General features: G+C 69.3%; 53 protein-coding genes (1 of these 53 running past the window's edge). 13 read left to right on the top strand and 40 right to left on the bottom strand.

Features of this window, described 5'->3' with window-relative positions; all coding sequences use genetic code 11:
• Positions 1-386: the 5' portion of a lipocalin family protein gene (locus NI2_RS26520; protein ID WP_067496057.1), read on the bottom strand. The gene continues 211 nt to the left of window position 1, outside the view; only the first 386 of its 597 coding nucleotides appear in the window; the start codon lies at positions 384-386; the stop codon falls past the left edge of the window.
• A gap of 176 nt (positions 387-562) precedes the next feature.
• Between NI2_RS26520 and NI2_RS26515 the strand changes: the two genes are divergently transcribed.
• A complete protein-coding gene (locus tag NI2_RS26515) occupies positions 563-1,453 on the top strand; it encodes a MerR family transcriptional regulator (protein ID WP_084476837.1) in 891 nt (296 codons plus the stop codon).
• A gap of 216 nt (positions 1,454-1,669) precedes the next feature.
• On the opposite strand, the gene NI2_RS26510 is transcribed toward NI2_RS26515, so the two are convergent.
• The 4 genes from NI2_RS26510 to sucB form a co-directional block, all read right to left on the bottom strand.
• On the bottom strand, positions 1,670-3,013 hold the full coding sequence (locus NI2_RS26510) for a TIGR01777 family oxidoreductase (protein WP_067496055.1): 1,344 nt from the start codon (positions 3,011-3,013) through the stop codon (positions 1,670-1,672).
• A 106-nt stretch (positions 3,014-3,119) separates the two neighbouring features.
• Positions 3,120-3,626 carry a GNAT family N-acetyltransferase gene (locus tag NI2_RS26505; protein ID WP_067496167.1) on the bottom strand — a complete coding sequence of 169 codons (507 nt, stop codon included), beginning with the start codon at positions 3,624-3,626 and terminating at the stop codon, positions 3,120-3,122.
• 8 nt (positions 3,627-3,634) lie between these two features.
• Entirely contained in the window at positions 3,635-4,531 is an 897-nt protein-coding gene (locus tag NI2_RS26500; RefSeq protein ID WP_067496052.1) for a TIGR01777 family oxidoreductase, read from the bottom strand.
• 12 nt (positions 4,532-4,543) lie between these two features.
• Entirely contained in the window at positions 4,544-6,277 is a 1,734-nt protein-coding gene (gene sucB / locus NI2_RS26495; RefSeq protein ID WP_067496049.1) for a 2-oxoglutarate dehydrogenase, E2 component, dihydrolipoamide succinyltransferase, read from the bottom strand.
• A 257-nt stretch (positions 6,278-6,534) separates the two neighbouring features.
• On the opposite strand from sucB, the gene NI2_RS26490 reads away from it, so the two are divergent.
• A complete protein-coding gene (locus NI2_RS26490; protein ID WP_067496046.1) occupies positions 6,535-6,885 on the top strand; it encodes an oxidoreductase in 351 nt (116 codons plus the stop codon).
• Here NI2_RS26490 and NI2_RS26485 read toward each other — a convergent pair whose 3' ends face one another.
• From NI2_RS26485 to NI2_RS26475, 3 genes are all read right to left on the bottom strand, one after another.
• Entirely contained in the window at positions 6,886-8,397 is a 1,512-nt protein-coding gene (locus NI2_RS26485) for a leucyl aminopeptidase (protein WP_067496043.1), read from the bottom strand.
• 38 nt (positions 8,398-8,435) lie between these two features.
• Positions 8,436-10,391, bottom strand: a complete 1,956-nt coding sequence (locus tag NI2_RS26480) for a GMC family oxidoreductase N-terminal domain-containing protein (RefSeq protein ID WP_067496040.1) — start codon at positions 10,389-10,391, stop codon at positions 8,436-8,438.
• Between the two features lie 104 nt (positions 10,392-10,495).
• Positions 10,496-10,912 carry a carboxypeptidase-like regulatory domain-containing protein gene (locus NI2_RS26475; RefSeq protein WP_166655827.1) on the bottom strand — a complete coding sequence of 139 codons (417 nt, stop codon included), beginning with the start codon at positions 10,910-10,912 and terminating at the stop codon, positions 10,496-10,498.
• A 200-nt stretch (positions 10,913-11,112) separates the two neighbouring features.
• On the opposite strand from NI2_RS26475, the gene msrA reads away from it, so the two are divergent.
• Both msrA and NI2_RS35335 read left to right on the top strand, forming a co-directional pair.
• On the top strand, positions 11,113-11,625 hold the full coding sequence (gene msrA / locus NI2_RS26470; RefSeq protein WP_067496036.1) for a peptide-methionine (S)-S-oxide reductase MsrA: 513 nt from the start codon (positions 11,113-11,115) through the stop codon (positions 11,623-11,625).
• 118 nt (positions 11,626-11,743) lie between these two features.
• The gene (locus NI2_RS35335) at positions 11,744-12,802 is read left to right on the top strand and encodes a hypothetical protein (protein ID WP_243750114.1); all 1,059 of its coding nucleotides are present in this window, start codon (positions 11,744-11,746) and stop codon (positions 12,800-12,802) included.
• A 51-nt stretch (positions 12,803-12,853) separates the two neighbouring features.
• On the opposite strand, the gene NI2_RS26460 is transcribed toward NI2_RS35335, so the two are convergent.
• Positions 12,854-13,105: a hypothetical protein gene (locus NI2_RS26460; protein WP_067496034.1), complete on the bottom strand. Its 252-nt coding sequence runs from the start codon at positions 13,103-13,105 to the stop codon at positions 12,854-12,856.
• A 119-nt stretch (positions 13,106-13,224) separates the two neighbouring features.
• Here NI2_RS26460 and NI2_RS26455 point away from each other — a divergent pair, with 119 nt between their 5' ends.
• Positions 13,225-14,256: a glycoside hydrolase family 18 protein gene (locus NI2_RS26455; protein WP_067496032.1), complete on the top strand. Its 1,032-nt coding sequence runs from the start codon at positions 13,225-13,227 to the stop codon at positions 14,254-14,256.
• On the opposite strand, the gene NI2_RS26450 is transcribed toward NI2_RS26455, so the two are convergent.
• The 3 genes from NI2_RS26450 to NI2_RS34030 form a co-directional block, all read right to left on the bottom strand.
• Positions 14,246-14,890, bottom strand: coding sequence for a nucleotidyltransferase domain-containing protein (locus tag NI2_RS26450; RefSeq protein ID WP_067496028.1), 645 nt, complete (start codon positions 14,888-14,890; stop codon positions 14,246-14,248). The genes NI2_RS26455 and NI2_RS26450 overlap by 11 nt on opposite strands.
• An 89-nt stretch (positions 14,891-14,979) precedes the next feature.
• The gene (locus NI2_RS26445) at positions 14,980-16,530 is read right to left on the bottom strand and encodes a bifunctional phosphatase PAP2/diacylglycerol kinase family protein (RefSeq protein ID WP_243750115.1); all 1,551 of its coding nucleotides are present in this window, start codon (positions 16,528-16,530) and stop codon (positions 14,980-14,982) included.
• A 94-nt stretch (positions 16,531-16,624) separates the two neighbouring features.
• Complete coding sequence (locus NI2_RS34030; protein WP_133734234.1) at positions 16,625-16,804, bottom strand: hypothetical protein; 180 nt, start codon at positions 16,802-16,804, stop codon at positions 16,625-16,627.
• Between the two features lie 101 nt (positions 16,805-16,905).
• Between NI2_RS34030 and gcvT the strand changes: the two genes are divergently transcribed.
• Positions 16,906-18,006, top strand: coding sequence for a glycine cleavage system aminomethyltransferase GcvT (gene gcvT / locus NI2_RS26440; protein WP_067496025.1), 1,101 nt, complete (start codon positions 16,906-16,908; stop codon positions 18,004-18,006).
• Positions 18,007-18,032: 26 nt separating this feature from the next.
• Entirely contained in the window at positions 18,033-19,130 is a 1,098-nt protein-coding gene (locus tag NI2_RS26435; protein WP_067496022.1) for a branched-chain amino acid aminotransferase, read from the top strand.
• A gap of 50 nt (positions 19,131-19,180) precedes the next feature.
• On the opposite strand, the gene NI2_RS26430 is transcribed toward NI2_RS26435, so the two are convergent.
• From NI2_RS26430 to NI2_RS26405, 6 genes are all read right to left on the bottom strand, one after another.
• Positions 19,181-19,894: an MBL fold metallo-hydrolase gene (locus NI2_RS26430; RefSeq protein WP_067496162.1), complete on the bottom strand. Its 714-nt coding sequence runs from the start codon at positions 19,892-19,894 to the stop codon at positions 19,181-19,183.
• Between the two features lie 135 nt (positions 19,895-20,029).
• Positions 20,030-20,779, bottom strand: coding sequence for an adenosylcobinamide-GDP ribazoletransferase (locus tag NI2_RS26425; RefSeq protein ID WP_067496019.1), 750 nt, complete (start codon positions 20,777-20,779; stop codon positions 20,030-20,032).
• 14 nt (positions 20,780-20,793) lie between these two features.
• Complete coding sequence (cobT, locus tag NI2_RS26420; RefSeq protein WP_084476835.1) at positions 20,794-21,861, bottom strand: nicotinate-nucleotide--dimethylbenzimidazole phosphoribosyltransferase; 1,068 nt, start codon at positions 21,859-21,861, stop codon at positions 20,794-20,796.
• Between the two features lie 73 nt (positions 21,862-21,934).
• Entirely contained in the window at positions 21,935-22,465 is a 531-nt protein-coding gene (locus NI2_RS26415) for a bifunctional adenosylcobinamide kinase/adenosylcobinamide-phosphate guanylyltransferase (protein WP_067496013.1), read from the bottom strand.
• A 38-nt stretch (positions 22,466-22,503) separates the two neighbouring features.
• Entirely contained in the window at positions 22,504-23,436 is a 933-nt protein-coding gene (locus NI2_RS26410) for an alpha/beta hydrolase (RefSeq protein WP_371852013.1), read from the bottom strand.
• A 174-nt stretch (positions 23,437-23,610) separates the two neighbouring features.
• Positions 23,611-24,573: a helix-turn-helix domain-containing protein gene (locus NI2_RS26405; RefSeq protein WP_067496008.1), complete on the bottom strand. Its 963-nt coding sequence runs from the start codon at positions 24,571-24,573 to the stop codon at positions 23,611-23,613.
• An 85-nt stretch (positions 24,574-24,658) separates the two neighbouring features.
• Here NI2_RS26405 and NI2_RS34025 point away from each other — a divergent pair, with 85 nt between their 5' ends.
• Positions 24,659-24,826: a hypothetical protein gene (locus NI2_RS34025; protein ID WP_157104682.1), complete on the top strand. Its 168-nt coding sequence runs from the start codon at positions 24,659-24,661 to the stop codon at positions 24,824-24,826.
• A 57-nt stretch (positions 24,827-24,883) separates the two neighbouring features.
• On the opposite strand, the gene NI2_RS26400 is transcribed toward NI2_RS34025, so the two are convergent.
• The gene (locus NI2_RS26400; RefSeq protein ID WP_067496159.1) at positions 24,884-25,543 is read right to left on the bottom strand and encodes a DUF3043 domain-containing protein; all 660 of its coding nucleotides are present in this window, start codon (positions 25,541-25,543) and stop codon (positions 24,884-24,886) included.
• A gap of 257 nt (positions 25,544-25,800) precedes the next feature.
• Here NI2_RS26400 and erpA point away from each other — a divergent pair, with 257 nt between their 5' ends.
• Together erpA and NI2_RS26390 are read left to right on the top strand one after the other, a co-directional pair.
• Positions 25,801-26,157: an iron-sulfur cluster insertion protein ErpA gene (gene erpA, locus NI2_RS26395; protein WP_067496006.1), complete on the top strand. Its 357-nt coding sequence runs from the start codon at positions 25,801-25,803 to the stop codon at positions 26,155-26,157.
• A 217-nt stretch (positions 26,158-26,374) separates the two neighbouring features.
• The gene (locus NI2_RS26390; RefSeq protein WP_371852012.1) at positions 26,375-27,301 is read left to right on the top strand and encodes a carbohydrate kinase family protein; all 927 of its coding nucleotides are present in this window, start codon (positions 26,375-26,377) and stop codon (positions 27,299-27,301) included.
• Positions 27,302-27,418: 117 nt separating this feature from the next.
• Here the strand turns inward: NI2_RS26390 and asnB are convergent, their stop codons facing one another.
• Complete coding sequence (gene asnB, locus NI2_RS26385; RefSeq protein ID WP_067496001.1) at positions 27,419-29,362, bottom strand: asparagine synthase (glutamine-hydrolyzing); 1,944 nt, start codon at positions 29,360-29,362, stop codon at positions 27,419-27,421.
• A 552-nt stretch (positions 29,363-29,914) separates the two neighbouring features.
• On the opposite strand from asnB, the gene ctaC reads away from it, so the two are divergent.
• Positions 29,915-30,913 (top strand): aa3-type cytochrome oxidase subunit II, encoded by a 999-nt coding sequence (gene ctaC / locus NI2_RS26375; protein WP_067495994.1) that lies wholly within the window; start codon positions 29,915-29,917, stop codon positions 30,911-30,913.
• Between the two features lie 10 nt (positions 30,914-30,923).
• Entirely contained in the window at positions 30,924-31,340 is a 417-nt protein-coding gene (locus tag NI2_RS26370; RefSeq protein WP_067495990.1) for a cytochrome c oxidase subunit 4, read from the top strand.
• Positions 31,341-31,416: 76 nt separating this feature from the next.
• On the opposite strand, the gene NI2_RS35330 is transcribed toward NI2_RS26370, so the two are convergent.
• From NI2_RS35330 to NI2_RS26340, 7 genes are all read right to left on the bottom strand, one after another.
• Positions 31,417-31,551, bottom strand: a complete 135-nt coding sequence (locus NI2_RS35330) for a hypothetical protein (protein WP_255284038.1) — start codon at positions 31,549-31,551, stop codon at positions 31,417-31,419.
• An 899-nt stretch (positions 31,552-32,450) separates the two neighbouring features.
• Positions 32,451-33,203: a bestrophin-like domain gene (locus NI2_RS26365; protein ID WP_067495987.1), complete on the bottom strand. Its 753-nt coding sequence runs from the start codon at positions 33,201-33,203 to the stop codon at positions 32,451-32,453.
• 3 nt (positions 33,204-33,206) lie between these two features.
• Positions 33,207-34,418: a cytochrome P450 gene (locus NI2_RS26360; protein ID WP_067495984.1), complete on the bottom strand. Its 1,212-nt coding sequence runs from the start codon at positions 34,416-34,418 to the stop codon at positions 33,207-33,209.
• Positions 34,415-35,872 (bottom strand): acyl-CoA reductase, encoded by a 1,458-nt coding sequence (locus tag NI2_RS26355; protein ID WP_067495981.1) that lies wholly within the window; start codon positions 35,870-35,872, stop codon positions 34,415-34,417. Before NI2_RS26355 ends, NI2_RS26360 begins: the two co-directional genes overlap by 4 nt.
• Positions 35,872-37,272, bottom strand: a complete 1,401-nt coding sequence (locus NI2_RS26350; protein ID WP_067495978.1) for a phenylacetate--CoA ligase family protein — start codon at positions 37,270-37,272, stop codon at positions 35,872-35,874. The genes NI2_RS26355 and NI2_RS26350 overlap by 1 nt, the downstream gene beginning before the upstream one ends.
• Complete coding sequence (locus NI2_RS26345; RefSeq protein ID WP_067495974.1) at positions 37,269-42,206, bottom strand: type I polyketide synthase; 4,938 nt, start codon at positions 42,204-42,206, stop codon at positions 37,269-37,271. Before NI2_RS26345 ends, NI2_RS26350 begins: the two co-directional genes overlap by 4 nt.
• Before the next feature lie 70 nt (positions 42,207-42,276).
• Positions 42,277-42,843, bottom strand: coding sequence for an EF-hand domain-containing protein (locus tag NI2_RS26340; RefSeq protein ID WP_084476829.1), 567 nt, complete (start codon positions 42,841-42,843; stop codon positions 42,277-42,279).
• Between the two features lie 537 nt (positions 42,844-43,380).
• Here NI2_RS26340 and NI2_RS26335 point away from each other — a divergent pair.
• Positions 43,381-44,418, top strand: a complete 1,038-nt coding sequence (locus NI2_RS26335; protein WP_067495968.1) for a helix-turn-helix transcriptional regulator — start codon at positions 43,381-43,383, stop codon at positions 44,416-44,418.
• A 20-nt stretch (positions 44,419-44,438) separates the two neighbouring features.
• On the opposite strand, the gene NI2_RS26330 is transcribed toward NI2_RS26335, so the two are convergent.
• The 13 genes from NI2_RS26330 to NI2_RS26270 form a co-directional block, all read right to left on the bottom strand.
• The gene (locus NI2_RS26330; RefSeq protein WP_067495966.1) at positions 44,439-45,713 is read right to left on the bottom strand and encodes an FAD-binding protein; all 1,275 of its coding nucleotides are present in this window, start codon (positions 45,711-45,713) and stop codon (positions 44,439-44,441) included.
• A 51-nt stretch (positions 45,714-45,764) separates the two neighbouring features.
• Positions 45,765-47,309, bottom strand: coding sequence for an alkaline phosphatase D family protein (locus NI2_RS26325; RefSeq protein ID WP_133734237.1), 1,545 nt, complete (start codon positions 47,307-47,309; stop codon positions 45,765-45,767).
• A 115-nt stretch (positions 47,310-47,424) separates the two neighbouring features.
• Entirely contained in the window at positions 47,425-48,861 is a 1,437-nt protein-coding gene (locus NI2_RS26320) for an ABC1 kinase family protein (protein WP_067495962.1), read from the bottom strand.
• 155 nt (positions 48,862-49,016) lie between these two features.
• Entirely contained in the window at positions 49,017-49,790 is a 774-nt protein-coding gene (locus tag NI2_RS26315; protein ID WP_067495959.1) for a sporulation protein, read from the bottom strand.
• A gap of 84 nt (positions 49,791-49,874) precedes the next feature.
• Positions 49,875-50,603, bottom strand: a complete 729-nt coding sequence (locus NI2_RS26310; RefSeq protein WP_067495956.1) for a lysophospholipid acyltransferase family protein — start codon at positions 50,601-50,603, stop codon at positions 49,875-49,877.
• Positions 50,604-50,720: 117 nt separating this feature from the next.
• The gene (locus tag NI2_RS26305) at positions 50,721-51,710 is read right to left on the bottom strand and encodes an ROK family protein (RefSeq protein ID WP_067495953.1); all 990 of its coding nucleotides are present in this window, start codon (positions 51,708-51,710) and stop codon (positions 50,721-50,723) included.
• The gene (locus tag NI2_RS34675; protein WP_067495950.1) at positions 51,707-52,417 is read right to left on the bottom strand and encodes a hypothetical protein; all 711 of its coding nucleotides are present in this window, start codon (positions 52,415-52,417) and stop codon (positions 51,707-51,709) included. Before NI2_RS34675 ends, NI2_RS26305 begins: the two co-directional genes overlap by 4 nt.
• On the bottom strand, positions 52,414-53,658 hold the full coding sequence (locus tag NI2_RS26295; protein ID WP_084476854.1) for an ArsA family ATPase: 1,245 nt from the start codon (positions 53,656-53,658) through the stop codon (positions 52,414-52,416). The genes NI2_RS34675 and NI2_RS26295 overlap by 4 nt, the downstream gene beginning before the upstream one ends.
• Positions 53,659-53,684: 26 nt before the next feature.
• Positions 53,685-54,125 carry an SRPBCC family protein gene (locus NI2_RS26290; RefSeq protein ID WP_067495947.1) on the bottom strand — a complete coding sequence of 147 codons (441 nt, stop codon included), beginning with the start codon at positions 54,123-54,125 and terminating at the stop codon, positions 53,685-53,687.
• 12 nt (positions 54,126-54,137) lie between these two features.
• Positions 54,138-54,527, bottom strand: coding sequence for a polyketide cyclase / dehydrase and lipid transport (locus NI2_RS26285; protein WP_067495944.1), 390 nt, complete (start codon positions 54,525-54,527; stop codon positions 54,138-54,140).
• A gap of 43 nt (positions 54,528-54,570) precedes the next feature.
• Positions 54,571-55,698, bottom strand: a complete 1,128-nt coding sequence (locus tag NI2_RS26280) for a glycosyltransferase family 4 protein (RefSeq protein ID WP_067495941.1) — start codon at positions 55,696-55,698, stop codon at positions 54,571-54,573.
• A 63-nt stretch (positions 55,699-55,761) separates the two neighbouring features.
• On the bottom strand, positions 55,762-56,751 hold the full coding sequence (locus tag NI2_RS26275; RefSeq protein WP_084476825.1) for a peptidase MA family metallohydrolase: 990 nt from the start codon (positions 56,749-56,751) through the stop codon (positions 55,762-55,764).
• Positions 56,752-56,755: 4 nt separating this feature from the next.
• On the bottom strand, positions 56,756-57,296 hold a 541-nt coding region (locus tag NI2_RS26270; protein WP_167355152.1), incomplete at its 5' end, for an NlpC/P60 family protein.

The following is a 57,296-nucleotide window of genomic DNA, read 5'->3' as shown; positions in this document are numbered from 1 at the left end:
ACAATGTAGTTGGTCTCTCCGTCCTGACCGGGTACGCCGGGGAAGGAGACGTTCAGCTGGGCGTTCGTGGCGGGGTCGGTGACGGTGGCGGTGCCACGGATCTCGTCGATGCCGCCCGACCAGGTATGGCAGCGGTTGTGCACGGCGACATCGCCTCGCTCGTCGAGCGAGTAGGTGGCGGTGGTGTCGCGCGCGCACGCGAGGTTGAACGGCTGGGGTACGGCGGCCAGCTGGTGCCAGACGCCGAGGTACCGGTCCAGATCGAGGGAGGGAACGGGAGTCGGGGGCGCCGCGGCCGCCGTGGCCGAGGACACGGCGGTGACCGCAAGGGCGACGAAGGCGGTCGCCGCCGAACGGCGGAACGCGGACGTTAGGGCGATACGCACAAGGGCTCCTCGAAATTGTCGGTAGCGATAGCGTACCAAGAAGCGATGCATAAACGATGCATTGATCGGAGGTGAGGTTGCACCGACAGCCGAATGACCTCGGCCGTATCGACGCCCGGTGGCCCCGAGTCACGCGGGTAGAGCGCGATGATCGGGTTATCGGCAAGAATGGAGCGATGTCCGCCGGTTCAGCCCCTGTCTCCGACGCGGCCGGTTACACGGTGCGCGCCGTGGCGGACCGGCTCGGGATTCCGACTGCCACTCTGCGTAGCTGGAACCGGCGCTACGACATCGGTCCCGCACAGGATCGCCCGGGCAAGCATCGCCTCTACACCGAGGCCGACATCGCCGCGCTCGAACGCATGCTCGCGCTGATTCGTGACGGCGCGAGCCCGGCCGGTGCCGCCGCCACCGTGCGCGGCATCGCTGTGTTGCCCGGCGATCGCCTGCCGCTGCTCGATGCGGCCTTCGCTCTCGACTCGGGCCGGGTTGTCGCACTGCTCGAGGCGCACGTCCGCGCGGTCGGCATCGTGGAAACCTGGGACGGGTTGTGCAGACCCGCCTTCGCCGATGTTGTCGCGCGCCAGAGCAGCGGCGAGGGCTGTATCGACGTCGAACACCTGCTGTCGTGGTGCATCACATCGGTCATGCAGCGCACTCATGCCCCACACGCCCGCCACGACCACACCATCCTGCTGGCCTGCACGGGTGGCGAAACCCATTCGCTCCCTCTCGAAGTGCTGCGCGCCGCCCTGGCGGAGCAGGGCGTAGGCGCGCGCATGCTCGGCGCGGACGTGCCGACCGTCGCCCTCGCCGACGCCCTGGCCCGGAGCGGACCGACCTCGGTCCTGCTCTGGTCACAACGAGAATCCACCGCGTTGACCTCAGCGGTGGTCGCCGGCCTGGCCGCCGGGGCGCAGGTGTTCGTCGGCGGCCCGGGCTGGCAGGAGGTGCTGCTGCCCACCGAGGTGCAGCGCGTCGGCGGACTGGCCGAAGCGGTCGCCCTGCTCGGCACCGACTCCTCTCGACTCGCCGACACCGAAGCTGCTGCGAATCAACGACAGTGACGCCCGGTCGGCCATCTACAGACCACGCGCGTAACGGACGAACGCGGCCGCTGCCTCCATGTCGATGACCAGGCCCGGGTCCATTCCATGGCTTCACGAAATTCGAGCATCGCGTCATCGACCGTGCTGCGTCGCGCCAGCGCGATCAGCTCCCGACGCGCGTCATCGCTCAGCGGCATCCCCGCTGAGGCCGCGCGACCGCACGGCTGGTCTGGGTCAGCGGCCGAGGAGGTGGCGGAGGGTTGGTTCGAGGTCAGGGGTTCGGAAGGGGTGGGCGGAGGCGGTGAGGCGGGTGGGGGTGACTCGTTGGCCGGCTTCGGCGAGTTCGCGGGCGCCCTGGCGGCCGAGGAGTAGGGCGGGGCCGAAGGAGGGGACGGGGAGCAGGGCGGGGCGGTGGAGGACGTGGGCCAGGGTGTGGGTGTAGTCGGTGTTGCGGACGGGGTTCGGGGCGACCGCGTTGACCGGACCGACGAGTGCGGTGTCCCAGAGTGCGCGGTGGTAGATGTCGAGGAGGTCGTCTATGCCGATCCAGGACTGCCACTGGGTTCCGGGGCCGATGCGGCCGCCGAGGCCGGCGGTGAAGAGTGGGCGCAGCAGCCGCAGGGTGCCGCCTGCGGGGGATTGGACGATGCCGGTGCGGATGCGGACAACGCGGACGCCCGCGTGTGCGGCGGGTTCGGTGGCCGCCTCCCAGGCTGCGACCACGTCGGCGAGGAAACCGTCTCCGCGCGTGGAGTTCTCGGTGAGGATCTCGTCGCCGCGGTCGTAGCCGTAATAGCCGATGGCGGAGGCGGAGACGAAAGTGGTGACACCGCAGCGGGCCGCGGTTTCGGCGAGGGCGCGGGTGGGGCCGATGCGGCTGTCGGCGATCGCGTGGCGGTGTTCGCCGGTGAAGCGGCCCGCGATTCCGGCGCCCGCCAAGTGGACGACAGCGTCAACGCCCTGCAACAGGTCCGGTGCGGGATCATCGGGATTCCAGTGGCGTTCGGCGGGATCGTTGGTCGGGCGGCGGACCAGGCGGATCACCCGGTGCCCACCCGTGGACAGGAACGCGCACAAGGCGGTGCCGACCAGCCCGGACGCCCCGGTCACCGCGATGGTCCGGGCGGCGAAACCTGTTGCGGCGGCGCGCTGGTGAGCCGCGAGATCACCGGCGAGCTGGCGATAGCGATAGTCGAACATCGGCTGGAGCAGGCGGGTGGGAATCGGGGTGTCGACGCGGTCGATCACCGCGGTGTGCTCGGGGTCGACCTCGGCGAACTCGTGGGTATGCCGCCACGGCAGCAGACGGCCGAGGGGCGCCGAGGCAAGACCGTCGACAGCGACCTCGTCGGCGAAAGACGCGGGCGGATCGTAGGCCTCGGGGTCGTGCCGGGCGATCCAGCGCAGGCCGCCGGGAAGACCGAGAACCGCGGCGCCACGGGCCAGATCGGAGGATTCCGCGAGCAGCCGCACCGGCTGCCACGGCGGCGCCAATCGGGTGAACGCGCCGGGTCGCTCGAACCAGCGGAATACCTCGGCACGGGGTGCTGTGACAACGCTCGAACAGTCGATGCCCATAACCCGACTGTAGCCGTCCCCGGACAGACGATGAAGCGTTCAAGCATCGTTTCGTGACTCCGGGCCTGCCGGAGCTCCGGGCCCGCCGGTGAAAGGCTGTGGAATGTCAGCGCGGCTCGAGAGGGAACAACCTCTGCATGAGCGTGAGATCCATCCAGCGACCGAATTTATGACCCACCTCGGGCAATTCGCCGACGACCCGGAACCCGAACCGTTCGTGGAGGACGATCGATGCGGCGTTGCCGGACTCGATGGCAGCGATCATCGCGTGCACGCGCCCGGAATCGGTTGCGCGAGCGATCAATTCGGTGAGTAGGGCGGTAGCGACACCGCGCCGCTGGAAACGCTCACCGACATAGACGGAGTTCTCGACGGAATACCGGTAGCCGGTTTTGGGCCGCCACTGCCCGTAGGACGCGTAACCGGCCACCTCGCCGTCGATCTCGGCGACCAGCACCGGCATACCCGCCGCGGTGCGGTCGGCGAACCAGGTGAGCCGGTCGTCGAGATCCACCTGATCGGTGTCCCAGATCGCGGTCGACTCGGCGATGTTGGCGTTGTGGATCTCCAGCACGGTCGGCAGGTCGGCTTTGTCGGCGTCGCGAATCAGCATGGGCGCCTTCATGATCGGCCGACAGTCGCGGCGAGCGCGGCGCCGATGGTCGGATGCTGGAAGGTGTAACCCGCCTTTTCCAGTGCGGCGGGAATGGTCCGTGGGCCGGTGAGCAGCGCCTCGTCCGCGAGCTCCCCGACTGCCGTTCGTAACGCGAACGCGGGCACGATGAGTGGGGCGGGGCGATGCAGGGCGCGACCGAGTGCGCGGGTGAATTCGGCATTGGTGACCGGAGCCGGGCCGACGGCGTTGATCGGCCCGGACAGGTCGGGATGGGTGAGCGCGAAGACGATCGCGCCCACCTCGTCGTCCAGGGAGATCCACGGCGTGTACTGGCGCCCGCTACCCAAACGACCACCGAGCCCGAGCCAGTACAGCGGGTGCAACATGCTCAGCATCCCGCCGTTGCGGGCGAGCACCACCCCACTGCGCACCAGTACCGTGCGCACTCCCGCATCGGTGGCGGGCGCGGTGGCCGCTTCCCAGTCGCGACACAGGGTCGCGAGGAAACCCGTTCCGCTGGAAGCGGTTTCGTCGACGATCGAGTCGCCGGTCGTGCCGCCGTAGTACTGCGCGCCGCTGGCGTTCACCAGCGTCGGCACGCCCGCGGCGGCGACCGCCGTGGCGAGGACATCGGTGGGGGTGATCCGGCTGTCCCGCAGCAATTGCTTGTAGCTGCCGTTCCAGCGGCGCGAACCGATACTCGCGCCGCACAGATTCACCACCGCGTCGGCCCCGCGCAACGCCCGCTCGTCGAGCTGGGCGCGCGCGGGATCCCACGCGAATTCGTCCGGTGCCGCGGGAGCGCGGCGCACCAGCCGGGACACCTCGTGCCCGTCGCGGCGCAGAGCCGCGACGAGCGCCGTCCCGATCAGCCCGGACGAACCGGCGATGACGACCTTCATCGAAATGCCCTGCTACAGGCCGAGATCGGCCTCGAACGCCGCCTCTTCCAACCGGTGCTTGATGGTGGTGAGGAAGCGGCCCGCGTCGGCGCCGTCGATGAGCCGGTGATCGTAGGTGAGCGGCAGGTACACCATCGAACGCACACCGATGGACTCGCCACCGGTCTCGTCGGTGACGACCACCGGACGCTTCACGATCGCGCCGGTACCCAGCATGCCCGCCTGCGGCGGAACCAGGATCGGGGTGTCGAACAGCGCGCCCTCGGAGCCGATGTTGGTGATGGTGAAGGTGCCACCCGACAGCTCGTCGGGCTTGAGCCCACCGTTGCGGGCGCGGTTGGCGATGTCGGCGATCGCGCGGGCCAGCCCGGCCAGCGACAGGTCGCTGGCGTTGTGGATGACCGGCGAGAGCAGACCCTGCTCGGTGTCGACCGCGATACCCAGGTGCACCGACGCGTGGTAGGTGATCTCCTTGGTGTCCTCGTTGTAGGAGGCGTTCACGTTCGGGTGCACACCGAGGGCCTCGACGACCGCCTTGGCGAAGAACGGCAGGTACGTCAGGTTGACGCCCTCGCGGTTCTTGAACGACGCCTTCGCGAGCTGCCGCAGATGCGCGATCTTGGTGACGTCGGCCTCGTGGACCTGGGTCAGCTGCGCGGTGGTCTGCAGCGATTCGCGCGTCTTGGTCGCGGTGATCTGCCGGATGCGGCTCGCCTTCTGGGTGGAACCGACGAGACCGGCCAGCTTCGGAGCCGCCGTCTGCTTGGCCGGGGCCGCGGCGGGGGCCGGGGCGGCGGCGGGCGCGGGCTCCGGTGCCTTCTTGGCTTCGGCGGCGGCGAGCACGTCCTGCTTGCGGATGCGTCCGCCCACACCGGAACCGGTGAGGCTCGACAGATCGACGCCGTTCTCCTCGGCCAGCTTGCGCACCAGCGGAGTCACGTACGGGGTGCTGCCGTTACCTGCCGCCGCCGCCTGCGCGGGCTTGGCGGCGGCCGCGGGCTTCGGCGCGGGAGCGGGCTCCGGCTTGGGCTCAGGCTTCGGAGCCGGTGCCGCTTCCTGCTTCGGCTCGGGCTTCGGTGCCGGCGCGGCTTCGGGCTCGGGCTTCGGTGCCGGCGCGGGGGCGGCGGCGGGCTTGCCGCTGCCGATCACACCGAGCTGACCGCCGACGGCGACGACGTCGTCCTCTTGCGCGGAGATCTCGAGCAGCGTGCCCGCGACCGGCGAGGGGATCTCCGTGTCGACCTTGTCGGTGGAGACCTCGAGCAGCGGCTCGTCGACGGCGACCTCGTCACCGACGGCCTTGAGCCAGCGGGTGACGGTGCCCTCGGTGACGGACTCGCCCAGCTCGGGCATCTTCACGGGGGTGCCGGACGACGCGTCGGCCTGAGCGGGCGCGGCGGCGGGCTCGGGGGCCGGTGCCTGCGCGGCGGGCTCGGGTTCCGGCTCGGGTTCGGGTTCCGCGGCCACGGATTCCTCGGCGGGCGCGGGGGTGGAAGCGGGGGCTTCGCCGGCGTCGCTGATCACGCCGAGCTCACCGCCGACCTCGACGACATCGTCTTCCTGGGCGACGATCTTCGACAGCACACCGGCGGTGGGCGACGGGATCTCGGTGTCGACTTTGTCGGTGGAGACTTCGAGCAGCGGTTCGTCGACCTCGACCGTGTCTCCTTCCTGCTTCAGCCACCTGGTCACCGTTCCCTCGGTGACGCTCTCACCAAGAGCCGGCATCTGGACGGAGAAGGCCATGTCCTCTGACTCCTCTGACTGTTCGACGGGTAATACAACAGTGCTTCGACCCCGGTGGGCATTACGTCGCGGGTCGCGGCGTGTGTCCACCCCGACCGTGTGGCGGGACTCCCGGGAATCGTTGGTTCTTGTTCCGGCAACCATCCTTGCACTCGCCCGCCGCGTCTGTGGCGCTGGGCGGCAATCCGTGCGGAGCTGGCACCATGGAATGTACGGCGGTGAGCAGAATTCCGTCGGAAAGCAGAAGGGCTGAGCCGGTGGGTTTGCTGGATCGTTTCCGCGGGGTGCGGGGCCGGAGCAGGTCAGTCGCGCGTGAGAACGCCTCGGAGGTGCGCGCGCTCGCGCAGTGGGCGCGGGCGCGGCACGGAGTCGAGGCGTTCGTCGAGCCCAAGACTACTGTGACCGATGTCACAGCGGTCCTGGTGGCGGCGGACGGCGAATGGACGCGCCGGATCGTCGGCGAGCACGGCGCGCGCCGCCTGGCCGACACCTTGCGCGTGCCGGTATACGACGTGACCAAGACGGGCTATCCCCAGCGGATGCGCGACTTCGACGCCCGCCGCCGCATCGAGCAGCGGCGGGCCAGGGAAGCCGAGCTGGATGAGTGACTACTCCGCGCCGATCTGTTCGATCACCGCGATGAGCGTGCGCACCGGGACACCGGTGCCGCCCTTGCCGATATAGCCGAACGGTCCGCCGGTGTTGTAGGCCGGACCGGCCACGTCCAGGTGGGCCCACTGCACGCCCTCGGGCACGAATTCCTTGAGGAACAGCGCCGCCGCGAGCATGCCGCCCCACCGGTGCGGCGTGACATTGGCCAGGTCGGCGACCTTGGAGTTCAGGTCCGCGCGCAGTTCGCTCGGCAGCGGCATGGCCCAGCCGTTCTCGCCGACCGCGCGCGAGATCTCGGCGACGCGATCGCGGAACTCGTCGGTGCCCATCACGCCCGGGGTGCGGGTGCCGAGCGCGACCATCTGCGCGCCGGTGAGGGTGGCGACATCGATGAGGTAGTCGGGTTCGTCCTCGATGGCACGCACGATGGCGTCGGCGAGGATGAGCCTGCCCTCGGCATCGGTGTTGATGACTTCGACCGTGGTGCCGCCGTATTGGGTGAGCACGTCGCCGGGGCGCTGCGCGGTGGCCGACGGCATGTTCTCGGCCATCGGCACGGTCGCGGTGACGGTGACCGGAAGACCGAGGCGCGCGGCGAGCAGCACGGTCGCGATGACCGCCGCCGCACCGGCCATGTCGGAGGTCATGTTCTCCATGTTCGCGGCGGGCTTGATCGAGATACCGCCGGTGTCGAAGGTGATGCCCTTGCCGACCAGCGCGACCTTCTTCGGCCCGCCGGCATAGGTGATGCGCACCAGCCGCGGCGGGCGGGAGGAACCCTGGCCGACGCCGATGATGCCGCCGTAACCGGCTGCGGCCAACGCGTTCTCGTCGAGCACCTCCACCTCGAGCCCGGCGGCTTCGGCGAGCACACGGGCACGGTCGGCGAACTCGGCGGGGTAGAGCGCACTCGGCGGGGTGTTCACGAAATCGCGTGCGGTGGCGACGGCTTCGGCGACCAGCTGGGCGCGCAGCAGTTCCAGCACACCGAATTCCGGTTCCGGAACCAGCAGTTCGACGCGGACCACCGGCTGTTCGTCGGGCTTGGGCGCGCTCTTGGCCGACTTGAACGCGGAGAAGGTGTATGCGCCCAGGTAGAAGCCCTCGGCGGCGGCACCCAGATCGATGCCGGACAAGGTGGTGGCGACGAGTTCGGTGCCCGACAGCGCGCGGGCCGCGACGCCGGCGCTGCGGCGGACCTGCTCGGCGTCGACCTTCTCGGCCGCGCCGAGACCCACGGCGAGCACGCTGGTGACGTTGTCCAGCGCCGCGGGCGCGGGTACCCGGGTGAGTTCCTCGGGTTTGCCCTTGGCGCCGACCGCGCCGAGTGCGTCGAGCAGCTCCGCGCGAACCTCGGGGGTGAGCACGTCGCCGAACATGTCGGCCGGGGCGATGGCCGGTCCGTTCTCCGAGGAGGTCAAGCCGATCACCAGCACATCGGTATCCGCGGTGAGGGATTCGATGCGTGCCAGTTCCGGTCCGAGTGAACGATCTGCAACAGCGGTCATCGACCCAGATTATGTGGTCGGCGCAGGAGGGCGCACAGCTAGGTGAGCTCGGCCGCGAGCCGCGTCGCGTTCATGTACCCGATCGCCTCGATGGTCACCATCGGGTTCACACCGGGTGCGGTGGGCAAGCACGAGCCGTCGGCGACGACGATGTTGCCGACGTCCCAGGTGGCACCGTCCGGATCCGTCGCGGACTGCTCGGCCGTGCCGCCCATCCGGGCCGAGCCCATGATGTGCAGCGCGCCCATCGAGCAGCGCCCCGGGCCGTATCCGGCCCGTTCGCAGGCGGCCTCGAACTGTGCGAGCGAGCCGTCGGCGCCCGGTGTGAAGGAGATGCCCGCCTGGTGACCGGAGTAGATGCGTTGCGCACCCGCGGCTTCGAGCATGGTCGCCGCGCCGACGATGCCCGTGTGCAGGTGTCCGGCGTCGTAGTCGGAGAGCCGGTATTTCACCACCGGTTCGCCGCTGCGGTCCACCGTCACGGTCCCCGGGTCCCGGTCGCGAGTGATGACGCCGATGGAGGTGGTGCGGGCGAATTCGAGCATGGCGTCGCGATGCTGTCGTGCGCCGCGCCAGTTCATGAACCCGGTGGCCAGGCCCGGGTGCACCGGGCCGGTCTCGTAGATGACGCCGAAGCCGTTGCCGTCCAGGTCGGCGTGATGCCTGCTGATCCGCGCCTGCAGCGCGCCCTCCCAGGGCCGGATCTCGTCCTCGAACACCCCGAACACGGCGGCGGCGGGATGCAGGCGCAGGTGGCGACCGATATTCGGGTTGCGCAGACCCGATCGGCGCAGCAGCGCGGGCGTCTGCACGGCGCCCGCAGCGACGACGACCGCGCGGGCGCGCACCGTGATCTCGACGCCGTCGGAGGTGCGAGCCGATACCGATTCCGCCCGACCGGCTTTCACCGTGACGGTGCGGACGTCGGCGTCGACGACCAGCCGGGCGCCGTGCTCGGCGGCGTCGCGCAACCAGGTCTTGGTCGCCGACTGCTTGGCGCCGAGGCGGCAGCCGTAGCCGCAGCGACCGCATTCGATCGCCGCGTCGCAGGCGTCGCCGACATTGCGCGGCAGGGTGTCGACGTCCCAGCCGAGCGCTCGCGCGCCGCGTTCGAGAATTCCGTCGCGGGCCGAGATCGGCGATTTCGCGCGGGTGACGCCGATCCGCTCACTCACCACATCGAGCGCGGTGCCGAACTCGTCACCGGCGAACTGGGGGACGCCGAGGTCGGCCCATTCCGCGCGCACACGGTCGGGAACCGGCAGCGAGGTACTCCAGTTGACGACGGTTCCGCCACCGAGGCAGCTACCCGCGACCAGTGTGAGCTGGCCCTCCGCCGTCGTCGCGGGGCCTGCTGCGTAGAGGGTGGTCAGCGCGGCGAGTTCGCCGTCGCCGAAGTCCTTGTCGTCGTAGTAGTCTCCGCGCTCGAGCACGACCACGTCGAGCCCGGCCCGCGCGAGCACGGCGGCCGCCGTGCCACCACCGGCGCCGGATCCGACGACGACCACATCGCAGTCGAGCGTGGTCGGCCGGGTGAACCGCTGCGGCTTCAGCTCCGGTGTGGCGGCGTCGGGTGCGGGTCCGGTCGGTGCCGGGTAGCCGATCCGCTCCCACAGCGGATTCGTGCCGGTCGGGCCGGGGGTGACGTTGTACGCCAGCAGGGAGGCCTGTTTCAGGGCCTGGAAGACCGCGCGGAGCGGGGCGAGCCGGGAATCCGCCAGCCGCAGCAGGGCCGCCTCGCGCTGCGCCTGTGGCAGGGTGGAGAACCGCCGGAAACCGGTACCGGTGAGCGCGCCGAACGCGCGGGTGTCCCACAGGTCGAGCAGGGTGGCGAACTGCTTGCGGTCGGCCTCGCGCGGGTTACGGCCGAGGATCGTGAGAATGGTTTTCACCGCGCCGAGGTCGGCGGCGCTGGGTAGTCCGGTCTCGTCGCCCGGTATGAACGTGTTGCAGATCGCGGCGAGCGTCGCGCGCTGTGCGGCCGTCGGTTCCATGAGGAAACCACCCCTTTTCCACTTCGGGTGATGTCTATCACGGACGGGGTGAACGCGCTGGGCGTCAATGGTTTTCGGGCCGGACGGATGCCCGGCCCGAACCGTCAGCCTGCGACGAAGCGGACCGTCTTGGTGCTCGGGGTGTCGAGAGCGACCTCGGTGGAGGTGATCGGCTGTACGTCGGAGTCGCTGGCGTAGGCGGTGAGCTGATAGCGGCCGGGCTGCAGGCCGCGGAAACTGGCCTGGCCGGAATTGCCGGTGAACAGGTGGCGGTGGATCGAATCGCCACAGGCGTCGAGGCCGATCAGCACCACCTTGCCGCCCGCGATCGGTGCGCGCGTGTCCGCCGCTACCAGCACGGCATCGATCTGGCCGACCGCCGCGCGGGTGTACCGGTCGTCGTACAGCGTTTCACCGCCCTGCTCGCAGCTGGTCGTGTTCTGGCCGACGGTGTCGTCGGGACCGCCCGGATGGGCGAGGGCACCGCCCGCCGTGCCCGTGAGAAGAGCTGCCGCGATCACTGCGATCGCCGAACACTGTGAAACCCCGAACCGTGGCATCGCGCCGTATTCCTCCTCGAATGTGGGTAACACTGGGGTCGGTGTTGCGTGAACTCTCGGGGCGAGACTGTACTGAGCGGAATTTCGGGGATGAATCCGGCGTTCTACTCCCATGGTTGTGCGCTACATGTGCGACCACGAGTTCTCATCGAGGAGGATCTGTGAGCGAGACCCGCAAGGCGATTCTGGCCGGTGGCTGCTTCTGGGGTATGCAGGACCTCATCCGCCGTCAACCGGGCGTTCTGTCGACTCGCGTCGGTTACACCGGCGGCGAGAACGAGCACCCGACCTACCGCAACCATCCCGGTCACGCGGAGGCCGTCGAGATCGTCTACGACCCCGAGCGGACCGATTACCGTGCGTTGCTCGAATTCCTCTTCCAGATCCACGACCCGACCACCAAGGACCGGCAGGGCAACGACATCGGCTCGAGCTACCGATCGGCGATCTTCTATCTCGACGATGAGCAGCGGCGCATCGCGCTGGACACCATCGCCGACGTGGACGCCTCCGGGCTGTGGCCGGGCAAGGTGGTCACCGAGGTCACCCCGGCTGGGGAATTCTGGGAGGCCGAGCCCGAGCACCAGGACTATCTGGAGCGCTATCCCGACGGCTACACCTGCCATTTTCCGCGTCCGGGATGGAAATTGCCCAAACGTGAGAATGTGAGCTGATAAGCGACGCCGACATATGCCATGATCGGCGATGTCGGCGTGAGCGCGATGACGCCGGATCGGTATGACTCATGACGGCGGCCGCGGTCGCCGCAGACGATGAGGAGATGCGGTTCGGATGACGTATGGACAGCAGCAACCCGGGTATCCTCCGGCGAGACCGGATCTCAGCGTAGGCGCCGCTCTCGGGTACGCCTGGGAGAAATACAAGAACAACGTCGTCGTCTGGATCGGTATCGTCCTGATCTTCGCCGTGATCCAGGTGGCGCTCAACTTCATCTTCGGGCTCGGTAATTCCGCCGACACCGATTACAGCGGCAACTTCAGCATCGGATTCGGTGTCTGGCAGTTCATCGGCAGTATGGTGAGCACCGTCGTCGGCTATCTGATCTCCGCGGCGATGGTGCGCGGCGCACTGGACGAAACCGACGGGCGTAAACCGGGATTCGGTGAATTCTTCAAGTTCACCAATGTCGGCGCGATCATCGTGGCTTCGCTGCTCGTCGGTATCGCCACCGGTATCGGCTTCGTGCTCTGCATCCTGCCCGGCATCGTGATCGCCTTCTTCACCTGGTTCACGCTCTACTTCGTACTCGACCGGAACCAGGACGCGATCACCGCGATCAAGTCGAGTTTTTCGGCGATCTCCGCCAATGCGGGGCCGCTGCTGTTGCTGGCACTCGCGCTGTTCGGCATCAATATCGTCGGCGCGTTGCTGTGTGGCCTCGGTCTGTTGGTGTCGATTCCGCTGTCGGTGCTGGCGACGGCCTACGCCTACCGGGTGATCACCGGTGGGCCGGTCGTCGGTGGTCAGAGCGTCGCGGATCCGGGTTACCCGCCGTACGGCGGTTCTGCCGGTGGATTCGGTGAGCAGCCGGGATACGGCGCTCCGGGTGCGGGTGGTTACGGTGAGCCCGGCTTCGGTGGGCAGCAGCCCGGTGGGCCCGGATACGGTCAGCAGCCCGGCGGTCCCGGTTACGGTGGTCAGCAGCCCGGCGGTCCCGGTTACGGCGGCCCGGGTGCAGGTGGGCAGCAGCCTGGCTATGGCGGTCCGGGTGCCGGTGACCAGGGTTACGGCGGCCCGGGGACAGGTGGCGGCGGCCACGGCGGCCCAGGCTCGGGGCCCGATCTCGGTAAGCCCGACGACGAGGGTTGGGGCAGGCCCGAGAACCGCTGAGCTACGCCGAGGGGCGTGCGATGATCCGTCATCGCACGCCCCTCGTGCTGTCTACTCGCAGCCGTATCCGTCGCCGTCGCGGTCGAGGCCGTAGTCGTCGGGGCCGATGACCTTCACCTTGCCGGTGTAGACGGGTCCGTTGCCGCTGCCACCCTCGCAGTCGACGTCGCTGACGATGGGTAGGCAGGGGGAGTACGAGCCGTGGCAGTCCGAGGACTGCTGGGCGCTGGCCACGGCCGGGGTCGCGATCGCGAAGGCGAAGGCCGCGACGGTGGCGGACCCGAGGGTGACGGCGAATTTCATGTGGTGCTCCGTTCAGTTGTACAGCGGCGCACAGTGTTTCACGCGTGGGCGATTTGCCGGAAATTTCCCTGTCGGTACCTGCCGGTAGTATCGGGGCGTCGTCGACCGGGGGAGGGGCAATGCGGGGGAAGTGGCGGGCGTGGTCGTGGTGGATGCGTGGCGTCGTCGTCGTGCTCGCGCTGGTGGCGGTGGTATCGGTGCCGGTCGCGGGCATACTCACCGCGCTGCTGGTGTACAACGTCGGCGAGCAATCCGAGCAGGCGCGCAGCCGGGGTAAGGACGCGTTCTGGCTCGGCCACGCCTGGGTCGACGGGCGCCGAACCGACGCCGATATCGACGGCCTCGCGAAGTCGCTGGCGGGCACCGGCATTCGTGATCTGTACGTCCACACGGGTCCGCTGGAGCACGACGGATCGCTGCGCGACGACCTGGCACCCCGGGCGCGCTGGTTCGTCGACGCGGTGCACACGAAGTTGCCCGGTATCCGGGTGCAGTCGTGGCTCGGCGACATCGTGCAGCCCGAACTCGACGGTCTCGACGTGGAATCGGCGGCGTCGCGGGAACGGGTGGTCGCCTCGGCGCGGCGAGTGCTCGACTACGGGTTCGACGGCGTGCACTACGACCTGGAACCCATCCGATCGGGGTCGCCGGGATACCTGGCCCTGCTCGAGCAGACCCGCGTGATGACCGCGGCCGCCGGGGTGACCTTGTCGGTGTCGGCGCCGGTGATCGATCCGCTGCCCGGATTGCACGCGGTGGGGATCGCGGTGGCCGATCACGGGAAGTGGTGGAGCCAGGCGTATTTCGCGGAGGTGGCGCGGCGGGTCGACCAGGTGGCGGTGATGTCCTACGACACCGCGATGCCGACGCGCGCGCTCTACAGCGGCTACGTCGCGCAGCAGACGGAGCTGGCGCTGGAGGTGACGCCCCCGGAGGTCGATCTGCTGATGGGCGCACCGGCGTTCTGGGCCGACGATCCCGGCCATCACGGGGCGGCCGAGACCGTGGCGGCGGCGGTGCGTGGGATCCGATTAGGGCAGACGCGCACCGATGTGGGTCGCGCGAACTTCGGGGTGGCGCTGTATGTGGATTTCGCTGCCACGCAACAGGATTGGGCCGATTACCGGCAGGGGTGGTGTGTCACTGCGTAGCCGAAGGGGCCGGTAGTTCGGCGAGCCAGCGGTGGCCGGGGTGGACTCGGGTCAGCCAGTTGTGCAGCCGGTTCGAGCGTTCCGGGGTGAGCAGTGGCAGTACGTGGTGGAAATCGGCGGAGTCCTTGGGGCGGTCGGCTTTCGCCTTGAACAGCAGGACCGCTTCGGGGATCAGATAGGGGATACCGGTGGGGGTGGTGCGGATCAGGTCGCGGTAGGGGAGCGCGATGGTGGGGTCGCGTCGGCAGATCCAGGTGTCGCCGTCGTGCGGTTCGCGGAACACGTCCAGGTGGTAGGCGCCGGTGAACGGATCGCGTAACCAGGTCTGGTGCAGGTCGGCGTTCTCGGCGGCGGCCGCGAACGACCACAGCGTGCCGTCACCGACGACATCCCATTCGTACTCGGGAAATGCCGCCGCGATCGTCGGGAAAGCCGCTCGCGGAACAGCGATTTCGATGTCGGCGTGGGCCCGGGAGATAGTCCCGGCGAACAGGTCGAGCGCCCACCCGCCTGCCACCGCCCACGGCGCCGTGCAGTCGGCGAGACGGGCGGCCACCACGCTCGGAGTCCAGGGATCCCAGCGGCGGTCTGCTTCGAACGCGGTGATCGGACGTCCACCGTCCGGAAAGCTCATGATCCATCATGTGCACAGCCCGGCGCGGTGGCGCAAGGTTGTTGTGGGCGATGGTGATCGAGGTGAGACGGGTTCGTGAGAAACCCTGCTCAGCGGCGCCGGTCGGTGAGCCAGGCCAGTGGGCGACGGTGATGCGGGCGGGCCCGGTTCTCCCAGCGCGGGTTCTCCTCGTCGCGGCGGTACACCGTCACCCGGCCCGCCACCGAGAACCGCAGGGTGCTCGCCGTGCCGACCACCTCACCGTCGGCGGCCACCGCGATCGGGGACTTCGAGGTGATGGTGAGTTCGTGGGTCTGGCGTTCGCCGTACACCCGGCTGTGCCCGATCGCGGCCAGCATCAACGCGATCACCGCGCGGGTCCGGGAGAACCGCACGTCGGCGCGCAGCCAGCGCACATCGAGCAGCCCCTCGTCGAGGCGGGACCGGAACGCGGGCACCGCGCCGTGCGGGTGATAGGGGCCGTTGCCGATGAACAGGAACCACATGTCGTGCCAGCGGTCGTCGATGCGGATGTGGATCGGTTCGGCCCGGCGCAGAGTGACGACGAGGGCTGCGGCGAACGCGGGCCACTTGCCCCAGCGGTCCTCCCACTTCTCCCGCAACCGGACCAGCTCCGGGTAGGCGCCGACGCTGGCGGTGTTGATGAGGTGATGGGTGTGCGGTCCCTCGGGGGTGTCGAATTCGACGGCGGCGATGTCGACTTCAACGGCCTCGCCCGCACCGGTGGCGTCGGCCACTTCGCGCAGGTCGTAGACGCCGAGGTCGCGCGCGAAGTGGTTGAGGGTGCCCGCGGGGACGACGACCAGCGGCAGGTCGTTACGGATCGCCACGGCGGCGGCCGCGGCGATGGTGCCGTCGCCACCGGCGGCGCCGACCGCGAGCACCGACGGATCGATCGCCTCTTGCAGTACCTCGGCGGCGTCGCGACCGGGCACGGTGTGCAGCAGTTTCGCGGCGGGCAGGACCTCGGCGATATCGGGGGTCGGGTCGTAGGTGGAGTCACCGGAGCGCGGATTGATCAGTAGCGCAAGGCCTTTGCCGTCGGCCAGGATCGGCGCGTCCTGCACGGCGTGTGCCTCGGCCTCGTCGGATTCGCGGATCGGCCACCAGCGGCGGGTGGTGAGCGCGACGGCGGTGCCGACGCTCGCGCCGACCAGCACATCGGAGGGCCAGTGCGCGCCGGTGTGAATGCGCGAGTAGGCGACGGCGGCGGCGACGGGAGCCACGGCGAGCGCGGTGCGCGGGCTCTCCAGCGCGACGGCCGTGGCGAACGCGGCGGCGTTGGCGCTGTGCCCGGACGGGAACGACGACGACATCGGCGCGTCGACGAGCCTTCGCCCGTGCGGCATCAGCTCGGCCGGTGGCCTGCGCCGGGGGATCAGCGTCTTGAGTACGAGATTCACCGCGATGCTCGTGCCCGCCAGGGCGATCACACCGCGCAGCGCGGCCCGGCGCGGCGGACCGGGCTTGGCCGCCAGCGCCGCCGCCGTCGCCAACCACAGCCCGCCCGTGTTCGCCGAGCGGGTCAGTCGCAGCATGCCGCGATCGATGGCGGTTTCGGGAATGCGGGACACAGCCCGGCTCATGGTCTCGTCCATCCGGGCGACATGACCGAACCGGGCGCGGGGCAGATCACTCACACCGTGAACACTACCGCCGTTGCCCGTCTTCATCTTTCGCTCGCGACCGTCGCGACCCGTGCACCCCTCGAAGCCGGGTCACGACGGTTCCCGATCAGGGGACCGGGATCGGGGACGGGTTGCAGTCGGCGGTCGGGCTCTCTCCGGACAGCGACTGCAGGATGCAGCCCACATTGATCTGGCTGCTGCCGGTCTCGGCGTGCGCGACCGGCTGGGTCAGCAGCACCGACGCGCCGGCGAGCATCAGGACGGAGATGGGTCTACGGAGATTCATGGCGTGATCCTCGCATGCTCCGGCGTGCCGAGATGGCTGGTGAGAGCCCCCAAATGCAGGGGCACGCCGCGATGTCGGGACCGCCGGATAAGCTCGCTGGCATGACCGACAACGTCCTGCTCGAAGGCCCCATCCATGCCGTTCATGTGGAACTGGGGGCAACCTTCGCCCCGTTCGGCGGCTGGGAGATGCCGGTGCAGTACGCGGGCACCGTCGGCGAGCACACCGCGGTGCGGACGACCGTCGGCCTGTTCGATGTGAGCCACCTGGGCAAGGCGACAGTGGCGGGGCCGGGCGCCGCGCAGTTCGTGAACTCGGCGCTGACCAACGATCTCGGCCGCATCCGCCCGGGCAAGGCGCAGTACACGCTGTGCTGCGCGCAGGACGGCGGCGTGATCGACGACCTGATCGCGTACTACGTCGGCGACGACGAGGTGTTCCTCGTCCCGAACGCCGCGAACACGGCCGCTGTCGTCGCCGAACTGCGCAAGACCGCACCCGAGAGCATCACCGTCACCGACGAACACCGTGAGTACGCGGTGTTCGCGGTGCAGGGGCCCAAGTCCACCGAGGTGCTCGCCGCGCTCGGCCTGCCCACCGACATGGAGTACATGGCCTACGCCGATGCCGAATGGGAAGGTCGGCCGGTGCGCGTGTGCCGCACCGGCTACACCGGCGAACACGGCTACGAGCTGCTGCCGAAATGGGACGACGCCGAACCGGTGTTCCGCGCGCTGGTCGAACAGGTCCGCGCCGCAGGCGGTCAGCCCGCCGGACTCGGCGCCCGCGACACCCTGCGCACCGAGATGGGCTACCCCCTGCACGGCCACGAACTCTCCCTCGACATCACCCCCAACCAGGCTCGGACAGGGTGGGCCGTCGGCTGGCAGAAGCCGCAGTTCTGGGGCAAGGACGCGCTGACGAAGGAGAAGGCCGACGGACCGCGGCGCACTCTGCTCGGTCTCAAAGCGCTCGACCGAGGTGTGCTGCGCCAGGGCCAGACCGTCCTGCGCGACGGCGAACCGGTCGGCGAGACCACCTCGGGCACCTTCTCGCCCTCGCTGAAGGTCGGCATCGCGCTGGCCCTGCTCGACACCGACGCGAAGCTCGCGCCCGGCGACGAGGTAGAGGTCGACGTGCGCGGGCGCAGGCTGCGCTGCGAGGTGGTCAAGCCGCCGTTCGTCGACACCAAGACCAAGTAACAGTTACCGCCCGATAGGATCACGTCATGACAGTCGCTGCACAGTTCACCCGTATTCCGCACCCCGCGCCCATCTCGGCGCAGCAGCGGGAACAGGTACTGGCGGCGCCCGGTTTCGGGCGGTACTTCACCGATCACATGGTGTCGATCGACTACGCCGACGGTCAGTGGGGCAACGCGCGGGTCGAGCCGTACGGTCCGTTGTCGATGGACCCGGCCACCATGGTCTTCCACTACGGACAGGCGATCTTCGAGGGTCTCAAGGCCTACCGTCAGCCCGACGGCAGCATCGCCACCTTCCGCATCGACGCCAACGCGGCGCGGTTCCGTCGGTCGGCGGCCCGTATGGCGATGGCGGAGCTGCCGGAGGAGCTGTTCATCGAGTCGGTGCGCCAGCTGCTCGAGGTGGACGCCGACTGGGTGCCCGCCGCCGGTGGTGAGGACTCGCTGTACCTGCGTCCGTTCATGTTCTCGACCGAGGCCGGTCTCGGGGTGAAGCCGGCCGCCGCCTACAAATACCTGCTGCTCGCCTCGCCCGCCGGCGCGTACTTTCCACGCGGTGTGAAGCCGGTGCGGGTGTGGTTGTCCACCGAATACGTGCGCGCCGCGCCCGGCGGTACCGGTGAGGCGAAGGTGGCGGGTAACTACGCCGCCTCCCTGCTCGCCCAGGCCCAGGCCACCGAGAAGGGTTGCGACCAGGTGGTGTGGCTGGACGCCTGCGAGCGTCGCTACGTCGAGGAGATGGGCACCAACAACCTGTTCTTCGTGTTCGGCACCGGGTCGCAGGCGCGGCTGGTGACCCCGGAACTGTCGGGTTCGCTGCTGCCCGGCATCACCCGCGACTCGCTGCTCACCCTGGCCGCCGACTCCGGCTATCCGGTGGAGGAGCGCAAGGTCTCGGTGAAGGAATGGCGCAAGGGCGCCGAAACCGGTGAGATCAGTGAGGTTTTCGCGTGCGGAACGGCCGCCGTGATCACCCCCGTCGGTTGGGTGCGTTCCCACGACGGCGAATTCGCGATCGGCGGCGGCGAGCCCGGCGAGGTGACGATGGCGCTGCGCGACACGCTCACCGGTATCCAGCGCGGCACGTTCGCCGACACCCACGGGTGGCTGCGCAAGCTGTAATCGGCGAAAAAAAGAGCGGGCCCCCGAGTGTGGGCCCGCTCTTTCGTTTGTCAGCCCGGCATCAGGGCTTGCCACTGCTGCAGGGACTGGGGACGCAACACGTAGTTGTTGTCGCGGACCGAGGACAGCTCGGCGCTCGGCGCCTCGGAGTACCAGTGGCCCGGGTAGACGACGGGATTGCCGGTCAGCCCGGCCAGGTGACGCAGGCTGCGGAACATCTCGTCGGAGTCGCCGCCGGGGAAGTCGGTGCGGCCGCAGCCGTCGACGAACAGGGTGTCGCCGGAGATGAGGCGGCCGTCGAACAGGAAGCACTGGCTGCCGGGGGTGTGGCCGGGGGTGTGGAGCAGTTCGATGTCGAAGGCGCCGACCGAGACGGTGTCGCCGTTGTCGTGGCCGGTGAGCTCGCTCGGGGCGATGCCGGTGGTCTTGGCGACCCAGTCCAGTTCGTGCTTGTTCACGTGCACGGGCACGCTGGTCTTCTCGAGTAATTCGCGCACACCGCCGAGGGTGAAGCCGAGCATGGTTCCGCCGACATGGTCGGGATGATGGTGGGTGGCCAGCACGCCGCTCACGCGCATGCCGTCGGCGGCGGCCACCTCGACGAGGTCGGCGGCCTGGTAGGCGGGGTCGACGAGAAGGGTCTCGCCGGTCTCCCGATCGCCGATGAGATACGCGAAATTGCGCATCTGTGTCGCGATCGGATCGCCGACGGCGTAATCCCGGCCCGACAGCAGCTGACGGAAGTAGAGGCGCTCGGAAGACATGTCTTCCACTGTATTGCCACCGGTGTGCTGGCGATGCACCCGAGTACCGATGACCGGGCGGTCTGTGGGAGCGCACAACCGGCGACCACCCCATTTGTGAACAGTGCTGGTTTCACATAGTTGTGTGGCGGGGAGTCAGAATGTCAGCGAGAAGCCAAGGGCGGCAAGAGAAGTCGTGATTTCCACCGTCGTGCCGAGAATGTCACCGGACAGGCCGCCGAAGCGGCGCACGCAGTGGCGGGTGATCAGGACCGATCCGGCCAGGGCGGTGAGGACGACGACGGGGCCGAGCCAGAAGTTGCCGGGAACGACGAATACCGAGCAGCAGAGGGCGACGGCAGACCACAAGGCCACTGCGGCGATCTGCTGGGTGCCTGCGACCAGGGTGCCGAAACCCGACCCCGGAGCAGCCGCAACGCCGCGCCGGCAGGCGACGACCACCGCGACCCGGCCGAGCGCCACCGCGAGCACGATCGCCGCCCACCGCCGCTCGTCGACGAGCGCGGCGAAGGCGAACGTCTGAGCGCCGATGGCGAAGATCAACGCCGCCACCCCGAACGGCCCCACCGCACCGGACTTCATGATTTCGCGTGCCCGCTCGGGCGGCCCATAGCTGCCGAGCCCGTCGGCGGTATCGGCGAGCCCGTCGAGGTGCATACCGCGCGTGCACAGGGCGAGAAGTCCCACGGCGAGCAGGCCGGCGAGCGCGCTGGTGAGTCCGGCCCGCTCGAACACCCACAGCGTCCCGGCCACCGCGCCGCCCAGCAGTAGTCCGACCAACGGCGCGAGCGTGATCGCCCGCCCCGCGACGGCCCGGTCGACCTGCGCCGGACCGTGAACTGGTGCGACAGTGAGCCAGGAGATCGCCAATCGCGCGGCGTTCACAACGTTTCGCGGCGTCACTTGACGAGGTCGACAGATACTTCGTCGGATGTGCTCACGCCCGCGTCGGCGAAGGTCGACATCTCCGAGAGGGTGGCCACGGCGGCGCGGAGGAGGGGGAGGGCGGTGAGGGCGCCGGAACCCTCGCCGAGGCGCATGTTCAGGTCCAGAAGTGGTTGCAGGCGGAGGTGTTTCAGGGCCAGGTCGTGGGCGGGCTCGGTGGAGCGGTGGGCGGGGAGCCACCACGCTTTCGCGCCCGCGGCGAGGTCCTCGGCGACCAGGGCGGCGGCGGTGACGACGACACCGTCGAGCAGGACGGGGGTGCGGCGGGTTGCGGCCTGGGCGAGGAATCCGACCATGGCGGCGAAATCGGCGCCCGCCGCCACGCGCAGCAGTTCGACGGGGTCGGCGGCGACGGGCCGGGCACGGCGCATGCCGTCGCGGATGGCGGCGACCTTGCGGATCCAGCCCGCGTCGTCGACACCGGTGCCGCGTCCGACGGCGGCGACCGGTTCGGTGTTGGTGAGGGTGGCTACGAGGACGGTGGCGGGGGTGGTGTTGCCGATACCCATGTCCCCGGCGACCAGCAGATCGGCGCCCGCATCGACCTCCTCGTCGGCGATCGCCCGCCCGGCGGCGAGCGCGGCGGCCACCTCTTCCCCGGTGAGCGCGTCCTCACGGTCGATGGAGCCCGAGCTGCGGCGAACTTTGTGCTGGGAGACCGTCGGGTCGGTGTCGCCGTCGACGGAGATGTCGGCGACGCGCACGGTCGCGCCCGCGACGGCGGCCAGCGCGTTCACCGCCGCCCCACCGGCGAGGAAATTCGCGACCATTTGCGCGGTGACCTCGCTCGGATACGCGGAGACGCCGTGCTCGGCGACACCGTGGTCTCCGGCGAACACCACCACACGGGCACGTTCGAACTGCTTCGGCGGACACACACCTTGGCAGGCGGCGATCCAGTTGCCGAGTTCCTCGAGTCGTCCCAGCGATCCGGCCGGTTTCGTCAGCTGCGTCTGGCGCTGCTCGGCCGCGGCACGCACCTGCGCGTCGGGGGCCGCGACCGGGCCGAATCCGTGTGTCACTGGCAAGCCTTTCGACAAAGTGGTTCTTCGCTGCTCATCTTGCCCGGACCACGGTGTGCCGGGCGACCCCGGCTCATTTCAACCGGACCGGCAGTCCGGCCACGATCAGGAATGCCTCGTCGCACACCTGGGCCAGCCGTTGATTCAGGGTGCCGATCTCGTCCCGAAACAGCCGACCCGACCGCGTCGCCGGAATGACACCCATCCCCACCTCGGGCGACACGATCACCAGCCGCTGCCGATATGCCGCGACGGCCGCGACGAGTTCGTCGCAGTCCGGGATGACGGTGCCACGCGGGGCGTCCCAGGCGGCGCGGGCGTCGAGGCGGGCGGTTAGCCAGGTGCCGATGTCGTCGAGCAGGGTCGCGGGTGCTCCGGTGGTGAGAACCGTTGCGGGTTCGATGTTCTCGACGGTCGACCAGTGCGCCGGGCGCCGGTCGCGATGGACGGCGACGCGCTCGGCGAAGTCGTTGTCGGTGGGGTCGAGGACGGCGGTGGCCAGGTAGCGCACCTCGGTCGCCTCGGCGAGCAGCCCTTCGGCGAACGCGGACTTGCCCGACCGGGCGCCGCCTAGAACGAGGGTGCGTGAGGCAGTGGCCGACATGGCAGCACGGTAGCAATCGGCGCCGCTCGCCGGGAACCTCAGGCTTCGCCGAGCGCCTGCAGGATCATCGGCCGGGCGTTGGCCAGCGACTGCTGCCAGTACGGCCAGGTGTGGGTGCCCGCGGTGATGTCGACGCGGGCGGGGATCCCGAGGGCGACGGTTCGTTCCCGGAAGATGCTGGCCGCGATCACGGCCAGCGACTCGATGCCCATCGCATTGACCGTATTGCCCACCGCGGAGCTCGCGTCGAGGGGACCGGGCACGCCGTTGCCCGAGGTGATGTAGAGCGGCAGGCCGCGCAGCAGTTCGGCCTGGACGGTCGCGTCGTTGCGCCGCCAGGCGGGATCGCCGACCGGGCCCCACATGTCGTCGAGATTGAAACGGCCCTCGTCGAGCATGGCGGCGCGCATCGTCAAATCCCAGCCAGGGAAGGTCGGGTTGAGGAAACCGGAGAACGCGCCCGCGAACCGGAACTGGTCGCGGTGGTGCGCGGCCAGCGTCAGCGCGGCGTTGCCTCCCATGGAGGCGCCGACCACCGCGTTGTTCGTGCGTGAAACACCGTATCCGGCAAGGAAGTCCGGCAGTTCGCGGGTGAGGAACGTTTCCCACCGGTAGATCGTGGCCTGGCCGTTGGTGCTGCTCGGGCGGTACCAGTCGGTGTAGAAGCTCGAATGCCCACCGACGGGAAACACCAGAGTGACGTTGTCACCGGCGAATCGGTTGAGTACATCGGTATCGGTCGTCCACTGACTGTGGTCGGCCGGTGCACGCAAACCGTCGAGCAGATACAGCGCAGCCGAACCGCCCCGCGCCGCCCACCGCACCTGCACCTTGATCGGCCCCATGCTCGACGGAACGAACAGTTCCTCGAAACCGCCTGCGGGCGTACGAAACACGGGCGCGACAGGCACGGCCGCAGCCGTTACCGAACCGACCGACGACACCACCACAGCCGCAGTCACGGCCGCCAGAACCGTCCTCAACCGCGCGAAACTTCCCCACCCGCTACGAAACACCGTTCCAGCTGACCAGGTTCCCCCATCGCAGGTCAAGTCGCTGAGGCTTCTCGATGAACCCGCATGTTCGCGAATTGTGAGGCCTCACAGGGGAATCCGGAGCGAACAGCCCGACAGCGATCCGGTCGTTCAGTTTCCGGAGCCGAAGCGCCTGCGGTACTCGGTGGGGGCCAGGCCGACCTGGCGCTGGAAATGGTGGCGCAGCAGGGCGCCGGATCCGAAACCGCACTGGTCGGCGACGCGTTCCAGTGGCAGCTCGGTGGCTTCGAGTAGGTGTTTGGCGAACAGCACGCGCTGCGTGGTGAGCCATTTGACCGGGGTGGTTCCGATTTCGGCGGCGAAGCGGCGGGCGAAGGTTCGGGTGGACATGCTGGCGCGGGCGGCGAGTTCGTCGACGGTGTGCGGATGCGCCAGGTTCTCGCTGAGCCAGGCGAGGAGGTCCGACAGGCCGGCCGCGTGGCATTCGGGGATGGGCTGCTCGATGAACTGGCGCTGACCACCGTCGCGCTGGGGTGGCACCACCATGCGGCGGGCGATGCCGTTGGCGGCGGCCGTGCCGATCTCGCGGCGGACCAGGTGCAGGCAGGCGTCGATGCCCGCCGCGGTGCCCGCACTGGTGATCAAGTTGCCTTCGTCCACGAACAGCACGTCGGGGTCGACGGTGGCCTCGGGGTACTTGGCGGCGAGGGTGTCGACGTAGCGCCAATGGGTTGTGCATTTGCGCCCGTCCAGCAGGCCCGCCTCGCCTGCCAGGAACGCCCCGGAGCAGACGGTGAGCACGGTGGCGCCCGCGTCGGAGGCCGCGCGCACCGCCTCGACGACGCCGGGCTGGTAGGCGAGTTCGGTGGTGAAGGGGAATGCCGGAATCGCGACGAGATCGGCGTGCAGGAGCTCGTCGAGACCGTATTCGGGTGTGACGGTGACGCCGGGAGTCGTCGAGCGCAGCGGCTTACCCGGCTCCGCCCCGCAGACCCGGAACTCGAAACCGGGCAAACCGTCGGCGGTGCGGTCGAGCCCGAAAACCTCGCAGACGACACCGAACTCGAACATCGCGAGCTTCTCGTTGAGCACGACCGCAACCCTGGACAGCATCACCCCATCCTACTGGCCGAATTTTTACGCACAATGACAGAACAGCCACTTTCGGCCGAAAACCAACGCGCGCAAAATTACTGCCATGCTTACTTTTCTGATCGTCCTCGCCGCCATCACCGCACTCGCCGTCCTCGCCGGACGTGGCACCGCAGGCGCCACCGGGGTCATCGACCGCGACGCCCAGCGCATCGACGCCGAGCTCCGCGCGATCGCCGGCTACTCGACCGAGATCCGTCCGGGCCACTTCTGAAACAACGAACGCCGTCCCATCCGGGTGGATGGAACGGCATTCGCGCAGATGGGGAAGCTATACCGCGTCGCCCGGGCCGACCCGGGGCTTCGGGGCACGCATCTTGCGGATCTGGGACGCGCGAACGAAGGCGTACCAGCCCAGCTTGAAGCCGGTATCGGTGGTCTCGGGGAACCGCTCGATCACCCGGTTGTTCACGATCTTGCCGAGCACGAACCCCTCGATGATCATGAACAGCATCATCACCAGCATGGCCAGGGTGACGATGCTCTGCAGCTGCGGCGCCACGAACATCGACAGGATGAGCACCAGCGCCATCGGCATGAACAAGCCGACCAGGTTGCGGCGCGCGTCGACCAGATCGCGCACATACGCGCGGACCGGACCCTGATCGCGGGGCAGCAGGTACTTGTCCTCGCCCGCCAGCATCCTGGCGCGCCGCTCCTGCACGGCGGCGCGACGATCCGCGGCCGCCGCCTTGCGGTCGGCGCGGTTGCCCTTGGCCGCCTTGCGGCGGGCCCGCGCCTCCTTGGCCGTCATCGGGGCGGGCGCCACCGGGCCGCGTCGTTTGCCTTCGGCGTCACGCCTTTTCGGGGTCGGACGACCCTTACCGGGGGTGGACGATGCGGGTGCGGCGGCGGTCTTCTCGACGTCGGGCACCGAGGGGTCGACGGACTCGTCGATGGTGCTGGACTCGTCGCGACGGAACAATTTCACGTTCACCAGGCTATTCGATGGGGTCGAGCAGGGGGAAACTCGGTCTCCCCGGCGGTGCCGGTGGTCTCACCGCCGAACCGATGCGAGCTGGATCACAGCCGGTAGGCGAGTAGTGTGGGCACGAGCACCCGGGGCGGGTCCACACGCGCCGGCATGGGTGGCAAAATGGAATAACGCAGCCGGTGCGATGTGTTGATTTCAGTCGTGCGCTGTGCACCTGAGGTCCGTTGACGGGCTGAGCCGAACTAGGAGTGTCCATGACTGTGCAGAACGAGACCGCCACCGAAACCCACGGTGCGACGCTGACCGACGCTGCCGCCGCCAAGGCGAAGGCGCTGCTCGACCAGGAAGGTCGCGACGACCTCGCCCTGCGGATCGCCGTGCAGCCGGGTGGCTGTGCCGGCCTGCGATACCAGCTGTTCTTCGACGACCGCGTCCTCGACGGTGACATCGTCGTCGAGTTCTCCGGTGTGAAGCTGGCGGTCGACCGCATGAGCGCTCCCTACATCCAGGGCGCCTCGATCGACTTCGTCGACACCATCGAGAAGCAGGGCTTCACCATCGACAACCCGAACGCCACCGGTTCCTGCGCCTGCGGCGATTCGTTCAACTGAGGTCGGCTGCCGCGGGTTTGCGGGCTCCGTGAACCCGCGCTCACATGCGGCGCGACGACGTGGCGAGGTGACCAAGAGGTGAACTACCGGCGGTCACGCTTGCTACGGTTGAGGTCCGGGATCGGGTGATCCCGGGCTTCTTTGTTTCCGTCTAGCGCCGAAGGGGCTTCGCCTCGTGTCTGTAGCCGTGTCCGCGTCCATCGCCACCGACCACCTCATGCGTTTCCCCGGCAAATTCGCCGATGCGCTGCTCGCCGATCAGCTCGACCATGTGTCGCTGAGTTTCCTCGTCGACGATCTGCAGATCCGCCGCGGCGGCGTCGCGGGCAATATCGCCTACGCGATGGGGCTGCTGAAGCAGCGTCCGTTGCTCGTCGGTGCGGTCGGCGCCGACTTCGCCGAGTACCGGAAGTGGTTGGAGGACAACGGCGTCGACTGCTCGGCCGTGCACGTGTCGACCAAGTCCCACACCGCCCGTTTCGTGTGCACCACCGACGAGACGATGGCCCAGATCGCGTCGTTCTACCCCGGCGCCATGAGCGAGGCGCGCGAGATCGACATCGCCGCGATCGCCGCCGAGCACGCGGTGGATCTGGTGCTGGTCGGCGCGAACGACCCCGAAGCGATGATCGCCCACACCCGCCAGGCCAAGGCGCAGGGCATTCCGTACGCGGCCGACCCCTCGCAGCAGCTGGCCCGCCTCGACGGCGAGCAGGCCGCCGAACTCGTCGACGGCGCCGCCTACCTGTTCACCAACAAGTACGAGTGGGCGCTGTTGCAGTCCAAGACCGGCTCGAGCGAAGCCGAGATCACCGCCAAGGTCGGTATCCGGGTCACCACCCTCGGCGCCGAGGGTGTCCTCGTGGTCGACACCGACGGCACCGAGGTCCGCGTCGGCGTGGTTCCCGAGCTGAACAAGGTCGACCCGACCGGCGTCGGCGACGGTTTCCGCGCGGGTTTCCTCACCGCCCACCGCGCGGGCCTGAGCCTGGAGCGCGCCGCCCAACTCGGCTCCCTCATCGCCGTCCTGATCCTGGAGACCACCGGCACCCAGGAATGGACCCTCAACACCGAGGACGCCCTGGAACGCCTCACCAAGGCCTACGGCCCCGAAGCCGCCGACGACCTGGCCGTCCTCCTCTAGCCGGACACTCGATCACCACGCTCTGGTGGCGGCATCGCCCCAGAGGCTTCCGCCCCCAGCGCATGGTGATCTCGAAACGACGAACGCCCCCGAGATTTCCCGGGGGCGTTCGTGTTGTCAGAGGGAGACCGGGTAGGTGGGTTCCTGGATTTCGGGCTTGATGCGGTCTTCGACGAAGATGCCGTGCCAGACCATGAAGACCAGCAGGGTCCACAGGCGGCGGCTGTGGTCGGAGACGCCTGCCTTGTGGTCACGCAGCATTTGGAGGACGGCCTGCTTGTTCAGCAGGTGGTCGGTCTGGGACTCGGCGATCTGGGATTCGGCCCAGTCGTAGAGTTCGGTGCCGCGCAGCCAGTGGCGCAGGGGGACCGGGAAGCCGAGCTTGGCGCGGTTGAGGACGTGGTCGGGGACGATGCCGTCCAGGGCCTGACGCAGCGCGTACTTCGAGGTTTCCTTGGTGATCTTCTGGTCGTAGGGCAGGCCCTGGGCGACCCGCATCACCTCGTTGTCCAGGAACGGCACGCGCAGTTCCAGGGAGTTGGCCATGGTCATCTTGTCGGCCTTGACCAGGATGTCGCCGCGCAACCAGGTGAACAGGTCGAGGTGCTGCATGCGCGCGACCGGGTCCCAGCCCCTGGACTGGGCGTAGATCGGGGCGGTGACGTCCTGGTGGGTCCACTCCGGGCGGAATTCACGCAGCACCGAACGCAACTGGGCGTCGTTGAAGCTGCGGGCATTGCCGTAGTAGCGGTCCTCGAGGGTGAGCGAGCCGCGCTGCAGCAGGGACTTGCCGCGCTTGCCGTCGGGGATGCGGTCGCCGAGCTTGCCGACGAGCTTGCGCAGCCCGGCGGGCAGGTACTCGAAGGGCTTGAGCGACAACGGTTCCCGGTAGATGGTGTAGCCGCCGAACAGCTCGTCGGCGCCTTCACCGGACAGCACGACCTTGACGTGCTTACGGGCTTCCTTGGCCACGAAGTACAGCGGAACGAGCGCCGGATCGGCGACCGGGTCGTCGAGGTACCAGACGATCTCGGGGATGGCGGCGGCGAACTCGGCGGGGGAGACCACCTTCACGATGTGGCGGGCGCCGATCAGCTCGGCGCTCTCGGCGGCCACGTCGACCTCGGAGTAGCCCTCGCGTTCGAACCCCGTGGTGAAGGTGATGAGTTTCGGGTTGTGGCGCATGGCCAGCGCGGCGATGGCGGTGGAGTCGATACCGCCGGACAGGAACGAGCCGACGGTGACATCGGCGCGCATGTGCTTGGCGACCGAGTCCTCGAGCGCGGCGGCGATCTCCGCGTAGCGGGCCCGCGCGGCGCCCTCGGCGAACGGGCGCACCCGGAAGTCGGGGCGGAAGTAGCGGGTGGCCGTCGGCTGCGCGCCCGCCCGGACCGTGGCGTAGGTGCCGGATTCGAGGCGGCGGATGTTCTTGTGCAGCGACTCGGGCTCCGGCACGTACTGCAGCACCGTGTAGTGCTCGAGGGCGCGCGGGTCGAGCTCGTCGGACAGGCCGAGCGGACTCAGCAGTTCGAGCACGCTTTTCTTCTCGCTGGCGAACGCGGTGCCGCCGGGGCCGGTGGCGTAGAACAGCGGCTTGATGCCGAAGGGGTCGCGGGCCAGGAACAGCTCCTGCTTCTCGGTGTCCCAGATCGCGAACGCGAACATGCCGCGCAGCTTGCGCACGGCCTCGGGGCCCCAGAAGTGGAAGGCGGCGACGATCGACTCGCCGTCGCCGTCGGTGGCGAAGATCTTGCCCTCGGGGAATTCGGCGCCGTGTTCGGCGGCCAGTTGCTCGCGCAGTTCGAGGTAGTTGTAGATCTCGCCGTTGAAGGTCATCGCGTAGCGCTGCGGGTTGTCCGCGGGGCCCCAGCGCAGCGGCTGGTGCGAGTGCTCGATATCGATGATGGAGAGGCGGTTGAAGCCGAAGATCATGTGATCGTCGTGCCAGGTGCCCTTCTCGTCCGGGCCGCGGTGGCGCTGGCAGTGCAGGGCGTCGTAGACCTGATCGACCACCTCGGTCGTCGCCGCATCAGCTGTCAGGAATCCGAGCAGTCCGCACACGTGTCGGCAACCTTCTCTCGTTCGATGTGCGCATGAGCGACGGTGGTGCGACCACCTGGCAGGCTCGGCGCGTGGACGTCCGGCGCGACGGGGTCGACCGGGGTTGCACTGAACTCTACCGACTCCACCCGCCCGGTACCCAGGCGAGCGGGCATGTGCGCCGCGAAACCCGGTGCGGCGGTTCGCGCGTCCGCCGGAATCGCCGGGTCGCGTGGACAGAACCGCAGGTCGTGCGGTCGCGTCCGATCAAGGCGGAGTGTCGAATCCGACCCCGCGACAAGACAGCACCCGCTTTGGTCTACGCTGCGTAGTACTCAGGTCCTTCTCAGGTGAACCGGCGTCACAGCCGCGATACTCGGGACGGACCGAAACGTGCTGGAAAACGTGTCGGACGGGCGGATCGCGGCCCCGAAGACGCAAAGTGTCGGAATGTGTAGCGACCAGGAAGGCGTGAGCGTGGCGCACAAGGCGAGCGAAGAGATCGGGGCTCGACCCGTTCGGGGTCGGCAGGGCCGTATCCTTCGGCGGGCCGGGCTGGCGGTGTCCTTGGGGATGACTGCTCTCCTGGTCTCGGGCTGCTCGATCGACAATGTTTGGCTGCGGTTCGGCTGGCCCTCGGGCATCACGCCGCAGGCGACCCGGATGCGGGAGCTGTGGACCTGGTCGGTCCTGGCCGCGCTCGCCATGGGCGTGCTGGTGTGGGGTCTGACCTTCTGGACCGTCATCATGCACCGCAAGCGCAAGGACTCCCCGGAGTTCCCGCGCCAGACGGGCTACAACGTGTCGCTGGAGCTGACCTACACCGCGATCCCGTTCGTGATCATCGCGGTGCTGTTCTACTTCACCGTCGTCGTGCAGAACTACGTGCACGAGAAGACCGACAACCCGGACGTCACCGTCGACGTGACCGCCTTCCAGTGGAACTGGAAGTTCGGCTACCGCGACGTGGCCAACGTGGGCGGCCTCACCTGGAACGGCATCGACACCGAGCGGGAGCAGGCCAACGAGGAGCAGCTGCGCGGCTACGAGGAGCGCGAGGGCGACCACGGCAAGAAGCAGCCGGGCCCCCTGCACGGCAAGCCGGCCAACGACATCCTCTCGTACCTGCACTACGACAAGGTCGAGACCGTCGGTTCCAGCACCGAGATCCCGATCCTGGTGCTGCCGACCGGCAAGCGCATCGAGTTCCAGCTCGCCGCCGCCGACGTGATCCACGCCTTCTGGGTGCCGGAGTTCATGTTCAAGCGCGACGTGATGCCGAACCCGAAGGAAAACCAGTCCGACAACGTCTTCCAGATCTCCGAGATCGAGAAGGAAGGCGCGTTCGTCGGGCGCTGCGCCGAGATGTGCGGCACCTACCACTCGATGATGAACTTCGAGGTCCGCGCGGTCTCGCCGGAGAAGTTCGCCCAGTACCTGCAGGCGCGCATCGACGGCAAGACCAACGGTCAGGCCCTCGAGGCGATCGGCGAGTCCCCGGTGGCCACCTCCACGTACCCCTTCAACACCAAGCGCGATATCAAGAGCGCTTCGGTGAACGAGAGCAAGTGAGGATTCTGATATGAGGATCGAAGCACGGATCTTCGAACTGCTCACGGCGTTCTTCATCCTGGTGGGCATCGTCTACGGCTTCTTCACCGCGCAGTCGCGCACCGGCATCGAGTGGGCCGGTACCACCGCGATCGTGCTGACCGCCGGCCTGTCGCTGATCATCGGCACCTACTTCCGGTTCGTCGCCCGCCGCATCGACCTGCGGCCCGAGGACTTCGAGGACGCCGAGATCGTCGACGGTGCCGGCGACCTGGGCTTCTTCTCGCCCGGCAGCTTCTGGCCCATCACCCTGGCCGCCGCCGGTTCGGTGACGGCGCTCGGCCTGGCGTTCTTCCAGTTCTGGTTGATCGGCCTCGGCGTGGTGATGGTCCTCGCCGCTGCCGCCGGCCTGGTCTTCGAGTACTACCTGGGCGTCGAGAAGCACTGACGCACTACGCACAATCGCCGCAATCCTGTACAGGATTGCGGCGATTGTCGTTTCGGGAACTTCGGTAGGCCCGGGATCAGGAGCGGCGCGTCGCGGCTCTGGCCGCGCCCGCGCTGCCGATCACGAGCAGCAGGATCGCCAGTGCCCACCGTCGTTGCTCCTCGACGACCGGGCGCGCGTCGACGACCTCGGGTTCCCGTTCTCGCGACACCGGGATCCGCACCGATGGCCTCGGCGGGACCGTCGAAGGAACCGCGGGTGGGCTGGTCGGTGTGCTGGGTCGAGGTTGTTCGGTGCGAGCCGGTGGTGCGGGGAGTGCGGGAGCCTGCTGGGGTGGTGCGGGCGCCGGCGGCTCGGGCACGATCGGTGGTTGCGGGGGTATCGGGGCGGGAGCGACCGGCGGCGGGTCCGGGTTGGGCAGCGCCGGGGCCGGTATGTCGAACGGGGCGGGAGCGGGTGGGGGTATGTCGAACGGGGCGGGAGCCGGTGGGGGGAAGTCGGGCGGGACGGGTGCCGCTGGTGGTGGGACGTCGGGCGGGGGCACAGGAACGGGGGCCAAGGGCATTCCGGGCTCGGGGTGAGGTGGCTCGGGTGGCATCGGGATTCCGGGCAGGTCGCCATGGCCCGGTGGGTCGGGTGGCGGGAACGGCGGTGGCTCCGGCGCGGCGCCGGGTAGCCCCGGCTCGGGGACAACAGGGGTAGGTGTCGTGTTCGGAGTTTCGGGGACTGGCACGGGTGCGGGAGGCGGCGGCGGTGCGGGAGGTGCGTCTCGCCTGGGTGCGGGGCCGGGGACGATGATCTGGGCGAACGGACCTTCCGGGCCGGGCTGGTTTTGCGAGTCACGGTCTGGTTCCGGGGCGGATACCTTCGGCAGGGCCGGTGTATTCGGTGTCTGCGGACGCGACGGTGCTGCGGGCCGCCCATCGATCGGGGCCGGTGGCGCCGGGTACTCGTCGACCGGTCGGTCCGGCCGGATCCCACCGCCCGGGATTCCGCCGCCCGGCTCACCGCCGGGGACGAACGGAAATCCGGGTGCGGCGTCGACCGTACCCGGCAAGCACAGGCTCGCACCCACTGCGATCGCGCAGAATCCCGTGCGCATCGGTGTTCTCACGTGAGCTGACCCAGCACAGCGGTGAAGGCGTCCGGGCTGATCTTCGCTGCCCGCCCGTACGGGTTCTGCAACTGATAGATCGTGTAGATCATGAACGTGACCACGGCGGCGAAACTCGCCACGACCACGACGTGGACCCGGGCACTGGTGCCTGCGAACATCAACGACAGGCCGATCGACAGCAGCGCGCCGAGCATCAGCGCCACCCACATCATCGGCGACAGCGTGCTGCCCGCGGCCTCCACTCGGGTCTGGCGTGCCTCGTAGACCTCCCACAGCCGGTCCGCCGCCGCGATCTGGCGGGAACGCTGCCATTCGTCGGCCGCCGGTGTGGCGGCGATGGCGGTGCGCACCTCACTGAGCTCTGTCCAGGCGGTGTCGTCGACCTCCTTGGCGGCCTTCATGGCTGGCCATTCCACCTCGATCACCTCGCCGGTGTAGCGCCGCACCGAGGCGGAGATGGTGCTACGGGCGGGTTCCGGCAGCGAATCGCCCGCCCACTGCAGGGCGAGCAGCCGGTCGGCCTCGTCCGAGACCGCTTTCTCGGCGGCGGAGTTGGTGTCGAGTACGCCGATGAGCAGGAACGAGGCGAGCACCACCTGCAAACCGGCGACGAGGGTGAACACCTGGCCCACCGACTCGTTGACCGATTCGCCCTCATGGCCTTTCCCGCGCCTGCGCAGGTAATACGCGCACGTACCGGCCAGGCCGGCGATCAACACGACCCACAGCAGGGCTTCCCACAGCATGTCTCAGACATCCTTCGTCGGGTGATCGAATATGACCGGAAGTGAATCCAGGCAGATATGTCTGCCGTTCTCGAAGTAGCGGGTCGGTGTGCCCGCCAGGTGGTAATTCGGATACCTGGCGAGTTCGGCTAGGACCAAGGCGAATTCCTGCCGGGCGACGTGCGCGCCGAGGCAGAAGTGGATGCCGTGGCCGAAGGTGAGGTGCCGGATCGGACCGCGATCGAGCCGGAAGGTGTCGGGGTCGTCGAACCGGCGTGGGTCGCGGTTGGCGGCGCCGGTGAGCAGCACCACCCGCGCACCCTCGGGAATCACGGTGTCGCCGATGACGACCTCGGTGGTCGTGCGCCGGGTGCCGTGGTCGACCGGCGCCCACAGCCGCAACGTTTCCTCCACCGCGGCCGGGATGAGGGTGGGATCGGCCCGCACCCGGTCCTGCAGATCGGGTCGCCGGGCCAGCTGCCAGAGCAGGTGTGCGAGGGTGTTCATCGATGTTTCGTGGCCCGCGATGGCGAACGCCACCAGCATCACATGCAGTTCGTCGTCGGTGACGGGCCTGCCGTCGAACTCCGCGCAAACCAGAGTGGAGAGGTAGTCGTCACCGGGTTCGTCTCTCGCCCTGGCGATCTCCTGCCGGAAGAGTTCGGCGAACGGCGGCCAGAACCCGTCGGCGTTGGGGTCGGCTGCCATCCGGTCCCAGGTGTTGGCGGTGAGATCGCGGATGCGCCGCTGAGCGTCGGGGGAGAAGCCGACGGCCATGCCGACCACTGCCAGCGGCAGCGGGACCGCCAGTTCACCCACCAGGTCGGCGGACCCGCGCCGGGCCGTCGGCCGGATCAGTTCGGCCACCGCGACCTCGATGCGTGGCCGCAATTTCTGTGCGGCCGCGAGCAGGAACGGTGGGCGCATCAGTGACCGGTAGTTGCCGTGCTCCGGCGGGTCGTACTCCAGCGGCGCGAAGCGTGGCGTGCCTTCGGCTTTCGGGAAGAAGACTCCCGCGGCCGAGCTGTAGGTCTCGTGGTCGGTGAGGGCCGCGGCCACGTCGTCGTAGCGGGCGAGCAACCACATCCCGCCGTAGGCGGGGGAGTAGGTGACCCGGCTCTGTTCGCGGATCGTCCGATGCACTTCGATCGCCACATCGGGAGTGAAGGCTGGATCGTGATGATCGAATCGCTGGGCCAGACGGGCGAATTCGGCGTCCGGAAGCAGTGTGGTCATCGCGGCACCGCTTCCACCGCCGGGGCGAGCTGGGCGAAGGGGTGGATGCGGTGCGGGTCGTAGGTTTCGTCGACGACCCATTTGACCAGTCGGCGCATCGGTTCGATCCCGTCCTGCGGAGTGTCGGAGCGGAAGTGCGTGGCGAAGCCGAGTGAGACCAACCGTTGCGCGCCCGCGTGTGGTGCCAGGTCACGCAGGGTGTGTTTGAGCGATTCCGGCCATACCCCGACGGTCTGGGTGTAGGCGTTCATCGCGTCCAGTGCTCGTTCCGGGTGATCGATCGGGACGACATTGGCGACCCGACCGCTGAGCGAGGCGTGGAAATCGACCGGTTCGTCGGACAGCGAGACCAGCACCGCGCCTTCGTCGTTCGTTCCACCGAAGACGCGGAAGAAGGCCGGGCTGGTGCGCAGGGCGGCGATATCGCGGCGCAGTCCGGGGTCGAATCGGGTACCGGCCGTACTGACCGCCCGAGGCAGGGCCTGGATCTGTTCGTGAAGCAGTTCGCCCCACCGCACCGCTTGTTCGATGCCCGCCGTATCCGTGCCGGTGCAGACGTAGACGACCCGGGCGTTGAAGCACGCGTCCTGATTGAGCAGGCCGACATCGGCGGCGGCGAGTGCCGCGGTCTCGTGCAGGGCGTCGTCGTCGGTGAACGCCTCGGGCCCGATGACCGTGGCGCTGAGCTTCGGATCGAGGGTGACCAGTTCCAGCCCGGGCTGTTGATAGCGGGTGAGGTGCCGGACGGCCGCGAATCCGCCCCAGGCTACAAGCTTTTCGACATGAGCCGGCCGGTAGAGCGCGCTCTCGAACCGCTCGTCCCCGCCGCGCCAATAGGCGACGGCAAGGTGGCGCACCAGCGGATGCGCCGGATCGACCTCGGCCATCGTCCGCGCGAGCGCGACGGCGGTGTAGGGGTCGTTGGCGGGCAGTTTCACCACCGCGTCACCACGGGTGAGGGCGTTGCGCACCAGCGTGATCGCGGCGATGATCGGGTTGTTGCCCGCGATGACATGCACGGTCCTCGCCCCGAAGGCCCGCACCCGCGCCGAGCCCCATTCGGCCCAGCCGTCGAGATACCGGATGCCGATGGTGTTCTCGGCCAGGTCGAGGGTGGTCTCGCGGGCGAACAGTCCGGCCAGCTGGGCGTAGGTGGAGCGCAGCACGGGCTCGGTGAGTCCGGAGCACCCGACGAGTTTGCCGAGGGCTTCCCGCAGGTAGGGATTGTCGTCGGGGTGTAGTCGCTGTCCGACCTCGTCGAGAAAGTCGATGATGTCGGTGGTCGGGAGTTCGTGGATGTCGCGCATGCTCGTCGGTCCGGGGCAGACCAGGCCGGGGAGCAGGCGGTGCGCGTCGGGTGCCCGGAAGGCCGCGTTCCCGGCGCCGAATTCGAGGCCGTCGTCGTGCACGGTTCGCCCGCGCGCGAACGCGGGAGCCAGCGGTATCCCCGTCATCAGAGTTCCCCGTTGAGGAAGGCCAGCGCCTCGTCGAGCGCTTCTGCGGTGGCGGCGCAGGTGATCTTGTCGTCCCCACCGGGACCGGCGAAGCGGCTGATGGCCGCGCCGATCCGCGGGGTGGTCCGGCCGCAGACGCACGGTTCCCAGTCCACTGTCACCAGGTCGCCGGTGACGATGCCGCCCCAGTTCAGGTCGGCGGTCAGGTCGTAGAGGGCGACGCGGCCGGTGCTGGTCCCGGTGCGTGGCAAGACCGCCCCTGTCTCCGGGTCGAGGAGGTACAGCACCAGCCACGGTTCGAGGTGGTAGCCACCGGCACCGCACTGCAGGTTCAGTGACATCACCTCGACCATGGCGTACACGAATCGCAGTGCGGGTACGCCCGCGAATCGGGCGGTGCGTTCGGCCCAATCCTCCGGCAGGGCACCGGCTTTGGAGCCGCCTCCGGCGAAGATCACCGAGTCCGGTGCGAAGACACCGGTGAGTCCCTGTTCGGTCGCGCTGTCGGCCATACCGGACAGCACATCCCAGGTGGACAGGGCCGCCACCCGGGAACCGGCCAGCTCGTCGGCGAGGCGCCGCACGAACGCGGTCATTCCCGGTCCGGTGGCGCGCAGGGCCTCGGTGAACTCGGCCCGTCGCAGCGCGAGCGCGGGCGGCACCTCCACGCGGCCCGCTTCGCCGCGGGCGGCGGCTGCCCGGAGCCTGCCCGCCAGGAACATGACATCGGCGGAGAGCAGACCCGGGTGCAGGCAGTGCATGCGGTCGGGTGTCAGCGCGATCTGCTCGGCCATGGCGGTCGCGTGCCGCGCGATGCCGCTGCGGCCGGTCCGGAAGCTCGGCCACACCACGTCGACGCCGGTGTGGTCGTCGTCGGGGAGAACGTCCATGCGCACGATGCGGTACAGCCGGTCGTACTGGATCTGGGAGTGCGGGATGAACGACATGGTGCCGGTAGTGCCCGACGAATGTGCCAGGCGCAGTTCGGTGCGCTCGTCCACCGTAGCGAGCCAGTCGTCGATCGAGGTGCAGCCCGAGACGTCGAGGCCGGTCAGGTCGACGGTGGTGAGACGCGACATCCACGTGTTCATCCGGTCGAAGCGGTTCTCGACGAGCAGTCGTGTCGGGTACGCCTTGTAGACCGTGTGGGGGAACAGCAGGGGTGCCGCGTCGTCGACGGTGTCGATACCGTCGATGTGCTGTTCGGTGGCGAGTGCGTCGAGAACCGGTATGCGTGGCCGCAACTCGTCGAAGCGCAGGCGTAGCGCGTCGAGTTGGAGTGCGGTCAGCTCGGTGGGATCCATGGTGTGCATGGCGATGCGTGACCGGTCGAAGTAGGTGGCGGCGTCCTCGGCGAAGGTGCGCAGGTCGGCGGTGGTGGTGACGGGAGTTGCGGTCATCGATGACTCCTCGAGAGCAGGTCGGCGAGCGCCCCGGCGGCGGCGTCGATCGTGGGGTGATGCCACAGCAGCGTGGCCGGAATCTGGTGTCCGAGTAGCACGGTCAGTTCGCGACGCAGGATCGTGGAGAGCAGCGAGTCGAAACCCAGCTCGGTCAGGGCGATTCCTAGCGGAACCTCCGCGGGGGACACGCCGAGCAAAGTCGCCACGGACGATCGCAGCAGGGTGACGAGCGCGGCAGGCAGATCGGCTGGGTCGAGCGCTGTCCACCCGGCACCCGGACCGAGTGCGGGGGCCGGGGCGAGGTCTGCGAGCAGCGGTGGATGGGCCGGGTGCGGGACCACGCGCAGCACAGCGACATTCGCGCCGCCTGCCGTGATCGGGCCGTCGAGGGCGCGCAGCGCCTGCTCCGTCGAGAGGTCGGCGGTGCCGTGGACGGCGAGTTCGGCGGTGATCGCCGTCGAGGACGTCGACATGCCGAGCCCACGCCAGCTGGTCCAGGCGATGGCCCGGCAACCGCTGTCGCCGAGGGCGCGGCGGTGGCGGGCGAAGCCGTCGACGAAGGCGTTGGCCGCGCTGTAGACCGGTTGACCCGGCAGGTGCAGCAGCTGGCCCGCCGAGGAGAACAGGATCAGGAAGTCGAGATCGCCGGGCGCGAACAACGCACCGAGAGCGAGGGTTCCGGCCACCTTGGCGGCCAATCCCTGCTCGACGAGGTCGGGCCGCAGGTCCGCGACCGGCACGTTCGCCACGGTGCCTGCCGCATGAACCACGCCGCGCAGCGGAGGCAGACCGTGGGCGTCGGTGTCGAGGGCGGCGGCGAGCGCGGGCCGGTCGGCCAGGTCGGCGGCCACGGTTCGCACGGTGACCCCCTGAGCTTCCAGCGAGCGTTGCAAGCGGTTCGCCCGCCGTGGGGCCGCCCGCCTGCTCACGAGAATCAGCCGGCGGGCGCCGCGTTGGACCAACCACTGGGCGGTGATCGCGCCCAGGGCACCCGAGGCCCCGAGGACCGCATAGGACGCCGCCGGATCGCAGCGCACACCCGATGTGCTGGAGTTCGACGGGACCGGCACCGCACGCAGGTGGTGCACGTGGCCATCGATGACGGCGGCGACGTCCTCGCCGGAACCCGGTGGTGTGCGCAGGTGTCCGTGCAGCGCGGCCAGGTCGTCGGCGGTCGCGCGGGCGGGTAGGTCGACGACCCCGGCGAAACTGTGCGGGTATTCGGCGAGCAGAGCCCGGCCCGCGCCCCACAGCGCGGTCTGCGCCAGATCGGCGGGAGTGGTGGCTGTGGCGGCCCCGCGCGTTACGCACCACCACGGTCCGCGCCGGGTCCGTGCGGTCTCGAACAGTTCGGTGACCATTCGACGCACCGACTCGTCGACGGATTCATGTGTTCGCGGCCTCGGGGCGCAGACCATGATCTCGTCACCATCGCGGGCTGAAAAGGCTTGTCTCAACAGCGGATCGCCCCCGCGGACTGTGACGCCGGGTGCCGCGGTGGTGTCGGGATCCGGCTCGGAGATCTGCCAGCACAGATCGAGCGTGGCGGCAGGCGACTCGGCGACGGTATCCGGCTCGGCGTAGCGAACACCCGTCAGGCAGGCGAGCGATCTGCCGTCGGGGTCGGACAGGTCGGCGTCGACCCGCAGTCCCGCCCGGACGGTGACGGTGAGCACCACTTCCGCCGGTGGCGGGCCCGCGGGGAAGCGGCACTCGGTGATGTGAGCGGGCATGCGGAGCACAGGTGCCCCGGGGAAGACCACCGACGCCGCCGACAGGGCCGCATCCAGAAACGTGGCCCACGAATCAGGCGTGGCCGCAGTGCTTTTCACGCGGGCGGACAAGCCCTGGTCGTTGCGCTCGGCCTCGATGATCTGCCAGTGCAGACCCATCGAGGTCACGCCGAGCGCGGCGAGCCGGTCGATGACGAAGTCGGCGGGCAGGTTCTCACCGCGGTACCACAGCACGGGAGATCGGCGGGTTCGGCCCGTCGCGCGCCGGTAGTGGGCCGTGGTGTGGGTTTGCCACCCTCCGTCGGTCCGGGAGGACAGGGTGAGCCTGCCCGCCGAAGCGGTGACCTGGATATGTCGTGCCGGCTCCACGGTGACCGGGACCCGAAGGGCGATGTCGTAGAGCCGCCGGCCGGGCACCGCCGCAGCGAATGTGTGCAGCAGGATCGCGGCGGGCACGATCTCGCTGCCGCACACCGGGTGGTCACCCGGATAGGGCCGGACGGTGCGGTCCAGGTAGGTGTGCCAGACGCGGACCGGCGGTGTGGTGTTGACGACAGTGGGTTCGCCGCCCAGCAGGGTCGCCGAGGACGGGTCGTGGCCGACGATCGCGGTGGCCACCTCGTTCGTGCGCCGCCAGAAGTGCCGGTGTTGCCAGCGGGTGGTCGGCAGGTCGACCAGCACGCCTTCGGGATACACTGCCGCCCAGTCGATCCGGGCGCCGAGGCGATACAGCTCACCGACCGCGGCGTGGAAGGCGGCAAGTTGGGGACGTTGTCTGCGCAGGGTCTGAACGACCCGGAAGGTCTCGTCGATCTCGGCGAGGGAATGGGCGACGACCGGGTGGGCCGAGATCTCGAGGAAGGTGCGGTGCCCGTCGGCCGCGGCAGCGGCGACGGCGTCGGCGAAGCGCACCGGTGCGGCCAGATTCGTCGCCCAATACGCGGCGTCGCGAGGCCGTGGATCGCGTGGATCGGTGAGGGCGGTTGTGTACAGCGGTATCCGGGCCGGGCGAGGCTCGAGATCGGCGAGTTCGTGAGCGAGCCGCTCGGCGATCGCGGTCAGCGAAGGGCTGTGGAAGGCAAGGTCGGAATCGACGCGGCGGATCGGGATTCCGCGTGCGACCCAGTCGTCGGCCAGCGCTTCGACCGCGCGGCGGGTGCCGGAGACCACCGTGCTGCCGAACGACGACCGAACGGCCGCACCCACATCGTCGTAGCCCGCCAGTTCGGCCGCCACTTCGTCGAAAGAGCGCGCCACCATGATCATGGCGCCTCGGCCGGTGGCAGGTTCGAGCAACCGGGACCGCACGCAGATCAGGCGCGCACCGGCCGCCGGATCGAGCACGCCCGCGACGACGGCCGCCGCGATCTCCCCGACCGAATGACCGAGGATCGCCGCCGGTCGCGCCCCGTGCGCCCGCCACATCGCCGCAAGCCCCAGCTGGGTCAGGAAGATCGCGCACTGTGCGGTCGGGGTGTGGGCGAGGTCGCCGTGACGCAGCAGATCTTCGGCGCTGCAGCCCCATTCGCTACGGAACACCGGTGACACCTCGGCTACGGCGGCCGCGAAAGCCGGGTCCGCGTCGATCAGCTCGGCACCCATTCCCGTCCACTGCGATCCGTGTCCGGAGAACACCCACACCGGATCGTGCGGTGGTGCCGAGCGGTGGTGCTCGGCGGTGACGGCTGCGTCGAGGCCTACGAGGAGTTCGGCGGTATCTCCGGCGTGCACGGCCACCCGGTACGGGAGATGACTGCGATGCCGGGCCCGTGTGAAGCACATGTCGGCCGCATCGATATCGGGATGCGATCGCACTGCGGTGGCAAGCGCCCGCAGTTCATCGCGCAGCCCGTCGGCCGAGGCCGCGCTGACAGCACAGAGGTGTTCGGCGCGAGGAGAAGTCGTCACCGGCGATACAGATGGCGCGGCATCGACGATGAGGTGACACAGCGTGCCGCCGTAGCCGTAACTCGCCACACCCGCGCGCGCCGTGTGCTCGGTCGACGGCCAGTCGAGGGTGGCGGTGGCCAGGGCGATACCGTTGCGGTGCCAGTCGATGTCGGATCGCGGTCCGCTCGTGGTCCGCGTGGGCGGAATCGTCCGATGATGCAGTGCGAGAACGACTTTGGCCAGACCGGCGATGCCCGCGGCGGCCTCGAGGTGGCCGATGTTCGGTTTGACGGAACCGATGAGGCACGGTTTCCCCGACGGACGCCCGGAGCCGAATACCTCGGCCAGCGCGGTCGCCTCGGCCGGATCGCCGGCCCTGGTTCCCGTCCCGTGCGCCTCGACATAGTCGACCGAGTCCGGTGACACTCCGGCATCCGCGCACGCGGCCCTGGCCAGATGTCGCTGGGCCGGACCGCTCGGCGTCATGATGCCGCTGGTTCGCCCGTCCTGACGGATCGCGCCGCCGCGCAGTACCGCGAGCACGCGGCGCCCGCCGGCGAGCGCGTCGTCGAGCCGCTCCAGGACGACGAAGGCACACCCCTCACCGCGACCGTATCCGTCCGCGGCGTCGTCGAACGACTTGGACATCCCGTCGTCCGCGAGCACACCGGCCTCGGCAAGCGTGACCGACAGCGCGGCGTCGCCCATCAGCATCACCCCACCGGCGAGCGCGAGCGGAACGGAACCGTCGCGCAGCGCCGACATCGCCTGATGTACCGCGACCAGCGACGACGAACATGCGGTATCCACGGCCACGCTCGGGCCGCGCAGGTCGAGCGCGTGCGAGATCCGGTTCGCCGCACCGCACAGCGCGGAGCCGATGCCGGTCCAGGCGGTGACGGTCGACGGGTCGCCGAGCAGTCTGCGGCCGTAGTCGTCGGAACCGATTCCGGCGTACACCGCGGTGTCTGTCCCCGTCAACGCGGTCGGGTCGATTCCACTGTGCTGCAACGCTTCCCAAGCGACCTCGAGTGCCAGTCGGTGCTGAGGGTCCATGTGCTCGGCCTCGGCCGCCGGAATACCGAAGAAGGCGGCGTCGAATCCCGCGATATCGTCGAAATAGGCGCCGGGACGCAGCGCCCGCCGCACTGCGGGCACGTCACGATTGTCCGGCAGACGTCCCGGTGGCTGTTCACCGACGACGGTGCCGCCGCCGGTGATGAGCCGCCAATACGCCGACGGGGAGTCGATGCCCCCGGCGAAGCGGCAACCGATGCCGACCACCGCCACCGGTGTGTGTCGTGTCATGCGTCCTCCCGAGCCGGGCGCCGACCGGAAGGTGTCCCGGCCGGCGCGAAAGAGCCTGTGCCGCCGACGATCAGGCCAACGGGCCGATGTCGCCGTAGAGCCAGTTGCCGGGTGCCTGCGGATCGGAGCTGGTGTAGTACTCGTGCCAGGCATCGAGCAGTTCCTCGACCGACAGGGAACCGCTGCCGTCGCGGTCGAGCCGCTCGAAGGCCAGGCGGCTGTTCTCGGGCGAGGTGCCGAAGGCACGCTGGTACTGGAAGAACTCCTCGGGGGAGACCTTGCCGTTGCCGTCGGCGTCGCACAGCGCGAACAGGGCCTCGGCGAGCGGGCGGAAGCCTTCGCGGTACACGTCGCCACTGGCGGCGAACTTGCGCAGGCCTTCGCGCCATTCGGTCTTGCTGATCAGGCCGTCGCCGTTGGTATCGAACTCGGTCGACACGTTCTCCCAGAAGTTCTGGAAGGCGACCAGCAGCGCCTGGGCCTTGGGGGAGTCGAACGGCGCGTCGAGGTAGGCGATGATGCGAGCCGCCAGAGCGATCACGTCTGCCCGTTCCATCACCCCGTCGCCGTTCTGGTCGCCGTGGCCGAAGCACACGTCGAACTTGCGGTCGAGCATGTCGGATACCACTGAAGTCATTGCTGATACCACCTCGTCAGTAAGGGAGGGACACGAACTGTGGAATCCCGCAGCGAAATCGCAAGGGATGCGGGAGATCTCGAAGTTAGACCGCGGTCATCAGTCGGTGCAATGGTCCAGTTAACGCCTCGAATGCCGGTCGCGACGTGCTCGTGACACCTAATCGCCAGGCCGCAGCGGGGTTGCCGAACTCGCGGCGGCGCTGCCGTGCGATCGGGTTTGGCACGGTTTTCTGGTGAAGATGGCACGGAAAATTGGGCTCAGCCGCTCACGGCCCGAATGCGCGGAAAGCGGTCGGGAAGAGACGAGTTCCCCTGTTATGCTTGTGTTTTCGCAGCTTGGGAGTTGTCGGCACGGTCGAGCTATCGGGGACAGGCGCGGAGGTGGGGTATGCGGATCTATGCGGGTGTGCGCGAAACCGATGAGCGGCAACACGGTGGGCGAGATGCACCCGGTGGACGCCGGGCGGGCCATTCGTCCGGCCGAACCGGTGATGCGGAGACTGTTCCGTCTGGTTTGTCTGATTCAGGGCAATCGATGGGCGAACACCCGCATCGTGAATTCGCGTGCCTGCTCGACACGGCAGGCCGAGGCGGCGGCGGGGGGATCGCCCTGCGCGGGCCGCGGGACCTGAACCGTCTGGCCTTCGGGTGCCGGGTGCGCGCCGACGAGGACTTCAGCGCCACCCTCTGGACCCTGAGCACGGGCTCGGTGCTGGTCGCCCGGTTGCGCACCTCGGGTATCACCGCCGAGCGCGACGGCGGCGCCGCCCGCGATCATTACGGCCAGTACCTGCAGTTGAGCTTGGTGATCGATGGCCGGGTCGCCCTCGCACAAGGGGGCGCCCGCTCCGTCGCGGCGTCAGGTCAGGCGTTCGCGGTCTGCCTCGACTCGCCGTTCCGGTCGGTGCTGTCGCGAGGCGAGGCGTGCGCCGTCGACGTGCTGCACCTGTACGTGTCGATGGGTGCGCTGACCGCTTGGGGTCTGGAACCCGCCGCGGCGGGCGGTCAGGTGTGGGCGCTGTCCGGCGCCGCGGTGTCGGCACTTCTGTTCGCACGCGACCTCGCTTGTGGCGCAACGAGTCCCGCGCATCTCGGCATCGCCGCCCGGATCGACGAGATCGTCTTCCGTTCGGCCGTGGTCGCGCTGCTGGAACGCGACCTGGCCGGGGCCGCGATCGAGATATCCACCGAGGACATGCTGCGCCGCCGCGCGATCGACGTCATCGACCGCGGTTTCACCGACCCGGCCACGAACCCCGACGCGGTGGCGCGACGACTGCACGTGAGCAGAAGGACGCTGTTCCGCGCCTTCGAGCTGCAGGGCCTGTCCGTCGCCGGACTCATCCGTACCCGGAGACTGGTCGCCGCAGCGACCGCGCTCAGCGAAAGCTCACGCAGTATCCGCGAGATCGCCGAGACCTGCGGATTCCGCACGGCCGACCAGCTCTCCCGCGCATTCCGGGCCGAATACGGCGTGCCACCCGCCGCGTACCGCACCGCACGCCGCGCCGACACGCTCACCGCCAGGTGTGCGCGCCAACCCTTCGTGCACACCACCAGAACCGCGTTCTGATGCGGGAATGCGTGCAAATGTCAGACGCTGTAGCGCAGCGCCTGCTCCGAACGGCAGATGTCATCGATACCCGCGACGATCTCCCGCAGCTGCTCCGAGGGCAGGGCCGACGGACGCAGCCGGCAGGTGAAGGTGATGAGGCCGTAGTCGGCGGGGGTCAGGCCGCGGGCGGCGGCCTCGGCCCGCAGGTACGGCGAACGCACACCGTAGGTCATCGCGGAGATGACGGTGAAGCAGCCGGAGCGTTCGCGGTGCTCGGAGAACAGGTCGTGCAGGCCGTAGAAGACCGAGCCGTAGTTGGCCAGCGGGGCGAACACGCCCACACGGTAGGCGGGGCCGCGCTCGGAGGAGTTGATGACGGTGTCGGCCAGGTACTCGGCATCACGCATGGTGAGCACCTTCGGCGCGAACATCAGCGCGCCGGCCGCCGCGTTGCGCACCGGCATACCGGCGCGTCCGCCCGCCGCCGAGGCGATGGCGCCCAACGACTTACGGGTGCGGGTGCCGACCTCGCGCCGCGCCCGCAGACCACGGGTGGGAGCGGTGGGGTACAGGCTCGACCACTGCCCGAACCGGACCGCGCCGAGGGTGACCTGTCCGGTGCCGACGGGGCGGGTGACCTTCAGCGGCGCGGTGTCGACCCAGCGTCCCACCTGCAAAGCCGCGCTGCCGGGGTTGGTGATCTCGGCGGTCGCGTGCTCGACGAAGGAATCGAAGTCGAGGAAGCGGTCGGCGTCGGTGGTGAGCCAGGTGTGGTCCTTGTCGACCTCGACCACATCGAGGGTGAGGGCGGTGATGATGCCCGCGCGCCCGCCCGCGCCGAGGATGCGCTGGAACCGTTCGGTGTGGTGGCCACGCCCGCAGGTGCCGATCCGGCCGTCGGGGTCGACGTACTCGAGGTCGACGATCTGGTCGATGAACATGCCGTAGCGGTGCGAGGCGGTGCTCACGCCACCGACGGAGGCGAAACCGCCCGCGGTGATGTCGCGGTGGTCGCCGACCACGGGCAGGCCGAGGCCGTGCGCGCCGAGGCGCCGGTCGATCTCCGACAGCTTCGCGCCGGCCTGCACCCGCACCGTGCGGCGGCCCAGATTGATGTCGAGGACCGAGTTCATCTTGCGCAACGACAGCACGCCGCGCTGATCGGCCAGCCCGAACGAGGACTCTTCGGTCGGTTCGCCGCCACGTACCGTCAGACGTTCGGCTCGATCACGCGAATCACGCACGGTGCGAACGACATCCGCAGTGTCGGTGGGGAGATATTCTTCGGAGGTGACGGTATGCGGCGTGCCCATGACCGCATAGCTAACCACAGCGCGGCGATTCTGGCGACGGGTAGTTCCCACCTATTTCCGCGAGGGCGGAAGTTGCTTGCTGAACAGGACTTTTCCGGTCGCGTCACACAGGTCGACCGTCAATTCCCCGGTGCCGCCGTCGATGCGGACCTCGCCGAAATGCTGGTACTCGAGATCGAGCGGCGAGGTGTTCGGCGCCGGGGGCGCGTGCACGAAAACGGCCTCGGGTCCGAAAGTCGGATCGAGCGGGTTGGGACCGAAGGCGCCCGCGTTGAGCGGCCCGGAGACGAACTCCCAGAACTCGTCGAAATCGGTGAAGTTCGCGCGTGCGGGCGAGTAGTGGTGCGCGGCGGTGTAGTGCACGTCGGCGGTGAGCCAGACGACGTCGCGCACCTTGTTCGCCTTGATCGCCGACAGCACTCGGGCGATCTCCGATTCGCGGCCCGACGGCGCGCCCGGCGCGGCATTGGCGACGCCTTCGAACGCGGTCTTGCCGTCGGGGACCACCACGCCGATCGGCAGATCGGCGGCGACGATCTTCCAGGTGGCCGTGGACTGCTTCAAACCATCGATGAGCCATGCCGTCTGGGCCGCACCGAGCACCTGGCCCTGGGGTCCGGTGTTGGCGGTGTTGGCGTCTTTGTAGGCGCGCATGTCGAGGACGAACACGTCGAGCAGCGGGCCGTAGGAGATCTTGCGGTAGAGCCGTCCGTCGACGGCCTCGCGGGGTTCGAGCGGCATCCACTCGTGGAACGCCTGCCAGGATCGGGTGGCGAGGGTGTCCATGTTGCGCTCGGTGTAGCCCTTGTCGGCGGCGACCGTGCCGCCGGGCGACCAGTTGTTGGTGGTCTCGTGGTCGTCCCACTGCACGATCTGGGCGACCGAGGCGTTGAAGCGGCGGTAGTTCTCGTCGGTGAGGTTGTAGGCGTAGTTGCCGCGGAACTGGTCGAGGGTCTCGGCGGGCTGGTTCTTGGCGTCGGCGGTGATATTGCGCCACACGCGGCCGTCGGGCAGCGTGACCGATTCCTTCAGCGCGTTGTCGGCATAGATGACGTCACCGGAATGCAGGAACAGGTGCGGGTCGCGAGCGGCCATGGTCGCGAAGACCTTCATGCCGCCGACGTCCGGATTGATGCCGAACCCCTGACCCGCCACGTCGCCGGACCACACCAGCGAGATGTCGGCGGGCGCGGTCGGGGCGGTGCGGAACACGCCGCTGAGCGTTTCCGAGGCGGCGCCGTCCTCGCCTTCGAGCCGTACCCGGTAGTGCACGAGTTGACCGGCGGGCAGGCCGTTCACCCGCACGCGGCCGGTGCCGTCGGAGGCGGGAGTGAGAAGCGGGCCGGTGAAACGTCGTACGTCGTCGAACTTCTCGGTGGCCGCCGTTTCGACGACCAGCGTGGCGGGACGATCCGAGCGGGCCCAGATCAGCGCGCCGTCGCTGCGCGGGTCACCGACCGCGACGCCGTGGGTGAGGGCCGGCCTGGCCCGTACCAATCCGGGGCCGTCACCACAGGCGGCCAGCGCGGGGCCGGTGAGCAGACCGAGAGCGGAGGCGCGCAGCAGCGTGCGCCGGGACATCGCGAAGTCGACCATGTCCTGCACCGTGCCCGGACGAGTCGAACGGGCGGTCGTGTGTACGGCAACAGCCGATGAACGCTGCCGGACGGAAAGACTCACGTCCACCTGGGTGAAAGGAACTGTTCAGAGGTCAAAGACCGACGGCGGCAGCGGTTTCGGGGTACCAGCGGGTGCATTCCGCGCGGAGCGGGACTGCCGTCTGAAGTTGGCACAGGATGGCGACGCCGCCGAGGAACGAACGCAGTAAGGGCGTGTCGGCGGGTGGCATGGTGAGCTGGCGCAGGATGTTCGACAGGCTCAGGTCGGTGGCCAGGCGGACCTGCTCGCGCAACCAGTCCGCCGACAGCGGGTAGGTAGGGGACATGAGTGCTTCGCGAACAGGGCGAAGACGCTCGGCGACGGTGGCGATGTCGAGGTCGCCACCGGGGGCGACATAACCGTGGCGGCGCAGCGCGGCTTCGAGGTCGGCCACGGATTCGGCGACGACGGCGGCGCCCACGTCACCGGCGACGGTGAGGAACGCGGGCGTCCAGGGCGTGCACGCTCCGAAGTCGACCACCCCGAGCCGCCCGTCGGGCATGCGCAGGAAGTTGCCGGGGTGCGGGTCGCCGTAGATGAGGGAGGCGCGCGCCGGCGCGGAGAACAGGAAGCGCAGGATGAGTACGCCCAGCCGGTCGAGCTCGGCAGGTTCGGCGCGAGCGATCAAACGCGACAGCGGGATTCCGTCGAGCCACTCGGTGACCAGTACGTCGCCGCGCTGCGCGATCACCCGGCCGACCACCACGTCCGGGTCGTGGCGTAGGGCGGTGCGGAAGTGCTCGAGGTTGGCGGCTTCGCGGGAGTAGTCGAGTTCGGCGCCGATCTCCTCGCACAGCGCCTCGATCACCGGACGGATCTCGGCACCCGGCAGCAAGGCGGTGAACAGGGGAGTGGCGCGACGCAGGACGCTCAGATCCGCCAACACCGCTTGCCGCGCACCGGGGTACATGACTTTCACCGCCACCGGTGTGCCGTCGTGCCAGCGGGCCCGGTGCACCTGACCCACCGATGCGGCCGCCGAGGCGCGGTCGTCGAACTCGAGGAACAGCGAACGCCAGCGGGGGCCCAGATGGGTGGCGAGTTCGGTGTGGACGGCGGCGGGCAGCATGGCAGGGGCCGAATCGTGCAGGCGCGCAAGGGCTCGGCTGTACGGTTCGGCGAGATCGGGGGCGAGCCCGAGTTCGAGCAGGCCGAGCAACTGGCCGAGTTTGGCGACGCAGCCTTTGAGTTCGCCGAGCACCTGGAAGAGGTGTTCGGCGGTGCGGTGGCGGATCTCGCGCTCCACAGTGGCCGCGTCGCGTCCGGCCGCCCGTCGGCCGATCCCCGCTACGCGTCTGCCCATATAGGCGACGGGCACCGCCGCCAGCCTGGTGCCCCGGGCGACCCGGCCGGTGGGCGGCGCCCCGTCGGGCTTGCGGCGGGGAAAACGCACGACACGACCCCCGTCGAATCCATCTGCGGCCATGTCCACCTCGCCCTCCCCGTCGACGGCCACGCGACCCACATCCTCGGCCTGCGTGTGCGGCACACGTTACCAACCGGTCGTGGTGGCGTCCGCACATCAGGACCTGTCGACCAGGCGACTGCCCGAGCAGAGACGCGCCTGCGTGATCCGCTGCCAGGTGCCCCCGGGCTCAGCCGGACCAGACCGCAGGCGAACTGAGCCGAACATTGCGAGGTGGCTCAGCCGAGGGCGCCGAGCCGGTGCAGGCTCTGGTGGATCTCCCGGGTCCAATCCTGGTGTGCCAGCTGGGCGTAATCGACCCAGAACATCCCGATCCCGTCGCGGGTTCCACGGAGCAGGCCGCCCTGGATATCGGCTTCCAGGACCACGGCCATGCCCGTTTCGGTAGCGATGAAGGTGACCTCGAGCTGGTTCACCCGGGGAAAATGCGGGGAGCGGCCGAATTCGAGTTCCTGGTAGAACGGCAGCCGCTGCGGTGTGCGGTTGATCCGGCCCGCCTCCACGTCGGTGCGCAGCAGCGGAAAACCCATGCGCCGCACGGCGTCGAGCACCACGTGCTGAGCGGGCAGCGCGCCGATACCGATCGGATCGGTATCGGTGGAATCGACCGCACCGTGCAGATCGACCACGGTGCGCAGGGCCACCGCCGCGCCGGGCAGGTGGTGGCCGTCGAAGAAGGTGATCGGGGTTTCCAGCGGAACAGGTGCGGCGAAACGGAATTCGGCGATCCGGCCGGCACCGAGCGTGAACGGCCCGGTGACGGCGACGCGGCCGAACGCCTGATCGGCGACGCGCTCCTCACCGTCGGAGTATTCGCGCTCGACGCGGGTGATGAACTCGACGGCCACCTGCCCGACCGCCTGATCGACACGCCCGCCGCGCAACCGGATGACACCCTCGACGAGACCACCCGGTTGCACACCGGGAGTGAACAATTCGGTGTCGACCTCGGCGCCGCCGACACCGGCCGCGGCCAGCATTTGCTTGAACATGTGACCAGTCTGGCCGACGGCCCTTACGAGATGCTTATCAGGCGCGGCGGTGCCGAGCCGGCCTGCGGCACAGGGGGATCGGCGTCAGCTGGCGGCGCGGTCGGGAATGCGGGTGGCCTCGATCTGGTGATCGGTGGGCTTCACACCCTTCTTGAGGCTGTGGGCGTACACGTCGACGTATTCCTGACCGGTCAGGCGCATCAGCTCGTACATCACCTCGTCGGTGACGGCGCGCTCGACGAAACGGTTGCCGCTCATGCCCTCGTAACGCGAGAAGTCCAGCGGCGCACCGAACTTCAGCGTCACCCGGTGACGGCGCCACTTGAACGGTCCGGGCGGAGACACCTTGTCGGTGCCGATCACCGCGACCGGGATCACCGGGACACCGGTCTCGAGCGCGAGGCGGGCCATACCGGTCTTGCCCTTGTAGAGGCGACCGTCGGGGGAGCGGGTGCCCTCCGGGTACAGGCCGACCAGGCGGCCTTCGTCGAGCAGTTTCTTGGCCGCGTTGAGCGCGTCCTCGGCGGCGGTGGCGCCGCTGCGGTCGATCGGGTACTGGCCGGTGCCCGAGAAGAAGAACTTCTGCAGACGGCCCTTGAAGCCGGGGGTGGTGAAGTACTCCGCCTTGGCCAGGTAGTTGATGCGGCGCGGGCTCAGCAGCGGCGCGAACAACCAGTCGGCGAAGGAGAGGTGGTTACCCGCCATGATGGCCGGCCCGTCGGTCGGGATGTTCTCCACACCTTCCACAACGGGTCGGTTGTACAGGTGCATGAACGGTCCCACGAGTACGAACTTGAGCAGCCAGTAGAACATGGCGTCCTTTCCCCGGGGACCGGGATGGTCGTGTGCAGCCTCGTCGGAAAACGACTTTACCGCTGGTCGCAGGTCACAACCAACCAGGACGGTAGCCGACGGGCATGGGTGTGACCCTCATCTCCCGGTAGTACCCGCCAGTGGCGTGCCAATCGCCGCCCGGGCCAATTCGGCGGCCCCGATCATGCCCGCCGCCTCGCCGAGCTGGGTCGTGCGCAACCGGACGAGGGGGCGATGACCCGAGCCGGTGACGGCACTCGCGTAGTGCTCGCGGGCCTCGTCGAGGAACAGCGGCGCCGAACTGCTCACCCCACCGGCGATCACCACGAGATCGGGGTCGAAGATGTCGCTGACGAAGGCGAGGCCGAGGCCGAGCCAGCGCGCGAAGTCCGACATCACCCGCACCGCGAGCGGGTCGCCGTCCTGGGCGGCACCGGCCACCCGTCGGCCGGTGAGCGAACCGGGATCGCGGATCACATCGCGCGCGAGCACCGAACGCACGGGGTCGGTGGCGAGCATTTCGATCGCGGTGTCGGCCAGTGCGGTTCCGCTGCAATAGCGCTCCCAGCAGCCGCGTTTGCCGCACGCGCAGGCGCGGCCGTCCGGGACCACCTGCAGGTGGCCGAGTTCGGGTGCGACGCCGTGGCTGCCGCGGTAGAGCCGGCCGTCGATGAGCAGGGCCGCGCCGATGCCGGTGCCGATCGCCACGAGGACGACGGTGTGCCCGCCTGCCGCCGCGCCGAAGCGGTACTCGGCCCAGCCCGCCGCGTTGGCGTCGTGCTCGAGGATCACCGGCAGTTCCAGCCGGGTGGTGAGCCGCTGAGCCACCGGCGCGTCCTGCCAGGGCAGGTGCGGGGCGAACCGGACGGTGGTGCGGTCGGCGGAGATGAACCCGGCCACCGCGAGCCCCACCGCCGCGATGGGATGCCTGCGGGCCAGTTCGCGCACGGACCGGTCGATGGCGGCCTCGAGCGCGCGGGCCGAATGCGGTGTCGGCGCCTGCACGGTGTCGAGCACCTCACCGTCGGCGTCGACGACGGAGGCGCGGATATTCGTGCCGCCCACGTCGACTCCGACGGTCAGTGGGTGGGTACTCGCCTGGCTCATCCCCGGATCGTGACCGGAATATCGACATAACGCGAGCGTGGCGCGCGGGCGCCCGCGGGCCGCTCCTCGCCGTGGGCCGGACGTGTGCCTGCACCTGCGGTGAACTGCCCTGCGCCCGACGCGGTTTCGTCCGCCGGTTCCGGGGTGATGTGCGGGGTACGTGCGCTGAATTCGTCGACCCGGCGTGGGCGGGGGGTCGGCTGTTCACCGAAACCGGTGGCCCGTGAGGAATCCTTGGGCGTAGCGGACCCGTCCGGCCGCGGCGAGGCGGGTCGATCGCCACGCGGGCCGCTCGGCGCGTGCGAGTTCCGCTGATCGCCGTGCGTGGCACCGGCACCGCTCGTCGGATGTGCCCCAGGCGCTTCGTCGGTCGCGTGCCCGGGGTGGCCCGCGGCGTGATCGGCCCATTCCGGGGGCAGGACCGGCTCCACGGGGACGCCGGCGAGGGCTTCGCGCAGGACCGTCACCATCGAGGTGCCGTGTTCGGCGAGGGCGGCGACGACGTCGTGATGGTCGCCGCGGACCAGGGCCGCGGCCGCGCACACCGGGCACCAGGCGCAGCCACCGAGGTCGGCCGCGCCGTCGGCGGCGGTGCGGCGCAGCACCGGCTCGACGCGCGCGAGCAGCACCTCGGCGAGCAGGCGCAGTTCCTCGGCGAACTCGGCGAAACCGTCGTGGTTGCGGTCGGACTGCCTGTCACTGCTCATGTGCGCCTGGCCTTCGTGTAGTTCGGATCGGCGGGCCACACCTGCGGATCGGGCCGGAACCGGACAACGAGATGACCGTCGTCGAGCTCGGCGCCCGCCACTGTGCAGCGGCGAAGCACCGGCGCGAGGCGCACCCTGGTGCGCACCCCGTCAGCTCCCACGATCAGATCGTCCTCCACTCGGCCCAGCCGCAAGGTGCCGGGATCGACCACCGGCAGCCGCATCCGCATCGCGTACACGGAGTCGACGCCGGAGCCCGACTCCCATCGAACCATCGGTTCCCCCGATTCCGCAGCCCCGAGCGACGGGCGGGACAGCGTGTCGACCGAATAGGAGAACGCGGACAGCGCGCTCAGCCCCACCGGTTCGGCCCCGGCGTGCTTGGCGACGACGATCGGGGCATCGGTGAGCTGCTCGTGCAACCGCGCGACCACCTCGAGCTGCTCGGCGCGCCGATTCAGATACCAGTGCACCGCCGGGTGCGCGTTCTCACCGGGCGGCGGGACGGGTGCGAGCACCTTGTTCACCACCACCGCGTCCAACCGCAAGCCGAGCAGTGCCGCGGCCGACCGCACCCGCCGCGCCTCGGCCACCGCGACTTGCTCCGGTCCGGTGACCAGGCGGGCACTGGTGCGGGCGCGGTCGGCGAGCAGGTCACGGACCTGGGTCACCGCGTTCACCACCCGCTCCACGGCCGCGGCGAGTACCGCTTTGCGCAGGTCGGTGCCGATCGCGCTCATCGTGCGAGCGTGCTTGGGCCAGAGCCGTTCCAGGTAGTTGAGCAGGGTGTCGGGGGCGGTGACGATTCGCAGCATGTCGGCCGAGGGCGGACAGTCGACCACGATGACGTCCCAGTCGTTCTCCTCGGCGAACTGCCCGATTTCCACCAGCATCAGCAATTCCTGCACCCCGGGCAGCCCGGTGAGCTCGGCGGGATCGAGTGCGGCCAGGTCGATGCCGTGATCGTGGCCGCTGCCCTTGTCCAGCATCCGCACCACATCGCGGAACCGGTCCTCTAGCAGGGCGAGGGAATCGATCTCGATCACCTCGAGACCCGGCGCCACCCGGGCGACCCCGGCCACCGTGCCCGGGTCGTGCGGGAAACGGAAACCCAGCGCATCGCCGAGGGAATGCGCCTGGTCGAGCGAGGCGATGAGCACCCGTTCGCCGGCGCGCGCGTAGGACATGCCCGTCGCGCAGGCCAGCGTCGTCTTCCCGACCCCGCCCTTGCCGACGAACAGTTCGACGCGGGTGATGCCCGGGGCGCTCAGCCCTCGACCCGCTTCTTCAGTTCGTTCAGCGCCGTATCGGTGATCACCTTCTCGGCCTTGCGCTTGAACATGCCGATCATCGGGATGTTCAAGTCGACGGTGAGCTCGTAGGTCACCTCGGTGCCGCCGCCGGGACGGTCGAGCAGTTCGTAGCTGCCGTCCTGGGCCTTCTGCAGGTCCCCCTCGAGCAGGTGCCAGCTCACCGCCTTGCCGTCGGCACGCCAGGTGTAGCTGAGGGTGTAGGTGTCCTTGACGACGCCCGCGTCGAGCACGAAGCGCGCGGTCGCGGCCCGGCCCGCCGCGTCGGTGCCGAGCACCTCGACCGATTTCGCCGCGGCCACCCATTCCGGGTAGGACTCCAGATCGGCGATAACGGCCATCACCTGCTGCGACGGCGCCTCGATGACGATCGATCTCTTGGTCCGGTCGGGGGCCATGGATTCCTTTCGTTACAGCGCCGAGGCGGGTGCGACGCCCGCGGGGCGGCCCGCTTCGAGCCGTGCCTTCAGTTCGAACGACATGTCCTTGCCCGCGACCCGCCGCGCGCGGTTGGCGGCGGCCAGCGCGCGCGGGGTGAGCGGCTTGCTCGCGGTGGGCTCGGCGTGCAGGAAGTAATGCAGGATCGCGCCGTCGGCGACGGCCTCGAGCCACACCTCCATGGTGCCGGTCAGCGGGCCCGCGACCGTCCAGCGGATGCCCTTGTCGCCCCGGTCCTCCCGCACGTCGAGGTACAGGTCGGGCCACCAGCGGCGCCAATTGTTCGGTGCGCCGAGCACCTCGGCGATCGCGGCGGGCGGCGCGGCGAGAAAGGTCTGATCGGCGACCTGGATACTGCTCACCTCGCTGAGAGTAATGGACGCGCCACCGCGACAGTCCGGGGTGTCATCCGAGCAGTTGCCGCAGACGGGCTCCCTGGCGATCCCAATGCCAGTTCCGCTGCACCCATTCGCGGCCTGCGGCACCCATGCGCGCGGCGTTGTCGCGGTCGGTGAGCAGCTCGACGATGGCATCGCTGATCTGCGGCAGCGAACGACCGTGCACGACCAAACCGGTCTCGCCCTCGCGCACCGTCTCCGGCGCCCCGCCGGAATCGCCTGCCACCACCGGCACCCCGGTCGCGGATGCCTCGAGGAACACGATGCCGAGACCCTCCACGTCCAGCCCGGCGCCACGGGTGCGGCACGGCATGGCGAACACATCGGCGATGGTGTGGTGGGCGGCGAGCTCACCGGAGGGGACGCGGCCGGTGAAGACCACGTTGTCACCGAGGTCGAGGGCCTCGGCCAGGCCGCGCAACCGGTTCTCGTACGGTCCGCCGCCCGCGATGACCAGCACCGCGCCGTCGACCCGTTCCCTGATCTCGTTCATCGCGACGATGAGCATGTCCTGGCCCTTGCGTGGCACCAGCCGCGACAGACACAGAACGGTCGGCCGGTCGCCGAGGCCGTAGCGGGCGCGCAGCTCGGCGCGGGCGCCCGGGTCGGGGCGGAATTCGGACGGATCGACGCCAGGGGGTAGATGTTCCAGCGCCGCGCGCGGGCCGAACGCCGAGGCGAACCGGCCTCGGGTGTACTTGCTGACGTAGGTGACCACATCGGTGTTCTCGCCGATCGTGCGCAGCACCTGGCGCGAACCGGGCAGCATCGACCAGCCGACCTCGTGCCCGTGGGTGCTGGCCAGGATGCGTTCGGCGCCTGCTCGCCGGAGTGCGGGCGACATCGCGGCCAGTGGCGCGGCGGCACCGAACCAGACTGTGTCGCAATCGTTTTCGCGCAGCAGTGCACTTGCTCGCCTGATCACGGCTGGTGTGGGAAGCATGAGTGTGGTCGGGTGGCGGACCACGCGGAACTTCTGGGTGGCGTCGAACTTCTCGTGACTGTCACCGCGCCAGCGGGGGGCGTAGACGACGAGGTCCTCCGGGGGCAGCTGCTGGGTCAGTGCCTGCAGATAGGACTGGATACCACCCGGCCGAGGTGGGAAATCGTTGGTAACCAGGAGAGTTCGGGCCATAGTGAACAACCTAATGTGTCGGTGCCTCGACGAGGGGCGGCGGTCGGGCGAGGTGGCCGGTGGTCAGACAGCGTGGGCGCGCAGCCAGGAGCGCCAGCCGTCGAGCAGCTGGGATCGGGAGGCACCGAGGACGGTGGTGAACGCCGCGTCCTGTGCTGCGGTCGACTGCGGGCCCTGCGCGAGCTGCCGGTACAGCTGGGTGAGCGTGGCCGGACCGTGCTGGTCGGCGATGTATGCGCACGCGCTCCACGCCGATTCGTAGGCGAAGGCGGCATCGGTGCCGGTGAACTCGGCGTCGGTGACCAGGTCGGCAGGCAGCGTGCCCGCCCGTAATCGGGTGGTGAGTGTCGGGGCGATCTGCGAGAAGGTTTGACCGCTCGCGCGCTGGGCGACGTACTCGGCGAACCCCTCGAGCAGCCACTGCGGCGCACCGTCGACGGTGACCGCACGGGTGGCCACATGGGTGAGTTCGTGGCGCAACAGGGTCGCCATGCCTTCGTCACCGACGCGGCGACGGGCATCGGGGTTGAACACGATGCGCTGCTCGGTGGGTTCGGTACCGGGCACGTAGGAGCCGGTCAACGACACCGCGGCGACGTCGGCGGTGGTCGACGCCCCCGCCCGGCGGGTCAACGCGGTGAACTCGGCGCTGTTGCTCGCGACCACGATGACCGGTGCCCGGTTCCACTCGGTGCCCCACACGGCGCTGACGTCGGCGATCGCGGGCGCGAGCTGGACCTCGAGCACCTCGAGATCGGCTTCGTGGCCCGGATGGGCGACCACCAGTGCGGTGTCGGCGCCACCGGCCTCGACCTGACGCACCAGGATCGGGCCGAACGGCTGCACCTCGCGGCGCACCGGGGCCAGGCGCGGCTCGTCGATGCCGACGGTCGTGCCGAGCACCTCGGCCTGATCGGTGGCCAGCTGCAGCGGTCCGGCGTTGCGCGGCACCAGGATCAGGGCGACACACGCCCCGGTCAGCAGGGTGACCGAGGCGAGCGTGAGACAGAATTCGAGTCGGCCACGCGCCGACAGCCAGGTGCGCACGTTCACGGCTTCAGTATCGCCGGGCCGAGTGATAGGGGGTGGTGTCGATCGGTGCGACGGCGACCGGCACTCCGAAGGTGGAGGCGTGCACCATCATTCCGTTGCCCGCGTAGATCCCGACGTGCGAGATCTCCGGATAGAACAGCACCACGTCACCGGGTTGCAGATCTTCCTTGGCGACGGGCGTGCCGTACCCGGCCTGCGCGGAACTGGTGCGCGGCACGTTCTTGCCGACCTGCTTGAAGGCCCACTGCACGAGACCGGAGCAGTCGAACTGGTCGGGGCCGGTGGCGCCCCACACGTACGGGTCGCCGACCCGGGTGAGGGCGGCGGCCAGCGCGCTCGTTCCGCTACCGGGAACAAGGCCGGCGAGCAGGCTGTCTCGATCGAAGCCGGGCGGGAAGGGGGAGCCGGCGAGAGTGGACTTGTCGCGGGCCGACAGCGCACCCCACGCCTCGACGACCTGGGTGGTCGCGGCCGCGAGGTCGGCACGTTTGCGGTCGACATCGGCGCGCACGGCCTCGGCGGCGGCGGTCGCTGCGCGGGCGACA

The sequence above is a fragment of the Nocardia ignorata NBRC 108230 genome (assembly GCF_001612905.1).
GTDB classification, from domain to species: Bacteria; Actinomycetota; Actinomycetes; order Mycobacteriales; family Mycobacteriaceae; genus Nocardia; species Nocardia ignorata.
This window is presented reverse-complemented; position numbering and strand designations above follow the sequence as displayed.

Coding starts and splice junctions, on each gene's coding strand:
- NI2_RS34675 (WP_067495950.1), bottom strand. CDS start 52,417: ATGAGCAGTGACAGGCAGTCCGACCGCAACCACGACGGTTTCGCCGAG.
- NI2_RS26500 (WP_067496052.1), bottom strand. CDS start 4,531: ATGAAGGTCGTCATCGCCGGTTCGTCCGGGCTGATCGGGACGGCGCTC.
- NI2_RS26365 (WP_067495987.1), bottom strand. CDS start 33,203: ATGCTGTGGGAAGCCCTGCTGTGGGTCGTGTTGATCGCCGGCCTGGCC.
- NI2_RS26515 (WP_084476837.1), top strand. CDS start 563: ATGTCCGCCGGTTCAGCCCCTGTCTCCGACGCGGCCGGTTACACGGTG.
- NI2_RS26370 (WP_067495990.1), top strand. CDS start 30,924: ATGAGGATCGAAGCACGGATCTTCGAACTGCTCACGGCGTTCTTCATC.
- ctaC (WP_067495994.1), top strand. CDS start 29,915: ATGACTGCTCTCCTGGTCTCGGGCTGCTCGATCGACAATGTTTGGCTG.
- NI2_RS26335 (WP_067495968.1), top strand. CDS start 43,381: ATGGGCGAACACCCGCATCGTGAATTCGCGTGCCTGCTCGACACGGCA.
- NI2_RS26360 (WP_067495984.1), bottom strand. CDS start 34,418: ATGACCACACTGCTTCCGGACGCCGAATTCGCCCGTCTGGCCCAGCGA.
- NI2_RS34030 (WP_133734234.1), bottom strand. CDS start 16,804: ATGAATCTCCGTAGACCCATCTCCGTCCTGATGCTCGCCGGCGCGTCG.
- NI2_RS26315 (WP_067495959.1), bottom strand. CDS start 49,790: ATGTTCAAGCAAATGCTGGCCGCGGCCGGTGTCGGCGGCGCCGAGGTC.
- NI2_RS26350 (WP_067495978.1), bottom strand. CDS start 37,272: ATGACCGCAACTCCCGTCACCACCACCGCCGACCTGCGCACCTTCGCC.
- NI2_RS26450 (WP_067496028.1), bottom strand. CDS start 14,890: ATGAGCTTTCCGGACGGTGGACGTCCGATCACCGCGTTCGAAGCAGAC.
- NI2_RS26435 (WP_067496022.1), top strand. CDS start 18,033: ATGACAGTCGCTGCACAGTTCACCCGTATTCCGCACCCCGCGCCCATC.
- NI2_RS26485 (WP_067496043.1), bottom strand. CDS start 8,397: ATGACCGCTGTTGCAGATCGTTCACTCGGACCGGAACTGGCACGCATC.
- NI2_RS26455 (WP_067496032.1), top strand. CDS start 13,225: ATGCGGGGGAAGTGGCGGGCGTGGTCGTGGTGGATGCGTGGCGTCGTC.
- NI2_RS26415 (WP_067496013.1), bottom strand. CDS start 22,465: ATGTCGGCCACTGCCTCACGCACCCTCGTTCTAGGCGGCGCCCGGTCG.
- erpA (WP_067496006.1), top strand. CDS start 25,801: ATGACTGTGCAGAACGAGACCGCCACCGAAACCCACGGTGCGACGCTG.
- NI2_RS26480 (WP_067496040.1), bottom strand. CDS start 10,391: ATGGAACCGACGGCCGCACAGCGCGCGACGCTCGCCGCGATCTGCAAC.
- NI2_RS26340 (WP_084476829.1), bottom strand. CDS start 42,843: ATGACTTCAGTGGTATCCGACATGCTCGACCGCAAGTTCGACGTGTGC.
- NI2_RS26510 (WP_067496055.1), bottom strand. CDS start 3,013: ATGGGCATCGACTGTTCGAGCGTTGTCACAGCACCCCGTGCCGAGGTA.
- NI2_RS26310 (WP_067495956.1), bottom strand. CDS start 50,603: ATGTTCTACTGGCTGCTCAAGTTCGTACTCGTGGGACCGTTCATGCAC.
- NI2_RS26290 (WP_067495947.1), bottom strand. CDS start 54,125: ATGGCCCCCGACCGGACCAAGAGATCGATCGTCATCGAGGCGCCGTCG.
- gcvT (WP_067496025.1), top strand. CDS start 16,906: ATGACCGACAACGTCCTGCTCGAAGGCCCCATCCATGCCGTTCATGTG.
- NI2_RS26505 (WP_067496167.1), bottom strand. CDS start 3,626: ATGCTGATTCGCGACGCCGACAAAGCCGACCTGCCGACCGTGCTGGAG.
- NI2_RS26325 (WP_133734237.1), bottom strand. CDS start 47,309: ATGGTCGACTTCGCGATGTCCCGGCGCACGCTGCTGCGCGCCTCCGCT.
- NI2_RS26345 (WP_067495974.1), bottom strand. CDS start 42,206: ATGACACGACACACACCGGTGGCGGTGGTCGGCATCGGTTGCCGCTTC.
- NI2_RS35335 (WP_243750114.1), top strand. CDS start 11,744: ATGACGTATGGACAGCAGCAACCCGGGTATCCTCCGGCGAGACCGGAT.
- NI2_RS34025 (WP_157104682.1), top strand. CDS start 24,659: ATGCTTACTTTTCTGATCGTCCTCGCCGCCATCACCGCACTCGCCGTC.
- NI2_RS26405 (WP_067496008.1), bottom strand. CDS start 24,573: ATGCTGTCCAGGGTTGCGGTCGTGCTCAACGAGAAGCTCGCGATGTTC.
- NI2_RS26305 (WP_067495953.1), bottom strand. CDS start 51,710: ATGAGCCAGGCGAGTACCCACCCACTGACCGTCGGAGTCGACGTGGGC.
- NI2_RS26280 (WP_067495941.1), bottom strand. CDS start 55,698: ATGGCCCGAACTCTCCTGGTTACCAACGATTTCCCACCTCGGCCGGGT.
- NI2_RS26390 (WP_371852012.1), top strand. CDS start 26,375: ATGCGTTTCCCCGGCAAATTCGCCGATGCGCTGCTCGCCGATCAGCTC.
- NI2_RS26330 (WP_067495966.1), bottom strand. CDS start 45,713: ATGGGCACGCCGCATACCGTCACCTCCGAAGAATATCTCCCCACCGAC.
- NI2_RS26430 (WP_067496162.1), bottom strand. CDS start 19,894: ATGTCTTCCGAGCGCCTCTACTTCCGTCAGCTGCTGTCGGGCCGGGAT.
- NI2_RS26460 (WP_067496034.1), bottom strand. CDS start 13,105: ATGAAATTCGCCGTCACCCTCGGGTCCGCCACCGTCGCGGCCTTCGCC.
- NI2_RS26355 (WP_067495981.1), bottom strand. CDS start 35,872: ATGACGGGGATACCGCTGGCTCCCGCGTTCGCGCGCGGGCGAACCGTG.
- sucB (WP_067496049.1), bottom strand. CDS start 6,277: ATGGCCTTCTCCGTCCAGATGCCGGCTCTTGGTGAGAGCGTCACCGAG.